The organism is Mediterraneibacter sp. HA8405 (assembly GCF_056148955.1).
The window spans coordinates 2,304,197-2,361,867 of the sequence record NZ_CM148758.1 but is presented as its reverse complement, the minus strand read 5'-3'; the positions used below and the strand labels follow the sequence as shown (position 1 = coordinate 2,361,867).

At 45.9% G+C, this 57,671-nt stretch carries 52 protein-coding genes (2 of these 52 running past the window's edge); 47 read left to right on the top strand and 5 right to left on the bottom strand.

What is annotated here, in order from left to right; translation table 11 throughout:
* From AC0QUU_RS11125 to AC0QUU_RS11100, 6 genes are all read left to right on the top strand, one after another.
* Nucleotides 1-713, top strand: the 3' portion of a protein-coding gene (locus AC0QUU_RS11125) for a sigma-E processing peptidase SpoIIGA (protein ID WP_474542822.1). It extends 73 nt beyond the left edge of the window; only the last 713 of its 786 coding nucleotides appear in the window; its start codon lies off the left edge, out of view; its stop codon occupies nt 711-713.
* A 48-nt stretch (nt 714-761) separates the two neighbouring features.
* On the top strand, nt 762-1,505 hold the full coding sequence (sigE, locus tag AC0QUU_RS11120) for an RNA polymerase sporulation sigma factor SigE (RefSeq protein WP_474542821.1): 744 nt from the start codon (nt 762-764) through the stop codon (nt 1,503-1,505).
* 126 nt (nt 1,506-1,631) lie between these two features.
* A complete protein-coding gene (locus AC0QUU_RS11115) occupies nt 1,632-3,236 on the top strand; it encodes an MBL fold metallo-hydrolase RNA specificity domain-containing protein (protein WP_474545570.1) in 1,605 nt (534 codons plus the stop codon).
* A 134-nt stretch (nt 3,237-3,370) separates the two neighbouring features.
* Nucleotides 3,371-4,153 (top strand): RNA polymerase sporulation sigma factor SigG, encoded by a 783-nt coding sequence (gene sigG, locus AC0QUU_RS11110; protein WP_474542820.1) that lies wholly within the window; start codon nt 3,371-3,373, stop codon nt 4,151-4,153.
* Nucleotides 4,154-4,287: 134 nt separating this feature from the next.
* Complete coding sequence (locus AC0QUU_RS11105; RefSeq protein ID WP_474542819.1) at nt 4,288-4,962, top strand: HAD family hydrolase; 675 nt, start codon at nt 4,288-4,290, stop codon at nt 4,960-4,962.
* Entirely contained in the window at nt 4,955-5,218 is a 264-nt protein-coding gene (locus AC0QUU_RS11100) for a glyoxalase (protein ID WP_474542818.1), read from the top strand. The genes AC0QUU_RS11105 and AC0QUU_RS11100 overlap by 8 nt, the downstream gene beginning before the upstream one ends.
* A gap of 71 nt (nt 5,219-5,289) precedes the next feature.
* On the opposite strand, the gene AC0QUU_RS11095 is transcribed toward AC0QUU_RS11100, so the two are convergent.
* Nucleotides 5,290-5,724, bottom strand: coding sequence for an FMN-binding protein (locus AC0QUU_RS11095; protein ID WP_474542817.1), 435 nt, complete (start codon nt 5,722-5,724; stop codon nt 5,290-5,292).
* Between the two features lie 199 nt (nt 5,725-5,923).
* Here AC0QUU_RS11095 and pth point away from each other — a divergent pair, with 199 nt between their 5' ends.
* The 10 genes from pth (at nt 5,924) to AC0QUU_RS11045 (ending at nt 16,495) form a co-directional block, all read left to right on the top strand.
* The gene (pth, locus tag AC0QUU_RS11090; RefSeq protein WP_474542815.1) at nt 5,924-6,496 is read left to right on the top strand and encodes an aminoacyl-tRNA hydrolase; all 573 of its coding nucleotides are present in this window, start codon (nt 5,924-5,926) and stop codon (nt 6,494-6,496) included.
* A 92-nt stretch (nt 6,497-6,588) separates the two neighbouring features.
* Nucleotides 6,589-9,936 (top strand): transcription-repair coupling factor, encoded by a 3,348-nt coding sequence (gene mfd / locus AC0QUU_RS11085; RefSeq protein ID WP_474545569.1) that lies wholly within the window; start codon nt 6,589-6,591, stop codon nt 9,934-9,936.
* A gap of 165 nt (nt 9,937-10,101) precedes the next feature.
* Nucleotides 10,102-10,560: a hypothetical protein gene (locus tag AC0QUU_RS11080; protein ID WP_474542814.1), complete on the top strand. Its 459-nt coding sequence runs from the start codon at nt 10,102-10,104 to the stop codon at nt 10,558-10,560.
* An 18-nt stretch (nt 10,561-10,578) separates the two neighbouring features.
* On the top strand, nt 10,579-11,256 hold the full coding sequence (locus AC0QUU_RS11075) for a hypothetical protein (protein ID WP_474542813.1): 678 nt from the start codon (nt 10,579-10,581) through the stop codon (nt 11,254-11,256).
* Nucleotides 11,257-11,279: 23 nt separating this feature from the next.
* Nucleotides 11,280-12,245 (top strand): PP2C family protein-serine/threonine phosphatase, encoded by a 966-nt coding sequence (locus tag AC0QUU_RS11070; RefSeq protein ID WP_474542811.1) that lies wholly within the window; start codon nt 11,280-11,282, stop codon nt 12,243-12,245.
* The gene (locus AC0QUU_RS11065; RefSeq protein ID WP_474542809.1) at nt 12,242-13,414 is read left to right on the top strand and encodes a protein kinase domain-containing protein; all 1,173 of its coding nucleotides are present in this window, start codon (nt 12,242-12,244) and stop codon (nt 13,412-13,414) included. Before AC0QUU_RS11070 ends, AC0QUU_RS11065 begins: the two co-directional genes overlap by 4 nt.
* A 32-nt stretch (nt 13,415-13,446) precedes the next feature.
* On the top strand, nt 13,447-14,133 hold the full coding sequence (locus AC0QUU_RS11060; protein WP_474542807.1) for a vWA domain-containing protein: 687 nt from the start codon (nt 13,447-13,449) through the stop codon (nt 14,131-14,133).
* A 33-nt stretch (nt 14,134-14,166) separates the two neighbouring features.
* Nucleotides 14,167-14,520, top strand: coding sequence for a hypothetical protein (locus AC0QUU_RS11055; RefSeq protein WP_474542805.1), 354 nt, complete (start codon nt 14,167-14,169; stop codon nt 14,518-14,520).
* Between the two features lie 17 nt (nt 14,521-14,537).
* Complete coding sequence (locus tag AC0QUU_RS11050; RefSeq protein WP_474542804.1) at nt 14,538-15,158, top strand: hypothetical protein; 621 nt, start codon at nt 14,538-14,540, stop codon at nt 15,156-15,158.
* Nucleotides 15,159-15,355: 197 nt separating this feature from the next.
* Entirely contained in the window at nt 15,356-16,495 is a 1,140-nt protein-coding gene (locus tag AC0QUU_RS11045; RefSeq protein ID WP_474542803.1) for a peptidylprolyl isomerase, read from the top strand.
* A gap of 70 nt (nt 16,496-16,565) precedes the next feature.
* Here the strand turns inward: AC0QUU_RS11045 and AC0QUU_RS11040 are convergent, their stop codons facing one another.
* Nucleotides 16,566-17,204 carry a helix-turn-helix transcriptional regulator gene (locus AC0QUU_RS11040; protein WP_474542802.1) on the bottom strand — a complete coding sequence of 213 codons (639 nt, stop codon included), beginning with the start codon at nt 17,202-17,204 and terminating at the stop codon, nt 16,566-16,568.
* 213 nt (nt 17,205-17,417) lie between these two features.
* On the opposite strand from AC0QUU_RS11040, the gene AC0QUU_RS11035 reads away from it, so the two are divergent.
* The 3 genes from AC0QUU_RS11035 to hydA all read left to right on the top strand — a co-directional run bounded on the left by AC0QUU_RS11035 (nt 17,418) and on the right by hydA (nt 19,873).
* Complete coding sequence (locus AC0QUU_RS11035) at nt 17,418-17,687, top strand: hypothetical protein (protein ID WP_474542801.1); 270 nt, start codon at nt 17,418-17,420, stop codon at nt 17,685-17,687.
* A gap of 32 nt (nt 17,688-17,719) precedes the next feature.
* The gene (locus tag AC0QUU_RS11030) at nt 17,720-18,214 is read left to right on the top strand and encodes a hypothetical protein (protein ID WP_474542800.1); all 495 of its coding nucleotides are present in this window, start codon (nt 17,720-17,722) and stop codon (nt 18,212-18,214) included.
* A gap of 270 nt (nt 18,215-18,484) precedes the next feature.
* Nucleotides 18,485-19,873, top strand: a complete 1,389-nt coding sequence (gene hydA / locus AC0QUU_RS11025) for a dihydropyrimidinase (RefSeq protein WP_474542799.1) — start codon at nt 18,485-18,487, stop codon at nt 19,871-19,873.
* 110 nt (nt 19,874-19,983) lie between these two features.
* Here the strand turns inward: hydA and AC0QUU_RS11020 are convergent, their stop codons facing one another.
* Nucleotides 19,984-20,469 (bottom strand): cytidylate kinase-like family protein, encoded by a 486-nt coding sequence (locus AC0QUU_RS11020; RefSeq protein ID WP_474542797.1) that lies wholly within the window; start codon nt 20,467-20,469, stop codon nt 19,984-19,986.
* Between the two features lie 137 nt (nt 20,470-20,606).
* On the opposite strand from AC0QUU_RS11020, the gene AC0QUU_RS11015 reads away from it, so the two are divergent.
* The 17 genes from AC0QUU_RS11015 to AC0QUU_RS10935 all read left to right on the top strand — a co-directional run bounded on the left by AC0QUU_RS11015 (nt 20,607) and on the right by AC0QUU_RS10935 (nt 42,238).
* Entirely contained in the window at nt 20,607-20,957 is a 351-nt protein-coding gene (locus tag AC0QUU_RS11015) for an arsenate reductase family protein (protein WP_474542796.1), read from the top strand.
* A 159-nt stretch (nt 20,958-21,116) separates the two neighbouring features.
* On the top strand, nt 21,117-22,067 hold the full coding sequence (locus tag AC0QUU_RS11010) for an AAA family ATPase (protein WP_474542795.1): 951 nt from the start codon (nt 21,117-21,119) through the stop codon (nt 22,065-22,067).
* Between the two features lie 4 nt (nt 22,068-22,071).
* Complete coding sequence (locus tag AC0QUU_RS11005; RefSeq protein WP_474542794.1) at nt 22,072-23,127, top strand: DUF58 domain-containing protein; 1,056 nt, start codon at nt 22,072-22,074, stop codon at nt 23,125-23,127.
* A 145-nt stretch (nt 23,128-23,272) separates the two neighbouring features.
* Nucleotides 23,273-25,186, top strand: a complete 1,914-nt coding sequence (locus tag AC0QUU_RS11000; RefSeq protein ID WP_474542793.1) for a transglutaminase-like domain-containing protein — start codon at nt 23,273-23,275, stop codon at nt 25,184-25,186.
* An 81-nt stretch (nt 25,187-25,267) separates the two neighbouring features.
* Nucleotides 25,268-25,708, top strand: a complete 441-nt coding sequence (locus AC0QUU_RS10995) for a GNAT family N-acetyltransferase (RefSeq protein ID WP_474542792.1) — start codon at nt 25,268-25,270, stop codon at nt 25,706-25,708.
* A 177-nt stretch (nt 25,709-25,885) separates the two neighbouring features.
* Nucleotides 25,886-29,179: a DUF5717 family protein gene (locus AC0QUU_RS10990; RefSeq protein WP_474542791.1), complete on the top strand. Its 3,294-nt coding sequence runs from the start codon at nt 25,886-25,888 to the stop codon at nt 29,177-29,179.
* A gap of 15 nt (nt 29,180-29,194) precedes the next feature.
* Nucleotides 29,195-30,478 (top strand): DUF5716 family protein, encoded by a 1,284-nt coding sequence (locus tag AC0QUU_RS10985; protein WP_474542789.1) that lies wholly within the window; start codon nt 29,195-29,197, stop codon nt 30,476-30,478.
* Nucleotides 30,453-31,220 (top strand): hypothetical protein, encoded by a 768-nt coding sequence (locus AC0QUU_RS10980; RefSeq protein ID WP_474542788.1) that lies wholly within the window; start codon nt 30,453-30,455, stop codon nt 31,218-31,220. The genes AC0QUU_RS10985 and AC0QUU_RS10980 overlap by 26 nt, the downstream gene beginning before the upstream one ends.
* Before the next feature lie 106 nt (nt 31,221-31,326).
* On the top strand, nt 31,327-32,127 hold the full coding sequence (locus tag AC0QUU_RS10975; protein ID WP_474542787.1) for a transporter substrate-binding domain-containing protein: 801 nt from the start codon (nt 31,327-31,329) through the stop codon (nt 32,125-32,127).
* Nucleotides 32,128-32,148: 21 nt separating this feature from the next.
* Nucleotides 32,149-32,832: an amino acid ABC transporter permease gene (locus AC0QUU_RS10970; protein ID WP_474542786.1), complete on the top strand. Its 684-nt coding sequence runs from the start codon at nt 32,149-32,151 to the stop codon at nt 32,830-32,832.
* A gap of 12 nt (nt 32,833-32,844) precedes the next feature.
* Entirely contained in the window at nt 32,845-33,630 is a 786-nt protein-coding gene (locus AC0QUU_RS10965) for an amino acid ABC transporter ATP-binding protein (protein ID WP_474542785.1), read from the top strand.
* 197 nt (nt 33,631-33,827) lie between these two features.
* Nucleotides 33,828-35,255 carry an amidophosphoribosyltransferase gene (purF, locus tag AC0QUU_RS10960; protein WP_474542784.1) on the top strand — a complete coding sequence of 476 codons (1,428 nt, stop codon included), beginning with the start codon at nt 33,828-33,830 and terminating at the stop codon, nt 35,253-35,255.
* A 62-nt stretch (nt 35,256-35,317) separates the two neighbouring features.
* On the top strand, nt 35,318-36,751 hold the full coding sequence (gene purB, locus AC0QUU_RS10955; RefSeq protein WP_474542783.1) for an adenylosuccinate lyase: 1,434 nt from the start codon (nt 35,318-35,320) through the stop codon (nt 36,749-36,751).
* Nucleotides 36,752-36,935: 184 nt separating this feature from the next.
* Entirely contained in the window at nt 36,936-38,021 is a 1,086-nt protein-coding gene (locus AC0QUU_RS10950) for a leucine-rich repeat domain-containing protein (RefSeq protein ID WP_474542782.1), read from the top strand.
* A 124-nt stretch (nt 38,022-38,145) separates the two neighbouring features.
* Nucleotides 38,146-38,901 (top strand): SIR2 family NAD-dependent protein deacylase, encoded by a 756-nt coding sequence (locus tag AC0QUU_RS10945; RefSeq protein ID WP_474542780.1) that lies wholly within the window; start codon nt 38,146-38,148, stop codon nt 38,899-38,901.
* A gap of 24 nt (nt 38,902-38,925) precedes the next feature.
* Nucleotides 38,926-40,395: a glutamate--tRNA ligase gene (gltX, locus tag AC0QUU_RS10940; RefSeq protein ID WP_474542778.1), complete on the top strand. Its 1,470-nt coding sequence runs from the start codon at nt 38,926-38,928 to the stop codon at nt 40,393-40,395.
* A 16-nt stretch (nt 40,396-40,411) separates the two neighbouring features.
* Nucleotides 40,412-42,238: an ATP-dependent helicase gene (locus AC0QUU_RS10935; RefSeq protein ID WP_474542776.1), complete on the top strand. Its 1,827-nt coding sequence runs from the start codon at nt 40,412-40,414 to the stop codon at nt 42,236-42,238.
* Here AC0QUU_RS10935 and AC0QUU_RS10930 read toward each other — a convergent pair.
* Nucleotides 42,221-42,526, bottom strand: coding sequence for a DUF1292 domain-containing protein (locus AC0QUU_RS10930; RefSeq protein WP_474542774.1), 306 nt, complete (start codon nt 42,524-42,526; stop codon nt 42,221-42,223). The genes AC0QUU_RS10935 and AC0QUU_RS10930 overlap by 18 nt on opposite strands.
* 179 nt (nt 42,527-42,705) lie before the next feature.
* On the opposite strand from AC0QUU_RS10930, the gene AC0QUU_RS10925 reads away from it, so the two are divergent.
* Genes AC0QUU_RS10925 through AC0QUU_RS10905 form a run of 5 tightly spaced genes read left to right on the top strand, consistent with a single transcriptional unit; the run spans nt 42,706 to nt 47,212 of the window.
* Nucleotides 42,706-43,695 carry a substrate-binding domain-containing protein gene (locus AC0QUU_RS10925; protein ID WP_474542772.1) on the top strand — a complete coding sequence of 330 codons (990 nt, stop codon included), beginning with the start codon at nt 42,706-42,708 and terminating at the stop codon, nt 43,693-43,695.
* A 13-nt stretch (nt 43,696-43,708) separates the two neighbouring features.
* The gene (locus AC0QUU_RS10920; RefSeq protein ID WP_474542769.1) at nt 43,709-45,586 is read left to right on the top strand and encodes an alpha-amylase family glycosyl hydrolase; all 1,878 of its coding nucleotides are present in this window, start codon (nt 43,709-43,711) and stop codon (nt 45,584-45,586) included.
* A complete protein-coding gene (locus tag AC0QUU_RS10915; protein WP_474545568.1) occupies nt 45,546-46,076 on the top strand; it encodes a DUF5662 family protein in 531 nt (176 codons plus the stop codon). The genes AC0QUU_RS10920 and AC0QUU_RS10915 overlap by 41 nt, the downstream gene beginning before the upstream one ends.
* Nucleotides 46,073-46,552: an S-ribosylhomocysteine lyase gene (locus AC0QUU_RS10910; protein WP_474542767.1), complete on the top strand. Its 480-nt coding sequence runs from the start codon at nt 46,073-46,075 to the stop codon at nt 46,550-46,552. Before AC0QUU_RS10915 ends, AC0QUU_RS10910 begins: the two co-directional genes overlap by 4 nt.
* Before the next feature lie 15 nt (nt 46,553-46,567).
* Nucleotides 46,568-47,212 carry a histidine phosphatase family protein gene (locus AC0QUU_RS10905; protein ID WP_474542766.1) on the top strand — a complete coding sequence of 215 codons (645 nt, stop codon included), beginning with the start codon at nt 46,568-46,570 and terminating at the stop codon, nt 47,210-47,212.
* A 42-nt stretch (nt 47,213-47,254) separates the two neighbouring features.
* Here AC0QUU_RS10905 and AC0QUU_RS10900 read toward each other — a convergent pair whose 3' ends face one another.
* Complete coding sequence (locus tag AC0QUU_RS10900; protein WP_474542764.1) at nt 47,255-48,889, bottom strand: ABC-F family ATP-binding cassette domain-containing protein; 1,635 nt, start codon at nt 48,887-48,889, stop codon at nt 47,255-47,257.
* Between the two features lie 324 nt (nt 48,890-49,213).
* Between AC0QUU_RS10900 and AC0QUU_RS10895 the strand changes: the two genes are divergently transcribed.
* The 6 genes from AC0QUU_RS10895 to AC0QUU_RS10870 all read left to right on the top strand — a co-directional run.
* The gene (locus AC0QUU_RS10895) at nt 49,214-50,077 is read left to right on the top strand and encodes a patatin-like phospholipase family protein (RefSeq protein WP_474542763.1); all 864 of its coding nucleotides are present in this window, start codon (nt 49,214-49,216) and stop codon (nt 50,075-50,077) included.
* A 16-nt stretch (nt 50,078-50,093) separates the two neighbouring features.
* A complete protein-coding gene (gene ppk1, locus AC0QUU_RS10890) occupies nt 50,094-52,220 on the top strand; it encodes a polyphosphate kinase 1 (protein WP_474542761.1) in 2,127 nt (708 codons plus the stop codon).
* A 15-nt stretch (nt 52,221-52,235) separates the two neighbouring features.
* Complete coding sequence (locus AC0QUU_RS10885) at nt 52,236-53,285, top strand: aldose epimerase family protein (protein ID WP_474542759.1); 1,050 nt, start codon at nt 52,236-52,238, stop codon at nt 53,283-53,285.
* Between the two features lie 29 nt (nt 53,286-53,314).
* Nucleotides 53,315-55,378: a DNA topoisomerase gene (locus tag AC0QUU_RS10880; RefSeq protein WP_474542758.1), complete on the top strand. Its 2,064-nt coding sequence runs from the start codon at nt 53,315-53,317 to the stop codon at nt 55,376-55,378.
* Between the two features lie 62 nt (nt 55,379-55,440).
* Nucleotides 55,441-56,112, top strand: coding sequence for an LbetaH domain-containing protein (locus AC0QUU_RS10875; protein ID WP_474542756.1), 672 nt, complete (start codon nt 55,441-55,443; stop codon nt 56,110-56,112).
* 166 nt (nt 56,113-56,278) lie between these two features.
* Nucleotides 56,279-57,671 carry the 5' portion of a sodium:solute symporter family transporter gene (locus tag AC0QUU_RS10870; protein WP_474542755.1) on the top strand. The gene runs 140 nt beyond the window's last position, so 1,393 of the gene's 1,533 nt are visible here — the first part of the coding sequence; its start codon is at nt 56,279-56,281; its stop codon lies beyond the right edge, outside the window.

Below are 57,671 nucleotides of genomic sequence, written 5' to 3'. Positions count from 1 at the left end.
TGGGGCACGTGCTGAAATGCAGACAGTCATACGGACGCATTATTGCGGGCGGGATAGTGGGGAGTCTGCTTACCTGTCTGGTAATCATTATTCCGCTTCCGGCAGCGGCAAAGCTGATTCTTTTCCATGTCATTGTAAACAGTCTGATGATAACCACAGGGCTGAAAATAACGGGTGTGGGACAGTTTATAAAAGCTGTTGTTCTGTTGTATCTGTCTGCCATTGTTATTGGAGGGGCTGTACAATTATTCCGGCCCTGGCTGAGGTATGCAGGTCTGCTTTATGCGGCATTTGCCGCAGGATATGTTCTGTTTTTGACTCTCTGGCGGTCTGCGGCATCATCCGGAAGACAGGAGGAAGACGTTTATCCGGTTACATTGTACGCCGGAGGAAAAGAAAAAGAGTTATATGCTTTGTGGGATACAGGGAATGTTCTTTCAGATCCGGTTACGGGAGACCCTGTAAACATTCTGGCTCCCGGACTGGCAGAAGAGCTGATTCCCACAGAGGAAGAAGCAGAAAAATTTCGCTATATTCCTTTCCGCAGCGTAGGGGGAGAAAGCGTCATGCAGGTTTTCAGAGGAGAAAAAATGTGTATTCATCTGGGGGAGGAATGCTGGATAAAAAAGCCTCTTCTGGGAATCAGCCGAACGGAGATTTCCGGAGAAAGAACCTATCAGATGATATTGAATCCGGGAGTGCTGGCCCGGTGAGTTCTGACGAGAAGACAGACGGGAAAAGAAAAGCAGGAGGAAAATAAGATGGTTGTAAAAGTAGCTGTTCCGCAGCGATTTAAACTGCGGATTATACCGGATATCCGTAATCTGATATTCGGAGGGGGCGGAGAAATTCATTATATTGGCGGGACAGAAGTGCTGCCGCCGCCTCTGGAAGGCAGTAAAGAGACAGAGATGATAGAGCGGCTGGGAACAGAATATGACGAAGAGGCCAGAAAAACCCTGATTGAGCATAATCTGAGACTGGTTGTTTATATAGCAAAAAAGTTTGACAACACGGGAGTAGGCGTAGAGGATCTGATTTCCATAGGAACAATCGGGCTGATCAAAGCAATTAATACCTTTAACCCTTCCAGGAAAATAAAACTTGCTACATACGCATCACGCTGTATTGAAAATGAAATTCTCATGTACCTGAGAAGAAACAGCAAAACAAAGATGGAGGTATCTATTGATGAACCGCTGAATGTGGACTGGGATGGAAATGAGCTGCTTCTCTCAGATATTCTGGGAACAGAGGAAGACACTATCTACCGGGATCTGGAAAATGAGGCGGAACGCAGACTGCTGGTCCGCGCATTGAATAAGCTTTCCAGCAGAGAAAAACTGATTGTGAGAATGCGGTTCGGACTTGACAATCCGGAAGGAAGGGAGAAAACTCAGAAAGAAGTGGCTGATCTTCTCGGAATCTCTCAGTCCTATATATCAAGACTTGAAAAAAAGATTATGCAGAGACTGAAGAGGGAGATGATAAGATACGAGCAGTGAATAAGGTTTTATATGGAAGATACGATATTACAGCAGAGAGATTTAATCTTTTATTCCGGAAAACAGGTGGATATTTTTCCGGGAAATGATACAATAAAAGAAAAGCGAAAAGGGTTGGTGAGACATATGAAGCTTACTTTTATCGGAGCAGCCCATGAAGTTACGGGAAGCTGTCATTTCCTGCAGGCGGCGGGGAAAAATATCCTGATTGACTGCGGAATGGAGCAGGGGCCGGATCTGTATGAAAATCCGGGACTGCCTGTTCCGGAGCAGGAGATTGATTATGTGTTTCTTACGCATGCGCATATTGATCATTCCGGTATGCTCCCGCGTCTGGTGAAGAAAGGATTTAAAGGGCAGATTTTTGCTACATTTGCCACGGCTGACCTGTGTAATATCATGCTTCGGGACAGCGCGCATATTCAGGAATTTGAGGCGGAATGGCGCAACAGAAAAGGAAAACGTGCAGGAAAACCGGAGTATGAGCCTGTTTATACCATGCAGGACGCACTGGACGCTATAGAACTGCTTGTGCCGTGCCAGTACAGAGAGAGAATCCGGATCTGTGACGGAATTCAGATCCGTTTTACAGATGTAGGGCATCTGCTGGGATCTGCCAGTATCGAAGTGTGGGCCGGTGAGGGAGATGTGACAAAGAAACTGGTATTCTCAGGAGATGTGGGGAATCTGAATCAGCCGATCCTGAAAGACCCGGCTTATACCCGGGCTGCGGATTATGTGATTGTGGAATCTACTTATGGAAACCGGATTCATTCAACGGATAAACTGGATTATGTGGGAGAGTTTACAAAGATCCTGAAAGAGACATTTGACCGGGGCGGCAATCTTGTTATTCCTTCTTTTGCCGTGGGCAGGACTCAGGAACTGCTGTATTTTATCCGGGAGATCAAGGAGAAAAATATGCTGAAGGAATACCCGGATTTTGACGTGTATCTGGACAGTCCTCTTGCCATTGAGGCTACAAAGGCCTTTACTTTGAATATGAAGGACTGTTTTGATGAGGAGGCGCTGGCGCTGGTAAATGCCGGAATAAATCCTCTTGTTTTTCCGGGGCTTCATACTTCCACTACAAGTGATGATTCGAAAATGATAAACTTCATTGAAAAACCGAAAGTCATTATTTCTGCTTCCGGTATGTGTGACGCCGGACGGATCCGGCATCATCTGAAACACAATCTCTGGAGACCGGAATGTACAATCCTGTTTGTGGGATACCAGGCTAAGGGGACTCTTGGGCGGAGGCTGCTTGAGGGAGAAAAAAATATCAGGCTCTTTGGAGAAGAGATTGAAGTGCATGCCAGAATCGAGAGCCTTCATGGCGTCAGCGGTCATGCGGATATGAACGGCCTGCTGAAATGGGTCGGAGCCTTTGAATCGCCGCTGGAAAGAGTGTTTGTAGTACATGGCGAGGATGCGGTGACGGATGAATTTGCGCAGACAGTCGCAGACAGATTCGGTTGTCGTACGTGGGCGCCGTATCCGGGATGTGAAGTGGATCTTCTGACCAATGAGATTGTAAACGAGGGAATGAAGATTCCGGCAAAGCCAAGGAAAGCAGCGCAGAGGAAAGCAGACAGTGCTTTCGACCGTCTTGTTGCCGCCGGAAAACGGCTGCTTGATATTATATATAGAAATGAAGGCCTTTCCAACAGAGATAAGGCCAGATTTGAAAGCCAGATTAATAATCTGGCTGATAAATGGGAAGAGTAACGGGATAAAAGCAGTAACGCTTAAGGAGCGATTTGTCAAGGTCTAAAAGTTTATAAAATTTTCGGACTTCCGGAATATCTTTGAGCCGGAGTGAGAATCATTCTAATTAGAAAATGCTTAGGAGGATTCTTGCAATGATGGTGAATAAGGTTGAGCTGTGCGGAGTAAATACATCCAAGCTTCCGCTTCTTAAGGAAGAAGAAAAAGCGGAGCTGTTTCAGCGCATTCAGGAGGGCGATGAGGAAGCAAGAGAGAAGTATATCAAAGGAAATCTGAGACTTGTGCTCAGCGTGATCAAAAGGTTTGAGGGCAGCAGTGAGAATGCCGATGACCTGTTCCAGATCGGATGCGTAGGGCTTATGAAAGCGGTGGATCATTTCGATCCGGACAGACTGGTGAAATTTTCCACTTATGCGGTCCCTATGATCATTGGGGAGATCCGACGCTACCTGAGAGATAACAGTTCGATAAGGGTAAGCCGTTCTCTGCGGGATACTGCATATAAGGCGATTTATGCAAAAGAAGGATATGTCAGGCGCTATATGAAAGAGCCGACGGTTCAGGAAATCGCGGATGAGATCGGTATTGCAAAGGAAGATGTGGTTTTTGCCCTGGATGCCATTCAGGTTCCCATGAGCCTCCATGAACCGGTATACAGTGACGGAGGTGATACGCTGTATGTAATGGATCAGGTCAGCGACAAGAAAAACAGGGAAGAAAACTGGGTAGAAGAACTTTCTCTGGACGCGGCGATGGAGAGGCTTAATGAAAGAGAAAGATATATTATTACGCTTCGCTTTTTTGAAGGGAAAACCCAGATGGAGGTGGCAGAACAGATTTCAATTTCTCAGGCGCAGGTAAGCAGACTTGAAAAAAACGCGCTGAAGACAATGCGTAAATATCTGCTGGGAGAATAATAAGGGATTGATATTTTTCTGTCTTCATACTATGATTAAGTCAGCGCCGGTCTGTGCCGGCGCTGTATACAGTACAGCGGGTACTGTCCGTCCTGCAGGGCGGTAACACAGACAGAGAAAAAGGAGCAGAAAGTATGTATAAAGCTTGTATATTTGATCTGGACGGAACACTGACTGATACGCTGGACTCCCTTACCTATTCTGTAAATGAAACGATGAAGGAAACGGGACTTCCGCAGATTACCAGGGAACAGTGCAGAATGTTTGTGGGAAACGGAGCGAAAGTTCTGATTCAGAAGTCTCTGGAAGCCGCAGGAGTTTCGGAAGAAGAATTCTTTCCGCGGACCTTTCAGGCTTTTCGGCGTATATTCGATAAAAACTGCACCTATCGTGTAAAGCCTTATGAGGGCATTGTTTCCCTTCTTTCGGAATTGAAGGCAAGGGATATAAAGCTTGGCGTCCTTTCCAATAAGCCTGACCGTCAGGCAGTACATGTGGTCAGCCGGATTTTCGGGGAGAATATTTTCGATATTGTGTGGGGCCAGAAAGAAGGAGTCCCGAGAAAACCGGATCCCTCCGCGCTTCTGCTGATGGCAGAAAAACTGGGGGCGGATCCTTCAGAGATTATCTATATCGGGGATTCGGAAGTAGATGTTCAGACCGGACAGGCGGCGAAAGTAAAAACCGTTCTTGTGTCCTGGGGATTCCGGGGACCTGAAGATCTCCGGAAAGCCGGAGCGGAGCTGATTGTAAATTCTACAGAGGAGATTCTTAAAATTACAAATGAACAGGAGGAGCAGTATGAGTGAATTCAGAGAGGAAGATCTGCTTGCTTTTTTAGAAAATCAGACAAAGCTTTTCGATGAACCTGTCGCAGAGACACAGGAAGAAGCGGAGGCTTTTCTGGAAGACTGTATGGCAGTGATTGTTGATTCGATTGAGGAAGTCAGAGAGTATTTTGAGGAAACAGGGGCAGATGTAAGCGGGATGACGGAAGAAGAGCTGGAGGAAGCAGCTGAAGTATTTCCTCTCTCTGACGGCAGATATCTGATTGTTGAAGGATAGAACAGATACGGCGAAGCAGCAGAAGCCGGCAGTGCAGATTTTCGATTTACAGACACAGGATAAGCCGCAGTTTACTGGACTGCGGCTTTCGCTACTGCTTCTTTGATGGCATCCAGAATAATCTGAGATGTATAGGGAGCGTCATCGGACAGCGCTATGTCATCCAGAGACTGAGTTTCATAGACCTGTTCCGCGATATCTTCTATAGCAGGCTGGATGAGAGGAAACATCGCAGTTACAGTTTCATCCAGGTTGGAAAACCGTATGGAGTTGATACGGGATTCATCTACAGACACCTCCACCTCCAGATTTGTGTTATTCAGAGTAAGGGTGGATGTGTAGATGCCCGGCGTATACTGTTTGTCTGTACCTGTCTCTTCTTTTTCGGCCCCGGGTCTGAACATGATGACCAGAAGGACAATCAGCAGTATACCAAGTGCGGCGAAGATTGCTGTATAAATGATCTCCTTCATGTGCAGGACAATGATCTTCGTTCTGGAACCCATAGAATTACCTCCCGTTTTCGGCAGTCTTAATTTTAGCCTGCCGGTTTTTTTATAAGTGTATGCCTGAAAATGGAAAATTATTCGCGGCTTTTGCGTGACAAACCCCGCGGTATCGGTTAAAATAAACAGCGCCGGCATAAAGGCAGGAAGAAAAAGCTGTACGGGCCGGACGCTTTTACCTCAGGAAGGAATGAAAAATATGTTTATTATAGCAGGACTTGGGAACCCTTCAAGGCAGTATGAGGGGACAAGGCATAATGTTGGATTTGATGTAATAGACCGTATTTCAGACAAATATAATATATCGGTAGACACGAAAAAACATCTGGCTCTGACCGGCAGAGGGATTATTGAAGGACAGAAGGTGGTTCTGATAAAACCGCAGACTTATATGAATCTGAGCGGAGAGAGTATCCGGAGCGTCGTGGATTTTTATAAAGCAGATCCATCTCATGAACTGATAGTAATCTATGATGATGTGAACCTGGATACAGGACAGCTGAGAATCCGGGAGAAGGGAAGCGCAGGGGGACACAACGGGATAAAAAATATTATCGCACATCTTGGAACCCAGGAGTTCCCCCGGATCCGGGTCGGAGTGGGCGAGAAGCCGCCGGGATATGACCTGGCGGATTATGTTCTGGGACATTTCAGCAAAGCCGAACAGTCACAGATGGAGGATGGATTTGACCGGGCAGCTGACGCGGCCCGGATGATTGTCGCCGGAGATATTGGCGGCGCCATGAGCAGGTATAACCGGAAGATGGAATAACCCGGCCGGGAAAAAGGTGGTTCGGGAATATATTTTTGAAAAGATTTGTCCGGAAAGGACAGGAAGAAGAAAAACAGGAGAGAGGAATCAGTATGCAGGCGTTACTATCTCCGCTGACAGAGCTTGCGGATTATCAGGAAATCGTAAAAAACAGAGGAAAAGAAGAAGGTTTTATACAGATTGCGGGATGTGTGAATTCACAGAAAACCCATCTGATGTATGCGCTCTGCGATGGCTGGGAATACCGGGTCATCGCTTTTTCCGGTGAGGAGAAAGCAAAAAAGGCTTTTGAAGAATATCGGTTTTTAAATGAGAATGTCTGTCTGTATCCGGCCCGGGATTTTCTCTTTTATTATGCGGATATTAAAGGAAAACTGCTGACCAGCCGGCGGATGGAAGTTCTGCGCGCGCTGATTGAAAAAGACGAGGGAGAGGAACTTACGGTAATTACTACCATAGACGCCTTTCTGGACGGACTTCCCGCCCCGGAAGCGGTGCGGCAGCAGAAAATTCGTCTGGTGAACGGACAGACGGTAGATTATGCAGATCTTCAGACCAGACTTGCAGGCATGGGATATGAGCGTGAAAGCCTGGTCGAGGGCCCGGGACAGTTTGCGGTAAGAGGCGGAATTCTGGATATTTATCCGTTGACCGAAGAGATGCCGGTGCGGATTGAACTGTGGGGGGATGAGATTGATTCCATCCGGAGTTTTGATGTGGAGAGTCAGCGCTCTGTGGAAAATCTGGAGGAAATAGAGATTTATCCCGCATCGGAAAACTGGACTGAAGAGATGGAAACTGTCTCCTTTTTGGATTATTTTCCCGTAAAGAAAACTCTGCTTTTCCTGGATGAGCCAATTCGTCTGAAAGAAAAGGCGGATGATGTGGAAGAAGAGTATGTTCACAGCAGACAGAACCGGGAAGAGGCAGGGATGAATCCGGGTGGAGGCGCTCTCACTGTATATCCGGTCAGGGAGATTATAGAAAAAATGAACCGGTATTCAGGGATCGCCTGTACTACGCTGGAGTCAAAGTGCGGGGAATTCCATATCAGCCGGACATACAGTATTCAGACTAAGAGCGTGAATCCGTACAACAACAGCTTTGAGCTGCTGACAAGGGATCTGAAGCGTTTGAAGCGCAGCGGCAGCCGGGTGGTGCTTCTGTCCGGTTCCAGGACGCGGGCCAGGAGGCTGGCGGAAGATCTGCGGGATTATGACCTGAGCAGTTTTTACAGCGAAGATATGGAACGGTGTGTTAATCCCGGTGAAATTATGGTTTCCTACGGCTACGCGGCAGAAGGATATGAATATCCCATGCTGAAGTTTGTCGTGATTTCGGAGACGGATATTTTTGGAAGAAAGAAGAAAAAGAAGCGGCGCAGACGGTATGACGGGCAGAAGATTCAGGATTTTACGGAACTCAGACCCGGCGACTATGTGGTGCATGAAAACCACGGCGTGGGCGTTTATCAGGGAATTGAGAAGGTAGAGGTAGACAAAGTTGTTAAGGACTATCTGAAAATATCCTACGCCGAAGGCGGTGTGCTCTATATTCCCGTAGCGCAGATGGACCTGATTCAGAAATATTCGGGAGCGGACGGCAGGAAGCCAAAGCTGAACAAACTGGGAACGGCCCAGTGGGGAAAAACAAAGAGCCAGGTGAAAAAAGCTGTACAGGCGGTGGCGAAAGATCTGGTAGAACTGTACGCCGTAAGGCAGCAGTCAGAGGGCTTTGTATATGGTCCGGATACGATATGGCAGAAAGAATTTGAAGAAATGTTTCCTTTTGAGGAGACGGAAGATCAGATGCAGGCTATTGCAGATACAAAGAGGGATATGGAAAGCACCAAAATTATGGACCGGCTGATCTGCGGAGATGTAGGATACGGAAAGACAGAAATAGCTATCCGGGCAGCGTTTAAGGCGGTCCAGGAGGGCAAGCAGGTTGTGTACCTTGTTCCTACAACGATTCTGGCTCAGCAGCATTACAATACCTTTGTCCAGAGGATGAAGGATTATCCTGTCCGTATCGATCTTCTGTGCCGGTTTCGCGGAGCGCAGCAGCAGAAAAAGACAGTGGAAGATCTGAAGAAGGGCCTGGTGGACATTGTAATCGGAACTCACCGTGTGCTGTCCAAAGATGTGGGATATAAAGATCTGGGACTTCTGATTATTGACGAGGAGCAGCGGTTTGGCGTGACACATAAGGAAAAAATCAAAAAGCTCAGAGAAAATATAGATGTAATGACTCTGACAGCCACGCCCATTCCCCGGACTCTTCATATGAGCCTGATCGGAATCCGTGATATGAGCGTACTGGAGGAGGCGCCTCAGGATCGCATGCCGATTCAGACATATGTTCTGGAATATAATGATGAGATGGTCCGGGAAGCTATTGAAAGAGAACTCTCCCGGGGTGGGCAGGTGTATTATGTATATAACCGGGTCAGCGATATTGCGGATGTAGCGGGAAAGATCCAGAAAATGCTCCCGGAGGCCAATGTGGCTTTCGCTCACGGTCAGATGAATGAAAGACAGCTGGAAGACATCATGTATGACTTTATCAACGGGGATATTGATGTTCTTGTTTCTACAACCATCATTGAAACGGGGTTGGATATCCCGAATGCCAATACTATGATTATTCAGGATGCGGACCGGTTCGGTCTGGCTCAGCTTTACCAGCTTCGTGGCCGGGTGGGACGATCCAGCCGTATGGCTTATGCTTTTCTTCTTTACCGAAGGGATAAGCTCCTCAAAGAAGTAGCGGAAAAGCGGCTTGCGGCTATCCGGGAGTTTACCGATCTGGGTTCGGGAATAAAAATTGCCATGCGGGACCTGGAGATCCGGGGCGCGGGAAATCTTCTTGGGGAAGCACAGAGCGGCCATATGGAAGCGGTGGGATATGATCTGTACTGCAAAATGCTTGGAGAAGCGGTAAAAGAGCTGAAAGGCGGAGAGGTAGAGGAGATCTATACAACCACAATGGATGTGAATGTAGATGCTTATATTCCAGGATCCTATATTAAAAATGAGTATCAGAAACTGGATATTTACAAGAGAATCGCCGCTATTGAAACAGAGGAAGAGATGGACGATATGATGGAAGAACTGATCGACCGGTTCGGAGACATTCCAAAGAAGGTGCAGCAGCTGCTGCATATTGCTCTTCTGAAAGGTCTGGCTCATTCAGCTTATGTGACTGCTGTGGAGCAGAAAGGACGTCAGATACGTTTTATCATGTATGAGCGGGCGAAAATTGATCCTCAGAAAATCCCGGGGCTCCTTAAAAGATATGGAAACAACCTTGGATTCCGGGCGGAAGAGCCCCCTTGTTTCTTTTATGAGAAAAAAGGAAAGAGCGGGAAAGAAAACGGGACGGATATTCTGGAGACAATCCGGAAAATTCTGGAAGATATAAAAAGTCTCTGTTTTTGAGGAAAGTTTTGGAAAAGCGGTTTTATCTCCCTTTTATGCATTATTATATATTTTTATGCAGCTTTTCAGTGCGGAAAGGTTACATCAGTTGACCTCCGCACTGTTTTTTTGTATAATTTTGTTGTTATAAGGCTCTGAAGAGATATGATGCTGGAGGGAAAATGAATGGGATATAGCGGAACTACATACGGCGGAGCAGATATGACAACGATAATCGTTGTCCTGATTGTAATTATTGCCGCGGCAGTACTGATTTGGCTGGCGGTCAGAAAAAAAGACGACGGAGGCGGCTATGAAGAGCCGGAAGAAGACAGCTGGGTTCTGTCTGAGGCTGAAAAAAAGAAGGAAATTGAAAAAGAAGAAGAGAAAAGGGATGTAAAAAGAAAAGAATCAGAAGAAGAGTCGCGGGAGATCGGCAAGAAAAAGGCGGCAGAACTGTCATATGGCAGGGGAATGACAAAGAAAAAAACTGAGCGGACAAAGGAAAAGAAATGGGAGTCTGTTATTGTTTATTCATATAGTGCCAGACATGATATCTGGCGCTGCATATACTGTGACGGGGAAAATCCGGTGTCGGAGGAATACTGTCAGGTATGTGGAAAGAAAAGACAGAGACAGAAATAGATACAGGAGGAATGAGGAATGATATGCAAGTATTGCGGAAGCCGGCTGAAACCCGGAGAGACTGTATGCAGAAAATGCGGGAAACAGCAGGACAGTATGGTACAGATGGAAAGATTTAATGATGAAATGTACACGGCTCAGATCCCTTATGGAGAAAGCGGGAATGGAACGGACGGACCGGAAAGTCGGATTATCCAGAGCTGCATGTTCCCGGAACAGGAGTGGAATATGCTGTTTCATTCCGTTCGGGAAGAGCAGAAATGCAGCAGATCTTTCCGGAGAAAAATGTTTGTATGCTTCTTTATTGTAATTATAATAAACATTGTGCTGCTCCTGTCCTGTATCCGGCTGAATCTCAGACTGAACAGTACGGAACAGTCTGTACAGGATTACAGATCCGCCTGGGAAGAGCAGACAGAGAAAGACGAGCAGGAAGAAGCGGAAAGACTCCGTCAGGAGGAAGAAGAAAAAAGGCAGCAGGAACTGGAAGACCAGGAAAGCCAGCAGAACTGGGACGGTGGAAATGAGCAGGACGGTGAGCAGGATCAAAGCAGTGATTCTGAGCAGGATGGCAGCCTGAATGAAGGAAACGGTTCTGATGAAAATACAGATGATACTGCTGATCCGTCCCGTGAGGATTCTCTGGATTCATGGCCGGAAGACAGTCAGAACAACGGCAGTTCGGACCAGATATAAGAAGGAAAGCGGAGATTGTTAGGATGCAGAAAAAAAATAATTTCTTAGAAATAATTGATCAGTTTTTTGTGGTCCACGGAGAGAAAATTGAGCAGAAAGGTGAAGACAGCTTTCTGATTTCTGTCAATGAAAGGGCAGGACTTGCAGGGGTATTTGACGGATGCGGAGGAAGCGGAGCAAAAATATATAAGATGTTCGGCGAAAAAACCGGGGCATTTATTGCCTCCAGAGTACTCTCTGAGGTGACCGGCAGCTGGTTTGACAGCAGCTGGGATGAAAAAGAGCAGATATACAGGATTTCCGGCGCCACACTGAAAAACGCGATTGATGCCAGGCTTGCCGGCCTGAAGCAGAAAAGCGGGACAGGAACCATGCTGAAAGGAAGCATGACAAAAGAATTCCCGTCTACTCTGGCCGCGGCAATAGTGCAGCCCGGCGGGAAAGGACTGCTGGCAGACTTTCTGTGGAGCGGCGATTCCAGAGTATATGTACTGGACGAACAGGGACTGAAACAGGTGTCGGTGGATGATCTTCCGGTAACAGACGCAATGGAAAATCTGAGGCAGGATGCCGGGATGAACAATGTGGTATCGGCTTCCCACCCGTATCAGATCAACGTAAGAAAGTTAAAACTGGATCAGCCGTGTATCGTATTTGCGGCGACAGACGGATGTTTTGGCTATCTGAGAACTCCTATGGAGTTTGAAAAGCTGCTGCTGAGCACCCTTCTGTCAAGCGAGAGTATTGTGCAGTGGCAGAACGCGCTGGACGAACAGTTTAGGAATATCGCGGGAGACGACTATACCATGAGCCTGATGAGCGTGGGGTATGGCAGTTTCAGGAAACTGAAAGAATCCTGTGAAAAAAGATACCGGTATATGGAACGTGCGTATCCGCTTCTTCCGGATACGTCCGAACAGGAACTTTTCCGCCAGTGGGCAGTTTACCGCCCGGATTATGAAATATATCAGAAGAGGGATGAGACATGAAAATCAATGAATATGAGCTGGAAGGCAGTCTGACTGCCGATAACAGCGGATTTTCAAAATGGGGATTCGCAAGGAAAAACGGACGCCGCTATTTTATCAAAGAGTTTCTGTCGCCTGTATATCCCGTATATACAGAACTTCTGACGAAAGAACAGGTAGAGCGTAAAAAGGCGGGATGCAGAAAATATGAAGAAAAAATGAAAAAGCTGTATTCCGATATAAATAATTGCTCTGACGGAAATCTTGTACGGATAGAACAGTTTTTTCGATACGGAAGTAAGTACTATATTACAACAGAACAGATAGAAGCTGTAGACGAGGCTGTGGTTTATGAGCAGCCCGTAACTGTAAAAGTGCGGCTCTGCCGGGTGCTTCTGCATACGGTTCTGCAGCTTCACAGAGCGGGAATTGTCCACAGCGATATAAAAGCGGAGAATATACTGTATAAAAGACTTGATTCCGGGGCGATAACGGCCAAACTGATTGATTTTGACACTTGTTTCCGTGAGAGTGAGCCTCCGGCAGATGTGGAGGAAATTCACGGAGACTATTGGTATATAGCACCGGAAGTGTTCCGGATTATTGCGGAAGAAAAAGGAAAACCGGATTCTGCAATGGATGTGTTCGCTCTGGGGCTTGTATTTCATCAGATTCTGACGGGGAAAAGAGTGGGATTTGACGCAAATAAGTATTCCTACCCCTTTGAAGCTCTTCTGAATGGGGAGGACTTGTACTGTGACAGATCAGTTCCGGAGGAACTGCAGGAACTGCTGGTATCCATGCTGGAGAGTGATCCGAAAAAGAGGATAAAACTGGAAGACGCCTGGTGGCGTTATTTTGAAAAGAATCCGGTGAAGAAAACGGTAGTGAAACCGCCGGAGAAGCCGGCTAAACCTGTAAAGAAACCAGAAACACCCGAAAAGAAGCCGGTACCCGGGAGTACGGAAAATCCGGGTATAGAAAATAACAGAGATATTTTACCGGGAAAAGAAAAACCGACAGACGGACCAAGGCGGCACTCAAAACTGATTATTACCATAGGACTCAGACCGGAGGACAGGAAGGATTTGAAGGAAACGGAGAACGCAGGGAGCGTAAGCGGCACAGAAAATGGGAAAAAACCAAAAAGCACCTTTGAGCAATATTTTCAGACGCCCGGTAATTTATAAAAAGTACAGTTAAGACAGAGGAGGAAATGAAAATGACGGATTTTATGACAATGAAGTACAATGTAGATATGGTATTCTGTATCGATGCGACGGGAAGCATGTCTCCTGTCCTTGAAACAGTGAAGCAGAATGCGCTTAATTTTTATGATGATGTGACCAAAGTTATGAATGAGAAACAAAAAAGTATTGACCGGCTGCGGATCCGTGTGATTGCTTTTAGGGACTATCTGGCAGACGGGGACAGAGCAATGTTTGCAACCAATTTCTTTGACCTTCCCGCTCAGGCAAGAGAGTTTGAAACCTGTATAAAGAGTATCAGTGCAAAAGGCGGCGGAGATGAGCCGGAAGACGCTTTGGAAGCGCTTGCATATGCCATAAAATCAGACTGGAGCAAAGAAGGAACAAAAAGAAGGAATGTCATTGTTGTGTGGACGGACGCTTCAACCCATGAAATCGGATTTGGAAAGACAGCGTCCAACTATCCGAAGGGAATGCCCCAGTCCTTTGCGGAGCTTACAAGCTGGTGGGGTGACGAGCAGACTGAGACGTTTATCTCCAATTCCGGAAAGCGTCTGGTACTTTTCGCTCCTCAGAAGCCGTACTGGGAGCAGATTACAAATACATGGAACAATGTGATTCATTATCCGTCTACAGCCGGCAAAGGCCTGGAAGAATATACATACCGTGAGATTGTAGACGCAATATGCAACAGCTTTTAATGAATAAGAAATATCTTGAAGGAGGAGCGGAATATGCAGAGATTTTGCGGAAAATGCGGATGCAGGATAGAGGAAGGCGGAGTCTACTGTGCGGAGTGCGGAACGCCGGTAAGACCGTGGACAGACGAGGATGAGCAGGCATGGCTGAGGGCGACGGGGAGAGTGCCGGCGGTGAATCCGGCAGATGATCCCGTAAGGAGGACGGAAACAATAGTGAAGAAGACCGGGCCGGCGTATCCGACAGAGAAGATTCCGGGAACAGAACCTGAAACGGAAAATCTGGTGCCTAAGTCTGCACCGGAGTCGGAATCGCCAAAGCTGGTAATCAATACTAAAAAAGAAACGCCGGAGTTCAAAGAATATTTTGATACACCGGGTGATCTGTAATAGGGGGAGGAAATAAGATGTTTTGCAGAAATTGCGGGAAACCGATTTTTGAAGGAGATAGTTTTTGTACATTTTGCGGAGCAAGAGCCACAGACGCTGCAGACGGACGGACAGTGAACAGGCCGCCTATTGAAAATCCCGGGCCGGCTCCGAAAAAATCAGGGAGTAAAGCATGGATATTTATTGTGATCGGAGTACTTGCGGCAGCAGCGGTAGGTATAGGGATTTTCTTTTTTGTCAGAATAACCAGTTATGACAGACCGGTCAGGGCACTTATCCAGGGAGTTGAAAAACAGGACGGAGACAAACTTCTTTCAGCGATTCACCCGGATATGCTCGACGCAATGCTGGAGGAAGAAGGAATCAGCAGGGCAGAGGCCGCAGATCAGATACAGTCAATGTTTGGCGGCCTGGGCAGCTTTGGCAGCATAAACATAGATTATGAAATAACGGATGTAGAAAATCTGAGCGCTTCAGATGTGGCAGACCTGGAAGAATCGTATCAGGATATAGGGGGAGACGGCATTAAGGTGGATGCGGCTAAAAATCTTGAACTGAAGGTCAGCTTTATGGGAGAAAGTAATGATACTGAGCTTACTGTTTTTAAGTCGGGACTAAAATGGTACGTGGCTTTTTAGGCCGGAAACAGGCGGAGAGTACAGACGACTCGGGAATTCATGTTTGTTTTGTGTTTTCTACTTGTTAGAAATAAAAAAACACGTTATAATGTATCAGTATATGCGGGCATTAGATTTTATAATACAGACCCGGCGCCGGAGTAAGGATACGAAAACAACAGAATACAGCTTTCGGCGTAAGAAGAGGAGGCTTATACATGATGCGATTAAGAAAAGGAGCAGCACTGGCTGCCGCTGCCGGTGTACTGGCGGCAATGTCAGTTACAGGCTGCAGCGGCTCTCTGGATACAGAAGCGGTAGTCATGACAGTAGGAGATGAAGAGGTTACACTTGGAGTGGCTAATTTCTATGCCAGAATGACACAGGCACAGTATGAGACATATTATCTCAGCATGATGAGCGGTATGACGGCTGAGGATATGTGGAGTCAGGAATATGAGGGGGAGACAACGGAAAAAACTACAAAAGACGGTCTGTTGGAAAGCCTTCAGAACATGTACCTGATTTCTCAGCATGCAGGAGATTATGACATCAGTCTTACCGAGGAAGAAGAAGAGGCAATCAGCGAAGCCGCAGCTCAGTTTGATGCGGATAATACGGAAGAAGCGAAAGAAGTAGTTTCCGGATATAAAAAGGATATTGAAAAATATCTGGAGCTTGCCACAATTCAGAACAAAATGTACAGTGTTATGAGAGAAGGAGTTGATGAGGAGGTATCTGATGAGGAAGCCGCGCAGAAAGCAATGAATTATGTATTTTTCTCATACACAACAACCGATGATTCCGGAAATACCACAGAACTTTCCGAGGATGAAAAGACTGCGTTAAAGACTGCGGCACAGAATCTTTCCGAGAGAGTAAAAGCCGGGGAAGACATGGCGGATGTTGCGGAAGAGTCATCTACAACTGCACAGGAGGCAACGTTTGATTCAGAAAGTACCACATATGATACTGATCTGATTGCAGCAGCTGATGCTCTGGCAGAGGTAGGCGATGTGACAGATGTTATTGAGACAGACAGTGGTCTTTATGTTGCCCAGCTTACCAGCCTCCTTGACCGGGACGCTACGGATACAAAAAAGGAAGAGATTGTTGAAGAGAGAAGACAGGATCAGTATAATTCTCTTCTCGAAGAATGGAGAGATGCTACAGAAATTGATGTTGATGAAAAAGCCTGGGATAAGATTGATTTCATTGATCAGGGCGTGACAATCACAACGACTGAAGAAGATACATCAACGGATGAAAGCACGACAGACAACAGCACAACAGATAACAGTACAACGGACGGCAGCTCTTCAACAGACAGCGGAACTTCCGATGATACGTCTGAATAGAAAAAATACAGAAAATATGACAGACTGACAAATTGATTTTTCAATTTGTCAGTTTTTAATTTTGCCGCTTTTAACTGTCCATATACTTGTATAATGTAAATTTGGATATTCCAAGTACTGAGGCTATCTTGTCTCCTGATTTAGTGACCAGAAAAGCGCCTGCGTTGTTCAGATAATGAACTACCCGGATTTTTTCCTCTTTTGTCATCATTGCAACCGGTTTTCCTATCTCGGCAAGAGCCTGCTCAATCAGTGAATCAAGGAGTTCACTGACACTGTGTGTAATCTGAGGAAGACCTTCTGTTTTTTCCTCCTGTTTCTGCTCTTTTTCGGTCAGAAGCAGTGTGTGCAGCACTTCACCGGCAGCGGAAAGGGCGGATATATCATAATTTACAGAAAAGATATAAGCCAGGCTCCCGTCCGGGTGTTTAATGTAAAGGGTACTGGATTTCAGCAGCCTTCCATCTTCTGTTCTGGTAAGGTACGCCAGATGATCCCGGAGATCGGCCGGATCAGTATTCAATGCATCAAAGACAACTTTTGAGCCGCTTCCACCTTCTTTTCTTTGGGTCACATGGCCGTTTTCAATATAGATAATTGTATTTTCCAGCCCTTTTGTTACATCATGAATGACTATTTCACAGTTTTCACCGAAATGTGCAGACAGTCCTTTGGCAAATTGAATAAGCAGATTCTTTAAATCATCCATTTATCATATCCCCCTGGTGTTTTTCTGATTGCTTCGGAAATACAGTTAAATTATATCACAAAGAAAAAAAAGAGTCAGATTTTCAGCCCAAATTTTTATATGCAATTGTTATGTATGTTATCTTGTGATAATGCATAATTATTATATTTTCCCTATAATAAAAAAGGGTAAAGTTGCGAAAAACCTTTACACCCGGCAAAAGGAGGAGAAACTATGAAAAGAAGAGCGAAAGTACTTGCAGTTATTGCGGCGGTATTATGGGTCTCTGCCGGATGTTCCAAAACAGTGGACAAACCATGTGCATGGTGTGGGAACAGCCCGTCTGTGGAATATGAGTCGTCTTCCGGCGAGAAGGTGTATGTGTGTGAGGAGTGCAGCAGTACATGCATGTTCTGCGGGGATCCTGCAACCAGGCATTATTCTGCGGTTCTGGGAGAAATGTTTGTCTGCGATGACTGCTATGATTCGGTTTCGCAGGAATAGTTGGATGATGAGACAGGAGGAAATGAGAAGAAATGAATAGACCGGTATACGATTCAAAAGGGGGGAACAAAAGCAGAGTTATTCTGCTTCTTGTATTAGCTGTTATATTGATTGTCGCGGCAATTTACTTTTTTGTCCTGAGCGGTGCAGAACATGAAGGGGTTCAGGTAACAATCAGCGGAACAACAGGAAGACTGGGCGGTGGTCCGATGTTTACAGAGGAAGGACAGAATATGCTGAAAATTGTCAGTCTGGTCTGCGTCCTGATCGGTGCTCTGTGCGCGGACCTTGCTGCGGGGGAGGCAAGATGCTGGCTCAAAGTATATCCGGACCATATCGAATGTCAGCCTGTCAGCCTGGGACTGAAAAAAGAGACGCTCTCTATTCCCGTAAGTCAGATAGCATCGGTTTCTTTTAACAGTAAGACCGGGTATGTAACTGTTTTAAGTGGAGGAAGGGCTTATAAAATAGCATGCCCCAGACCGGAAGAAGCTTTCCGTCAGATTGATGCGTTAAGAATACATTAGCCAGATTATTTGTGCCGGCAGATTATTTCTGCCGGTATTTTTATGCCGCCTGAAAGCGGACAAAGTACATATTATCCTCAGCCCTCGGGGCATGCGTACTTATGTAATTCAGCATTGTAATTGTAAATAATTAGTGATAGTATAAAAAACAAGACAGAAAAACTGGTAAAAATGACGAAGTTGATTACAATAAAAGATCGGGAAAATTTCGGCAATTGTATTATCAGATGTGCCGGATAAAATGTTTTTGAGGGAAAAGGAGGCGGCAATTTGAAAAAACTGATAAAAAACGGGATGATTGTTACAGAATCACAGATTTTTCAGGGAGATATTCTGATTGAAGATGAGATAATAAAAAGTATCGGGGCAGAGATCGATGATGATGAGGCAGAAGAGATCGATGCTTCCGGCAAATATGTGCTTCCCGGAGCAGTGGATGTGCATACTCATATGGATCTGCAGGCCGGTAAATACAGAGCGGTAGATGATTTTTATGACGGAACGGTGGCAGCAGTCTGCGGCGGAACAACTACCATTGTAGATCACATGGCATTTGGACCGGAAGGATGCAGCCTATGGCATCAGGTGGAAGAGTACCACAGGCTGGCGGACGGAAAAGCGGTGATTGACTATGGCTTCCATGGGGTTATTCAGCATGTGGATGAGTCTGTTTTGAAAGAAATGAAAGAAATTGCCGAAAAGGAAGGGATCACCAGTTTTAAAGTATATATGACTTATGATTTTATGCTGAAGGATGATCAGCTTTTTCAGGTGCTGACACAGGCAAAAAAAGACGGACTTGTAATTGCGGTTCACTGTGAAAATGACGGTGTGATCAATTATCTTCGAAAAAAATATGCAGAAGAAGGCTGTATGCAGCCGAAATATCATCCGTTAAGCCGTCCGGCCAGGTGTGAGGCGGAAGCGGTGGACAGGATGCTTCATCTGGCAGCAATGGCAGGCGACGCTCCGCTGTACATTGTCCACCTGTCAAGCAAAGATGGACTGCAGGAGATAATGAAGGCAAAGGCCTCCGGGCAGAAAAACTTTGCGGTGGAGACATGTACCCAGTATCTTACGCTGACAGACAGTATGTATCAGGACGATCAGGAAGGACTGAAAGCAATTATGTCCCCGCCTCTTCGAAAAAAAGACGATCAGGAAGCACTGTGGCAGGCACTTTCTGATGATGTACTGGATGTAGTGGCAACGGATCACTGTCCCTTTAATTACAGCATTGAAAAGCAGGCCGGAGCTCATGATTTCACCGCATGTCCGAATGGGGCACCGGGGGTTGAGGAGCGGCTTCGGGTTATGTTTTCGGAAGGAGTAGCAAAAAAACGGATTACTCTTCCACAGCTTGTGAAATATCTTTGTACAAATCCTTGCCGGATGTATGGTCTGTATCCTGAAAAAGGAACTCTTCTTCCGGGAAGCGATGCTGATCTGGTACTCTTTGATCCGGAGAAAGAGCGGGTGCTGACCCATAAAGATATGCACAGTGCAGTGGACTATACCTGTTATGAGGGAATGACCGTAAAAGGGGATATTGATCTGGTTATGCAGAGGGGAAAGGTGATTGTAAAAGAAAATGTATTTCTCGGAAAAAAAGGAGACGGAAGGTATCTGAAACGTTCAAGAAGTATTCTGGCGCGCTAGACTGTCTGTCCTTAGAAAGAAAAGGGTGAGGAAAATCTGTTCGGAAAAACAGATTTTCCTCACCCTTGTTTTCATATCCTCCGGGATAAAAAGAGTCGTATTTTCCGTTATCAGATATATTCCAGTTTTTCAAAATAGTGCATCAGAATATCAGCACAGTTTTCTACTCCCAGTTCGCTTGTGTCCATAATCATGTGGTAATCATTAACATCACCCCATGTTTTTCCTGTATGCTCATAATAGTAAGAAGCTCTTTCTTCGTCTGTGCGTTCCACCTTTTCCTTTGCATCGTCATAGTTGAGGTTATCTTTGTTCATAATTCTGTGTATGCGGTCTTCTTTGTCGGCGCAGACGAAGATATTCAGTACGTTCATCCGGTCTTTCAGAATGTCAGATGCGCACCGGCCCAGAATAATGCAGGGCTTTTCCGCCAGCTTGCGGATTGCCTCAGCCTCACTTTCATACATGTGGTCATGGATCTGCTCTTCAATGTATGCCTTATCATAAACAGGGATGTCAAGCCTTTCAGAAAGCTCTTTTGCAATAATGCTTGCCCCCGTTCCGAAACGACGGCTCATGGTGATTACTAATTTCATAAGAACTCCTCCTTTGTAGACAAAAATGTAGGCTGTTTCCTATTATAGCACTTCTTTTCTGTTTTGTCTTGCTTCTGTTTATCTTTCTGATAAAATGAATTATAAAAGCAGATCATAGCAAAAAGGAGAGGGATGAAATGTTGTTTGTATGTTATCCGAAATGCAGTACATGTATGAAAGCAAAAAAATGGCTTGATGAAAAAGGAATCGAATATTTAATGAGGGATATCAAAACGGAGAACCCAAATGCCGCAGAACTGAAAGAATGGTGGGAGAGAAGCGGTCTTCCCCTTAAGAAGTTTTTTAATACGAGTGGAAATCTTTATAAAAGTATGAAGCTTAAGGACAGGCTGCCTCAGATGACTGAAGAGGAGCAGATCCATCTTCTGGCTGAAGACGGAATGTTGGTTAAAAGGCCGGTTCTTGTGACAGATACTGCTGTTCTGACGGGGTTCAGAGAAAAGGAGTGGGAAGCACTTCTGGGTTGAATATCCATATTGCCGGCCGGGGATCCGGGCGGCCTGAATTCGCCTCAGGAGAGGAAAAACAGAACAGTTCAGGCAGATCGAAAGATAAAAAGCAAACAGTTGAAGAGAAAAACTGAAACTTGGTATGTCTGCTGTAATGCGAAAATAATGGAGGAAGATATGGCAGGACTGGAATATAATGCGCAGCGCGTGATCGAAGAAGTGGAGAAGACAGTGGTGGGAAAGAAAGATGTTCTCACGAAAATTATGATGGCAATTCTGGCAGGAGGGCATATCCTGATCGAAGATATACCGGGAACCGGCAAGACGACAATGGCTCTTGCTTTTTCAAAAGCAATGGGGCTGAAGGCCCGGAGAGTACAGTTTACACCGGATGTCCTGCCGGCTGATCTGACCGGATTTAATATTTACCAGAAAGAGACAGGGAAATTTGTATATCAGCCCGGGGCGGTTATGTGTAATCTTCTGCTGGCAGACGAAATCAACAGAACATCTCCAAAGACCCAGTCAGCTCTGCTGGAAGTAATGGAGGAACAGCAGGTTACAGTAGACGGAGTAACCAGGAGGACCGGGCAGCCTTTTATTGTGATTGCTACAGAAAATCCGGCGGGCTCTGCCGGAACCCAGCTTCTTCCTGAATCTCAGCTGGATCGTTTTATGATCTGTGTCAGCATGGGCTATCCGTCTGTGGAGGAAGAGATGGAGATTATGCGGAGAAGTCAGGAGGAAGACCGGACAGCCGCAATTCGGCCGATTCTTGATGCGTCCGTTCTGTTGGAGATGAAGAATGAGGCCAGGGAGATTTTTGTGCATGAGAGGATCTGCAGGTATATTGCGGAACTGGCAAAGGCGACCCGGGAAAATTCATGGACAGAGCTGGGATTAAGTCCAAGAGGTACCGTGGCGCTGACAGCCATGGCAAAAGCATGTGCATATCTGAAAGGAAGAGTTTATGTAGTTCCGGCCGATGTGGAGGAAGTGTTTTCCTGTGTGGTTTCTCACAGAATAATTCTGAGCATGAAAGCAAAGGTGGGGCATGTGAAAACGGAAGAGGTAGTCCGGCGGATTCTGGAAGATGTAGAAAAACCGGCATTGAGAATAAGGCGGTAGGAAAATGATAGGAAGAACAGCAGGGTATCTGGTAGTACTGCTTGTCACAGGGTATTTGTTTTTTATGTACGATGACACAGTACTTTCCGGAATACTTGTATTAATATTTCTTTATCCGCTGCTTTCTGCCGTTTATCTGGGAGTTGTGGGAAGAAAAGCAGTTCCGGACCTGTACAGAGTACCTCCTGTCGGAGAAGTGGAAAAACAGGTAAAAGCGGGAATTACTGTAAAAAACATCTCGTCCCGAATGAGTCTGCGGTATGAAGCACTTCTGCGCGTCAGAAACAGAAGAGGAAAGAAAGCGGGAAAAAGACGGCTGAGGGGTGTGCTGTCTCCCGCCGGTGAAGAGACGCTGTGGTGTGTGTTCAAAGCAGGTTACTGTGGGATTGTGGAGATCTGTCTGGACAGCATAAAGGTTTACGACTTTCTGGGTATTTTTTACAGAAAAGTAAAGTGGAACAGGAATGCTCAGGTGAAGGTAATGCCCGGATTCGAACTTATGCCTCTGGAGATTACCCGGAAAACGAGAGAATTCCAGGCGGATGCCGAGGAATTTTCCCAGCAGCGGCGGGGAGATGATCCGTCTGAGATATATCAGGTCAGAGAGTACAGGGAAAAAGATTCTCTGAAAGATATCCACTGGAAACTGAGTGCCAGAGAAGAAGAATTGATGGTAAAAGAGCGGAGTTTTCCTCTGGGATGTGTCGTGCTTATCTATATTGACTATCGGAAGAGAGAACAGTCAGAAGCGGGGTTTTCAGAGCTTCTGGAGACAGTGGCTTCTCTTTCTATTACGCTTGTGGAAGAAAAATGTATTCATATGGCAGCCTGGTATGAGGAGAAAAATGAAAGAATTGTCCGATGGAGGATTTCTGATGAGGAGAGCGCCTGCGAAATGATCTGGAACCTGATGGAAATTGAGCCCTGCCAGAATGAAAAAAAGGCGGAAATCTGTTATAAAGATACATTCCGCGGTCAGGAGTTCAGCGCTATTATAACGGTTGACGGAAAAGGAAAGATGAAAAAAGATGGGGAAACTTTTGATTTTCTGAGGCTGTAACACAGAGCCGTATAAAGAAAGAGGAGCAGGGATGAAAAATACTCATTCGGGAATAAAAATATACCGGGCCGCACCGGAAAAAAGGCAGAAAAATCATGGTATATTTCCATTATTCTGTCTGCAGATGACAGTTATGTGTATACTTATGATTTTATGGTGGAATGCTGTTCTGTCGGTTTTTCATATGCCTTTTGACCATCGATGGCTGTACGGAGGCACATGCGCCGTGATTTTTCTGCTTGGATGGAGCGACAGAAAGTTCCGGTGGAAGGCATCGGCAGCCGGACTGGCAGTAGCAGCGCTGATTTTATGGTTTTACAGAGACACGGTTTTCCGGTTATATGAGTGGATGGCGCAGAATGCTTCGTCTGTGCTGTCCGGACAGCCGGAGGGAAAAGCTGCCTTCAGCGGTATAGCGGTACTGGCAAGTGTTCCGCTTCTTGAAATTCTGCTGGCGGTGCAAAGAAAGGGCAGGGGAAAATGCTGGGCGGGGATTGTTCTCGCGGCGCCCTTTTTCGCTGCTGCCGCTGCCGGGTATTTCCAGCCGGCGCTGCCGGCATGGCTGCTGATCGCCGGCATGGCAGTTTATTTTGCTTCAGCAGGTCTGGAAGCGGGAAGAGCGGTAAAAGGAAAAAGGTTTTTTGTGTGGAAACACGGGGCGCTTGCCGTGCTGTTTTCGGCGGCTATAGCTTTGATTTCATTCCAGGCCGGTAAACTTCTGGATGTACAGCGGAGTGCCGAGAACGGATACTATCTTCAGACCCGCAGCGTGATCCGCGCAGAAGTAATCGGCCGCGTGCAGGATATGCTGGAGAGAAGCGGAAGAGAAGGGCAGCCGGAAGAAGAGAGGCATACGGAAGAAGAAAATACTCCTGTGGAGCAGGAAAATCGGGCAGAGGAGAATGTCGGAGATTCCTATGATTTTTCCATTACAACGCGGGACAGCGGGATGGATGATCTGGGCAGTCTTGCTTATTTTCAGCCTGAGTCCGGCCAGGTATATTCTATCGAGGTAGAAGAAAAGCCTGAGGGAACCGTATATGTTCTGCAAAGATGGGGAGTTTCCTATGCCGATAATTCATGGACGGAGGAGGATATGACAAAATCTGTTTTGACGTCTCCGGAGGCATACAGAGATTATCCGGAGGAACTCAGAGATACGCTGGAAATGCTGTGCGGGGGCTGGAATGTAAATTCTTTTCAGGAAGTGAGCCTGGAAATCAGCAGAGAGCTGTCTGAAAGAGCAGTATATAATACCAATCCCGGGGCGACACCGGCAGGGGAGGATTTTGTGGAGTATTTTCTTCTGGAAAATCATAAGGGATTTTGCGTCCACTTTGCCACAGCGGCTACATTGATGTACCGTTACTGCGGATATACTGCCAGGTATGCAGAAGGGTACGCTGTGCCCGCATCCGCGTTTCACAGAAATAATTCCGGCGGATATTCGGCGCAGATAACCGGAAGCATGGGCCATGCTTGGTGTCAGGTGTATGAGGAGCAGACAGGAGAATGGATGGATATGGAGCATACGCCGCCTGCGCCGGAAGGAGCAGACATTCAGCCGCCTGCGTCGGCTTCTGTGAGAGAGGGAACTGTCCGGAATGAACCGGAAGGGGCGAATACATGGCTCCGCAGTCTGCCGGTATGGACTGCGGCGGCAGCAGGTGTTGTCATTCTGGGCTTTTTTGTCTTTTTTGGTCAGGCGGCAGTCCGGTCAGCCGGGAGAAAGCGCCGGCTCTTCGGAAAAGACAGAGGCCGGGGAATTCGTGAGATGTACCGGGAGATTATAAAAACAGCGGAATTCCAGGGAATGGAAGTAAAAGAACCTCTGGCGGAGAATATGGCGGAGAGGCTGGGAAAAATGTATCCGGAACTGGGCAGTGAGGAATGGGCCTGGATGTACCGGTGCGTGATGGAAAATATGTTTTATCTTCAGGAACGCGAGAAGGAAAAATGGCAGAATATGAAAAAACTTTATATCCGCTTCAGAAGGGCTGCGTACAGCCGTATGAAACCCGGAGAAAAATGGCGGTTCAGGTATATCCGGTGCCAGTAATTTCTCTCCATGCCGGGAGACAGGGCCCGATAAAACAGACATTATCTTTTATAAAAGACATCAGAAAGAGAGGGTAATATTATGATACGCAAACTGGAAGAAAAGGACAGACAGTTGTATATAGAGATGGCGCGGGAATTCTATCATTCAGATGCAGTGCTTCATCCGGTGCCGGATTCTCATTTTGAAAAAACAGCTGCCGAGGCTTTGAGCGGCGGAGGATGCGCGGAAATTTTTATTCTGGAATATGATTCTGCAGCGGCCGGATACGCGCTGACGGCAAGAAGTTTTTCTCAGGAAGCCGGAGGGGTTGTTGTCTGGATTGAAGAAATTTACATTCGGGAACCGTACCGTTCCAAAGGCCTTGGAAGAGAGTTTTTTAACTATATAGAAAAGGAAAAGGACGGGGATACAGTGCGGATTCGTCTGGAGGTAGAAGAAAAGAATGAGAGAGCGCAGTCTCTTTACAGACAGCTTGGGTATGAAGTGCTGGATTATGTACAGATGATCAAGGATTTTTGACGGAGCAGGCTTTTTTTCAGCAGATTTTTTCTTCCGAAAAAAAGAATACGTGTATACAATTCTGATTCAAATTCTTTGATTCTACCATTGCAAGAGATACAGTAATAATGATATAATTCATAGTAGCGGTTTTTCGCCTTTTGGGGCAGAAACAAGAATTGTGAGTAGGTGACTGTTTTGAAGAATAAGATCAAGCGTTTTGCCAAAGGAGATTTTCATATCCCACAGCCGGATATTATTTTTCCGGAAACCCGGATTGTGATGCGGGTAGGCGAGGGAGAAAAATACAGAGGAAGTTTTTCACTTCAGAATCAGGGAGAAGGAACAATACGCGGCCTTGTATATCCTTCTTCCTATCGTGTTGTCTGTGATGAACAGGGATTTGACGGTAACCCGGTGAATATTTATTATACATACGATGGAACAGGACTTGTGCCGGGACATGTAGAGCATGGAAAGTTTACGATTGTGTGTAACGGCGGTGAGTATGATATTGCCTTTACCGCGATTATCGAAAAGCCTTATGTAATGACAAGCTATGGGAAAGTCCAGAGTCTGGAAGATTTCAAAAAGCTTTCTTTCCGGGATGCTGCGGAAGCTGTAAAATTGTTCCGCTCCAGAGATTTTTATGAGATTCTGAAATATGAAGACAAGCGTATTCAGGCCCTTTATGACAATATGCGCAGATGGGAGCTGGATCAGCATGCCCTGGAAGAATTCCTTGTGGGCTGTAAACAGAAGGAAAAGATTTTCCTTACACTGGAGGAGGAAAGCCGGGCGTTTATTTCACTTACAGAGGCGCGCAAGGAAACTTTTACAATAAAGAAGAATACGTGGGGATATCTGGAAATTGATGTGCGTACAGAAGGAGATTTCCTTTATGTAGAGCATACCCGCATTACGACGGAAGAGTTCATCGGCAATTCCTACCGGCTTGAGTATTTCATTACGATGGAAAAGCTTCACAGGGGAAGCAATTTCGGACGGATTATACTGGAGACCCCTTATGAAACTCTGACATATGAGATTGTCGTAGAAAAAGATATCAGAAGAGAAGAAGACCGCCGGGCAAATGACAGGGAATTCACGGGTATCATAAAAAATTATCTCAAATATGAAGGCGGAAAAACTGATCTGAATTCATGGGTGGATGAGGCAGTCAAACGAATCAGCCATTTAAGAGATGCAGATCCGAGGAATGAATTATATCTTCTTGTACATGCACATATCTGTCTGATCGGCAGAAGAAATGACGAGGCAAAATGGCTTCTGGAATCTTATAACTATAATCGTTTTGCCATAGGAAAGGACGTGGAGCTGAGCTCTTACTATCTTTACCTGACCACACTTTTAAGTAATGATACAATCGGACAGCGAAGAGTTGCCGAAGAGTTGTCAAAATCATTTATGAAACATCCCGACAGCTGGAAAATTCTCTGCATGCTTGTTGAAGTGGACTCGGAATATAAGATTTACAGCGAAAGGCTTCGGGCTCTTGAAAAACAGTTTTACGAAGATAAATCTCACAGTATCTGGTTTTATCTCCAGGCGTTCCGCTGTTTCAGGGAAAAGAGTTCTTCTCTGAAAAAGCTGGGGATGTTTGAAGTGCGGGTACTGCTGTTTGCGGTCAAACATAAACTTATGACCCGTGAACTTGCATTGTACACGGCAAATCTGGCCAGCCAGATGAAAGTGTTTGACAGACATTTGTATAATGTACTTGTTCAGTCATACAGTATGTACCGGGAGTCTATGATACTTACGGCAATCTGTACGCTCCTTATTAAAGGAAACTGTGTGGACAGCATTTATTTTAAATGGTATCAGAAAGCAGTTGAGTCTGAGCTGAAGATTGCGCAGCTTTATGAATATTATATGGCTGCGGTGATTCCCGACCGGTTCCACAAAGCGCTTCCCCGTTCGGTATATTTGTATTTTATGCACGGCAATTCACTGAATTACCAGAAATGCGCGTTCCTGTATTCCAATCTTATTACATATGAGGATGAGACCAGTGAAATATATGCTCATTACCGGGACGAGATGGAAGCTTTTGCCTGGAATCAGCTTGACCGGAGAAATGTAGATAATCAGCTGAGAATTATTTATAAAAGATTTATTTCCGAGTCGCAGATGACTTCGGAAAGAATAAAAGCATTGTATGATATCTGCCATGCATATCAGATTACAACAAAAGTGCCGAACATGAAATATGTTCATGTGATTGCGGAAGACGGGACAATTACTCAGAAAGCGCCGTATACAGAAAACGGAGCGCGGGTATTCCTGTATTCCAAGACGGACAGGCTTGTCTGGGAGGCAAGAGACGGAAGACATTATACAGATTCTATTCCCTATGAGAGCCGGAGAATGTTCTACGAACTCCGCTATATGGATATGTGCAGAAAATATCTGAACGGACTTCGCAGAAACCGGGCCGAAGAGGAAGAAGAGGAGCTTACTCTTGAGCGGGTTCGGGAAAAAGGACTTGAGAATTTTAAAGAAGAAGAAATTTTCGCGCTGTGCAGCAGGACAATTCGCGAGAATAATTATGAAAATGACGATTTCCTCACATATATATGCTTCGATCTTTTCCTGAAACAGCAGTATGATAAGGTGATTCTTACATATCTGGCCAATTATTACTGCGGCGCTACATCCGACATGAAGCTTTTATGGAGAGAAGCAAAAGATTACGAAGTTCACACGCATAAACTGGCAGAGCGTATTCTTACACAGATGCTGTTTTCGGAAGAACTGTTTCAGGAGGCGCAGATTTTTGAACAGTATTATGCAGAAGGCGCCTATTTCCGGCTTCAGCAGGCCTATCTGGTTTATGTGTCCAGGGAGTATGTGGTGGAGTCAAGAAAAATCGGCCGCAGCGTGATTGACATAATCTGCAGAGAATACGAAAAGGGCGAGGATACGATAGACATCTGTAAAATCGCGGTTTTGAAGTATTACGCGGACAAAGAGTATAATTCACAGACCCGGAAAACGCTTAAAAAGTTCCTGCAGGATCTGTGCGGCAAACAGATTTATTTCCCGTTCTTTCTGTCTTATGAAAAAGACTGGCTTATTGAACTTCAGCTCTGGGATAAAACTTTAATTGAGTATAAAGGGCAGAAAGGCAGCAGAGTCATGCTTTACTATCAGCTTCAGAAAGGTGAAACTGAGCAGGCGGATTACTCTACAGAGGTTTTATCGCCCATGTATGAGAATCTGTATGTAAAGAAATTCGTTCTCTTTGCCAATGAAAAGCTGAAATATTATTTTAAGGAAACGATAGACGGAAATTCTTACCGGAGTGATAAAGAGACATGTGTCAGACAGTCAGAGGCGGGTGAGCAGGGCAGGTTTGGCAGAATCAATGATATCCTGCTTGAAACGGATAAGAAAAAACGGGAAAAAAGGATGAAGGATTACGCACTGGAAGATGCATGTGCGGCAAGGATATTTGTACAGTATTAAGGAGGTTGTCTTCTCATGGGGCAGGGCAGCATTATTGGATATGAAATAAATGAAAAGACGTGCCAGATCAGTTATTATAATGATCAGCAGCTTGAACCGGATACGCTTGAAGTGGACACGGATAATTACCAGATTCCGCTGATCATCGGAAAACTCCGGGATACCTGGGCGTATGGAAAAGAGGCAAAAAGACTCGTTTCTATTAAAGAAGGATTTACGGTTACCCGCCTTTTAAGTAAAAGTCTGGCGGGAGACAAGATTGAATTTGGCGAAGAAACATACGATGCGGTATGGCTTTTGTCCCAGTTTATTCAGATGTCCCTTCAGTCGTTTCCTGTAATAGAGGGGATTGTGTTTACAGTACCGTCCCTGACAGAAGAACTTGCGCAGATGCTCAGAGGAATCGCTGTCCGGATGAATATCGATAAACGGCATGTTTTTATACAGGACTATAAGGAAAGTTTCTGCAATTACCTGTTCTATCAGCCGAAGGAGCTGTGGCAGTATGACGCGGCTCTGTTTTGCTGCGACAGAAATGAGATCAGAGCTTTTATGCTTCGCAGACTCAAGCCGGGACTGGGGGGCGGAAAAACAACGTTTGTGACGGTTGATGAAGTGGCCAGCGCGCATATGAAAGAACTGGCTATGGTCTATCCCGTCCTGAATGAGGATAAGGCAAAAGAGGCCGATGCCATGTTCTGCCAGTTTATTCAGAGCGTTTTTGATAAAAGGATTGTTTCTTCCGTCTTTTTAACAGGTGAAGGTTTTGAAAACAACTGGTATCCAAAAGCGCTGCGGGTGCTCTGCAACGGACGCAGGGCTTTTATCGGAAACAATCTGTACAGCAAAGGAGCCTGTTACACGGCTTACCGGAAGCTGTTCATGCATATTGAAAATCCGGTATATCTTTCCGAGGACAAGCTGACAGATCAGATTACAGTAAATATGCGTGTGGACGGCCAGGAAATGTGGTATCCGATTGTATCCTGGGGCGCCCACTGGTATGAGTCCAACAACCAGTGGGAGGTCATTCTTGAGAATGTGGAGGACATTGAGTTTCATATTGAGTCCCTGATTCAGGGAAATGTGAGGACGGAAAAAATTTCTCTGGAGAAATTTCCGAAGCGGGCGGAATACTCCATGCGGCTTCAGATAGAAACTCTCTTTCTGGATGAAAAGACGTGTAAAATTACAGTGAGAGATGCCGGATTCGGAGATTTTTTCCCGGCTACGGATTTCCGGGAAGAGAAGATAATTCACTTAGGAGGCAATGATGGGAAGTTTAATTCTTTGTCATGACAGGCATGCGGCGCATCCCTATGAGATAACCAGGATTCACTGCAGAATTTTCACAATAGAGGAGCTTTGTTATTACCTTTGTAATAATCTCTATCTGATTGATTATACGATTATGAACGAACAGCTCTGTACATGGCTGGATGATGAGCTGGGATTGAACAGTCTGGCAGAGGGGTTAAGAGACGTGCTGAGACTTCATGGTTCCGTGGAGAAATTTGTGCTTACTATACTGAAAGCGTCAAGAATATATCGTGAGCCGGAGATGATCCGGATTCAGAATGTCCTGGAACATCTGAAAAATCAGAAAGATATCGAGCGCCAGAAGTACAAAGGAGATAATCTGTTGGAAAGCGGGGAAGTAGAAGAAGCCATACTTGTATATCAGGCAATCCTCAATCAGGAGAAAGACGAAAGTGTAGATGAAAAGTTTTACGGCAAGATTTACGCGGGACTCGGGGCGGCGTACGGACGGCTGTTTCTTTATCAGGAATCTGCCCGCATGTATGACAGAGCATACCAGATATGCGGAGACGAGACATTGCTGAAGCCGTATCTTTATGCTTCATATAAATATCTGTCTCTGGAGGAATATCATATTCTGATTACAAAACACGATGATTACATGAGAATTAATGCTGAAATGCGCCGGGAAATCGATGATGTCAGAGAAGGTCTTCAGGTAGAACCGGATGAGGAGCTTCTTGAAAAATGGAAGAGACAGCACCGCAGGAGTCATAGTTGACAGCAAAGATACCGTGTGGTAGAATACAACGGTACTTTACTATGGCACAGTGACTCATTGGTAGAGAAAAAAAGTAACACCGAATCTGCGGTGGCGGGAGGAAAAAATGAAAAGAAGAGTAGTAAGCGTATTGTTATGTACAGTTCTTGCTGTTTCCATGATGGCAGGCTGCGGTTCCGGTTCCGGTTCGGGCGGATCTGACAGCGATATGGAATATGTAAAAGACAAAGGCACCCTGATTGTAGGTATCACGAATTTTGAACCTATGGATTATCAGGATGAGAACGGCGAATGGATTGGCTTTGACGCGGATATGGCAAGAGCATTCGGAGAAAGTCTTGGTGTAGATGTAGAGTTCGTGGAGATTGACTGGGACAATAAGATTATGGAGCTTGACAGCAACACGATCGACTGTGTCTGGAACGGCATGACTCTGACAGAAGATGTAACCAGCGCTATGGAGTGTACAGACGCATATCTGCAGAACGCGCAGGTTGTTGTTGTTCCTCAGGATGTGGCAGATCAGTACCAGGATGAGGAGAGTCTGGGGGATCTGACATTTGCTGTAGAAGCAGGCAGTGCAGGAGAAGATGAGGTTGAGGCGAGAGATCTTGCGTTTAACTCTGTAACGGCGCAGGCGGATGCTCTTATGGAAGTTGAGGCCGGAACTTCCGACGCGGCAGTTATTGATCTTCTGATGGCGGCAGCTATGATTGGTGAAGGCACCAGCTATTCGAACCTTACTTATACAGTCAGCTTAAACAGTGAAGAGTACGGCGTCGGTTTCCGTAAAGGATCTGATCTGGCTGAAGAGCTGAACAAGTTCTTTGCCGAGAGCTATGAGGACGGAAGTATTCAGAAATGCGCAGAGACATATGGCGTGCAGGCTGCACTGATTGAGCAGTAATAATGATAACGGAGTTGTGAGATGAGTTTTTCAGAACAGTTTCCAATTGTTTTTCAGGCATTGAACGAAGGATTTCTGCAGACTCTGAGGCTTTTCTTTGTAACGCTTCTGGGAGCGGTGCCTCTGGGGCTTATTATTTCCTTCGGATCTATGTCGCGGTTCAAACCATTAAGTTATCTTGTGAAAATCATTGTATGGATCATCAGAGGAACTCCTCTGATGATTCAGCTTTTGATTATCTTCTATTTCCCTGGAATTGTATTTAAGAATAATATCTGGGGCGGTGATGAAGGCGGCCGTTTTCTTGCGGCGTCTGTTGCCTTTATTTTTAATTATGCATGCTATTTTTCCGAGATTTACCGCGGGGGCATCCAGGGTGTACCTCATGGTCAGGAGGAGGCAGGACTTGTGCTGGGCATGACGAAGAGCCAGATCTTTTTTAAGATTACGCTTCTTCAGATGATTAAGCGCATTGTGCCGCCCATGTCCAATGAGATTATTACACTTGTAAAAGATACGTCTCTTGCGCGGGTTATCGCGCTTCAGGAGATTATATGGGCAGGACAGTCTTTCCTGAAAGGCTCCCAGGGAATTGCGGGCCAGATCTGGCCGTTGTTCTTCACTGCTGTATATTATCTGGTATTCAGTGGTATTCTGACCGTTCTTCTGGGACGGCTGGAAAAGAAACTGGAGTATTTCAGGTAGGAGGTGGTACATATGGCAATCTTGGAAGTAATGCATTTGAGAAAAAGCTTTGAACGCACAGAAGTGCTCAGCGATATCAGCTTTTCACTGGAAAAAGGACAGGTTCTTTCTATTATAGGTTCTTCAGGCAGCGGTAAAACAACTCTTCTCCGGTGCCTTAATTTTCTGGAGAGACCTGACGGAGGAGTGATACGGGTAAACGGGGAGACTCTTTTTGACGCAGAGGATTCCAGGACGACCCAGGAGAGCGAAATCAGGAGAAAGCGTCTGCATTTCGGGCTTGTTTTCCAGTCCTTTAACCTGTTCCCACAGTATACGGCTCTGGGAAATGTTATGCTGGCAAAAGAGCTTCTGGCAAAAGAAAGTCCGGATTACAAAACAAGGAAAAAAGAGATTCACGGAGAAATCGAGGCTGAGGCAGAAAGTCTTCTTAAGCAGATGGGCCTCGCTGACCGGATGAATAATTACCCTCATCAGCTCTCCGGAGGACAGTGCCAGCGTGTGGCTATCGCCCGTGCACTGGCGCTGAAGCCGGATATTCTCTGTTTCGATGAACCAACATCAGCTCTTGACCCGGAGCTGACCGGTGAGGTATTAAAAGTAATAAAAGGGCTGGCGGATCAGGAGACAACTATGGTGATTGTTACCCATGAGATGGCTTTTGCAAGGGATGTGTCCAGTCAGGTGATTTTTATGGATGGAGGCCGGATTCTTGAGCATGGGACTCCGGAACAGGTTTTTGAACATCCGTCAGAAGAAAGGACAAAGCAGTTTTTGTCCCGGTATACACAGGGGTAAAATAAGGCAGAGTGGATGTTGATTTTCCCTCTGCCTTATATTATAATCAAGTCTGCGGAACCGGCGTTTACAGGGGAATGAAATGCCGGTTCAGCTGATTACATACTTGAATACACGAATGTGCCGATTGGGGGATGCCTGAGAATAGCTGAAAATCAGGTGTTCGGCATACAGAACTGATAAGGAGCGAATTTTACATGAGTGATTTTGAAAAAGTAACTACCGGACTCGGTGAAGAATGCGGAGTGTTCGGCGCTTATGATGTGGACGGCGGTGACGTTGTCCCTTCGATTTATTACGGACTGTTTGCGCTTCAGCACAGAGGGCAGGAAAGCTGCGGGATTGCTGTTACGGATACTTTTGGACAGAGAAAAGTGATTTCGGAAAAAGGACTGGGACATGTTGATGATGTGTTTGACCAGGAAACTCTTTCAAAACTGAAAGGAAACCTGGGAGTGGGTCATGTCCGCTATTCTACTGCCGGAGGAACCCGTGTGGAAAATGCCCAGCCGCTGGTAATCAACTATGTAAAGGGGACTCTTGCCATTGCACATAATGGAAATCTGGTTAATGCCATTGAGCTGCGCAGGGAGCTGGAATGTACAGGGGCGATTTTTCAGACGACTATTGACTCTGAAGTAATTGCCTACCATATTGCCAGGGAGCGGCTGAATGCCCATAAGGCGGAAATTGCCGTAAAGAATGCAATGCAGAAGATCAGGGGAGCCTATGCCCTTGTGGTAAACAGTCCCAGAAAGATGATCGGAGCAAGAGATCCGTTCGGTCTGAAGCCTCTGTGCATCGGAAAAAAAGATAATACCTATTTCCTGGCGTCGGAGAGCTGCGCGATTGCGGCTGTGGATGCAGAATTTATACGTGATGTCCGTCCCGGCGAGATTGTGACCATCACAAAGAACGGAATCGAGTCCGATATGAGTATGGCGGTTCCTGAGGAAAAACAGGCCAGATGCATTTTTGAGTATATCTATTTTGCCCGGACAGACAGTACCATTGATGGTGTGAATGTATATCATTCCCGTATTCTTGCCGGAAAAGCTCTTGCAGAATCCTATCCTGTGGATGCCGACCTTGTCGTAGGGGTGCCGGATTCCGGTCTGGTAGCCGCGAAAGGATATTCAGAGCATTCCGGAATCCCCTATGGTATGGCATTCCATAAAAACAGTTATGTGGGCAGGACGTTTATTAAGCCAAGCCAGAGTGAACGTGTGTCCAGTGTAAAGATTAAGCTGAGCGTAATCCCTGAAGTCGTACGGGGAAAACGTATTATTATGGTAGATGATTCGATTGTCCGGGGAACTACATGTGCAAATATTATAAAAATGCTGAAAGCTGCAGGGGCGAAGGAGGTACATGTCAGAATCAGTTCCCCGCCGTTTCTGTACCCCTGTTATTTTGGGACGGATGTGCCTTCCAATGAGCAGCTGATTGCCCATTCACACACGACAGAGGAAATCAGAAAGATGATTGGCGCGGATTCACTGGGATATATGGAGATTGAAAAACTGAAAGACATGGTCGGAGATTTAAAATACTGTGACGCATGTTTTACCGGCAGGTATCCGATGAAGGTACCTGACAGAGATATCAGTCATGCATTTGAGTAAAACACCCGGTGCTGAAATGTTACCGCAGGCAATGCAAACTAAAGTTTAAGGAGGAAGAAATTATGTCAAATGACCGTTATGTCAGCCCGCTTTCAGAGCGCTATGCCAGCAGAGAGATGCAGTACATTTTCTCTCCGGACAAAAAGTTCCGGACATGGAGAAAATTATGGATAGCTCTTGCGGAGACTGAAAAAGAGCTTGGGTTAAATATTACGGATGAGCAGATTGAGGAACTGAAGGCGCATGCTGATGACATTAATTATGACGTGGCAAAAGAGAGAGAAAAAGTTGTGCGTCACGATGTTATGTCTCATGTATATGCTTATGGAGTACAGTGCCCGAAGGCCAAAGGAATTATTCATCTGGGAGCTACATCCTGCTATGTAGGAGATAATACGGACATTATACTGATGGCAGATGCCCTGAAGCTTGTACGAAAAAAACTGATTAACGTAATCGCGGAACTGGCGGATTTCGCGGAAAAGCAGAAAGCTCAGCCTACACTTGCATTTACGCATTTTCAGCCGGCTCAGCCTACCACGGTTGGAAAAAGAGCAACCCTGTGGATGCATGAGTTCACTATGGATCTGGAAGATCTGGACTATGTTCTGGGCAGTTTGAAACTTCTTGGTTCAAAAGGAACTACAGGGACGCAGGCCAGCTTCCTGGAGCTTTTTGACGGAGATCAGGAGACAATTGATAAAATTGATCCCATGATTGCGGAGAAAATGGGATTTTCAGCATGTTATCCTGTATCCGGACAGACCTATTCCAGGAAGGTGGATACAAGAGTGCTGAATGTGCTTGCAGGAATTGCTGCCAGCGCGCACAAGTTTTCGAATGACATCCGTCTGCTTCAGCATCTGAAGGAAGTGGAGGAACCCTTTGAAAAGACTCAGATTGGTTCTTCTGCCATGGCATATAAGAGAAACCCTATGAGAAGCGAGAGAATTGCGTCTCTTTCCAGATATGTTATGATTGATGCTCTGAATCCGGCCATAACTTCTGCTTCACAGTGGTTTGAAAGAACGCTGGATGATTCTGCAAACAAGCGTCTGAGCGTACCGGAAGGCTTTCTTGCAATTGACGGAATACTGGATCTGTGCCTGAATGTAGTGGACGGACTGGTTGTATATCCGAAAGTTATAGAAAAAAGACTGATGTCTGAGCTTCCGTTTATGGCAACAGAAAATATTATGATGGATGCGGTAAAAGCAGGCGGAGACAGGCAGGAACTGCATGAGAGAATCAGGGAGCTTTCCATGGAAGCCGGCAGAAACGTGAAAGAAAAAGGACTTGACAATAATCTTCTGGAGCTGATCGCTCAGGATCCGGCTTTCAATCTGAGTTATGATGATCTGAAAAAGACAATGGATCCGTCAAAATATGTAGGACGCGCCAAAGAACAGGTAGAAAAGTATCTCCGGGATGTAATTTCTCCTCTTCTGGAAGAAAATAAGGATGTACTCGGAATTAAAGCAGAAATTCAGGTATAAAAATCCGCTACGGACAGATGCTATTATTAAAAATGCAAAGGAATGTTGCAAAGAATTGCGGCATTCCTTTTTCTCTGATACCTTATCTTCGAAATATGAATGGTATTTTTTTTCATGTGGTGTATATACGGGACAGCTTTACATATCCTGTTTCCGTAAAAAAGAAAGGACAGGGATTGAGATTATGGAATGGTGCGCAAAATTTTATGCAGGTGAAAATCCGGAGAAATACATTCATCGATTTACAGAATTTCTTGCGGTCGGTATCCTGCTGTGTCTGCTGCTGGGCACAGTTGTGAGTTCCCACAATGTTGTGCCGCCGGCCGGGACGCCGGGGCGGGAAACAGAAAGTGAGAATTTTTATAAGACGGATCTTTCGGATACCAGAATAACGGAAGCATTTGAAATCGGATACAGAATCCTGGGATCAGGCAGATATACTGCGGATGTAAAGAATATATGCGGTGTACTTTCCGGGCTGGCTGCAGAAGCTGCCGCAGATATGGAACATGCATTATCTGCGGCAGGTACGAATCGCTTTACGGGTAATTCAGAAGAAACGAAGAAGATATCAGGCGAAAGCACAGTACGGGAAAATATACTGTCAGAAAACGGCACCGCCGATCTGCCGGCTTTGATAATTCCGGACAAATTTCCGGATACTTCCGGCAGCATGAAAGAGGAAACCAGTGATATTGCAGTCGATATTCCGGAGGAAATACAAGAAGAAATTCCTGCGAAGCCCGGGGATATTCCTGCGGATTCCCTTCCTCCTTCCCCGTCCGGACCTTACGAAGGCACAATAGTAGAAGGATTTCTTGTAGATGAGACCGGGACAATCTGCGGTATTGCGGAACCGGAATCCGTTATGGAAGGCAGCCGTCTGACTCTGCCGTCGGAGGGCTGTACGGCAATTGCTTCCGGAGCGTTTCTGTCTGCGCCCGAGGGGATTCGTGAGATACATATCCCTGCCAATATTACACATATTGAAGAAGGCGCGTTTGCGGGACTCTGTCAGCTGGAGTGGTTCAGTGTAGAATCTTCCGGAAACTATGTGTCCGCAGATGGAGTCCTTTTCTCTGACGGAGGCACATGTCTTTTCGCATTTCCGTCTGCCAGAATCGGAATATACAGAGTACCTTCTGAGGTAGTCCGCTTTGCATCGGATGCATTTAAGGGCGCTGCGCTTTCCAAACTGGATGCCAGAGGATGCGTGTTGGAAGATGTGGGAAACGTCCCGGAAGAAATTGAGATACTGAAAAGATTATAAAAAGAGAATGCCGGTTTTCTTTGTTGAAGAATAACCCGACTTGTTTTATAATATTTAATTATAAAACAAGGATGAACGCCGGCCGTCTGATCTATATGTGCGGCAATGGGAAGGAGGGTTCTTTATGAGAGAGAATGGCATACTTCAGATTCTGGAAAACAGCAGGTATACAGTGGTTCTTACAGGGTCGGGGATGTTGCTGGAGAGCGGGTATCCCCTGTTAAGAGACGGAGAGGAATCGTATGAAATTGAAAATAAATACGGGTATTCTTATGAGGAAATATTCAGCAGCGGATTTTATTCGGCCCGGAAGGAACTGTTCTTCCGGATGTATAAAGAAGTCATGCTTAGTAAAGCCCAGATAACTCCGCCCGGAAAAGGTTATATATATCTGAAAAAACTTCAGGACTATGGTAAAGTTCAGTCCATAGTTACCCGTCGGATCGCCGGGCTGGAAAAAAGAGCCGGGTGTACCGGTGTGGTCGAAATGAAGGGTTCCATTATGGATAATATTTGCCCGAACTGTGGAAAACAATATTCTATAGAATATATTATGGCAGCCAAAGGAGTGCCGCTGTGTGAACAGTGCCTTGTGGCGATCCGCCCCCAGGTCTGCCTGTTCGGCGAGATGGTCAACAATGCTCTTATGACAAGAGCGGCAGAGGAAGTTTCCAGAGCAGAGGCGCTTATTGTTCTGGGGGCAAGCCTGCATTCCCCGCTGTGCAGTCAGCTGCTTCAGTATTATACGGGGACAAACCTGATTCTCGTAATGGATTCGGAACATTATTCTGATCAGCATGCAGATGAGATTGTTTATGGCAGATGTGACGAATTCCTTGAAAAACTGGTTTCAGAATATGAATCCAGAACAAACAGGTAATAAAACTGAAATTGGAGAGAAGACATGAATAAGAAAGTTAGAACAAGATTCGCACCCAGTCCTACGGGCCGGATGCATGTAGGAAATCTGCGTACAGCACTTTATGCGTATCTGATCGCGAAACATGAGGGAGGAGACTTTGTACTGCGGATTGAAGATACAGATCAGGAGAGATATGTGGAAGAGGCTCTTGATATTATATACAGAACTCTGGAAAAGACAGGACTGGTTCATGATGAAGGTCCCGATAAAGACGGAGGATACGGACCATATGTACAGAGTGAAAGACAGGCCCGCGGCATTTATCTGGATTATGCAAAGCAGCTTGTGGAACAGGGAGATGCATATTACTGCTTCTGTGATAAAGAAAGACTGGATTCTCTGAAGACGACAGTTTCAGATGACGGGACAGATATCGTAGTGTATGATAAACACTGCCTGGGTCTGAGCCGGGAAGAAGTCGAGGCCAATCTGGCCGCGGGCAAACCATGGGTAATACGGCTGAACGTGCCAAATGAGGGAGAGACTACTTTCCATGATGAAATTTATGGAGACATTACAGTTCCGAACGCGGAGCTGGACGATATGATTCTGATTAAGTCTGACGGCTTTCCTACTTATAATTTTGCAAATGTAGTAGATGATCATCTGATGGAGATTACCCATGTCGTAAGGGGAAATGAATACCTTTCCTCAGCTCCGAAGTACAACCGTCTTTATGAAGCATTCGGCTGGGAAGTTCCGGTATATGTACACTGTCCGCTGATTACGGACGAAAATCACAAGAAACTGAGCAAGAGAAGCGGTCACTCCTCTTATGAAGATCTGATAGACCAGGGATTTGTATCCCGGGCTGTTGTTAATTATGTGGCTCTCCTCGGCTGGTGCCCGGAGGATAACCGGGAGATCTTCTCTCTGGAGGAGCTGGTGAAAGAGTTCGATTACCGGCATATGAGTAAATCTCCAGCTGTATTTGACACGGTGAAGCTGAAATGGATGAACGGGGAATATTTAAAGGCAATGGACTTCGAAGAATTCTATGAGCTGGCTGAGCCCTATATCCGCAAAGTAATTACAAAGGACTTTGATTTGAAAAAGATCGCGGCTCTTGTAAAGACAAGAATTGAGATTTTCCCGGACATTGCGGAGCAGATCGACTTCTTTGAGGAATTGCCGGAATATGATACGGCGCTGTATACGCATAAAAAGATGAAAACAGACGCGCAGAAAGGACTGGCGCTTCTTCAGGAAGTGCTTCCCGTTCTGGAGGCCCAGGAGGACTACAGCAACGACGCCCTTTTCGAGACGCTGAAAGCGTTTGCGGGAGAGAAAGGGTACAAGATCGGGTATGTGATGTGGCCCATCCGGACCGCGGTGTCAGGAAAACAGAATACACCGGGCGGAGCAACAGAGATTATGGAAGTGCTTCAGAAAGAGGAGTCTCTGAAACGGATCCGCTGCGGAATCCGGAAGCTGACCGAACAGCAGCAGTAACACAGGAAAGGAACGTATGAGTTTAAATAAGACGCAGGCGAAAGCCGTCTCTCACAAAGACGGCCCCTGCCTGGTCCTTGCAGGACCGGGATCAGGAAAAACGCTTACCATTGTGAACAGAATCAAATATCTGATTGAAAAATGCAATGTAAGACCAGAAGAAATTCTGGTCGTTACTTTTACCCGTTTTGCGGCACAGGAGATGAAGAACAGGCTCTGTTCTCTTATGGGAAAGAAAAATCTTCCGGTTACGGCGGGGACATTTCACGGGATCTTTTACGGAATTCTGAGATGTACCTATCGGATGAACGGACAGAATATTCTCTCCGAAGAAGAAAAATATCAGCTGCTGAGAGAAGTGATCAGCAGACAGGAAGCGGAAGTTTTTGATGAAGAGGATTTTATATCGGATATTGCCGCGGAGATCGGAAAAATCAAAAATAACCGTCTGGATGTGGAGGAGTATGTTTCGGAAAAATGCAGTGCGGAAACATTCCGGGAAATCTACAGCCAATATGAGGAGGAGAGAAAGCGGAGAAGGAAGATTGATTTTGACGATATGCTTGTTCTCTGTTACAATCTTTTGTCTTCACGGCCTGAGGTTCTGGAAGGATGGCAGAGAAAGTTCCGTTATATTCTGATTGATGAGTTTCAGGATATTAACCGGATTCAGTATGATGTGATCCGGCTCCTTGCTCTGCCTCAGAACAATATTTTTGTGGTGGGAGATGATGATCAGGCAATCTATGGGTTCCGCGGAGCTGACAGTGAGCTGATGTTTCAGTTCCGGAAAGATTATCCCCAGGCAGACCAGATCCTGCTGGGTATGAATTACCGTTCTACAGAGTATATTGTCCGAAATTCCCTGAAAGTGATCCGGCACAATGAGAGAAGGTTTGAAAAACAGCTGAAGGCATACAGAAAGGGCGGCGCCTGCCTTCATGTTCAGGAACTTGCTGACCCGGCAGAAGAGGCAGAATACATTCTGGATGAAATAGAAAAATGTATTTCTGACGGGATCCGTCCCGAGGATATAGCTGTTCTTTTCCGCATCCACACAGATGCGGGGCCGGTGGCAGAAGCGCTGGTTGAACGGCGGATCCCTTTCCAGATGAAGGAACATCTGCCCAATATTTACAATCATTTTATCGGGAAAGATATTCAGGCTTATTTTCGTCTCGCCATGGGAGAGAGAAGAAGACAGGATTTTCTTCAGGTTATGAACCGGCCGAAGCGGTATATCGGAAGAGACAGTCTGGCAGGGAGAGCAGTATCCTTTGAAGATATCCGGAATCATTATTGTGATAAAGAATGGATGATGGATCGGATTGATCAGTTTGAGTGGGATGTAAAGATGCTGGCAAAAATGGCGCCATATGCGGCAATTCAGTATATAAGGAAGCGAATCGGATATGATGATTTTCTTAGAGATTATGCATTCTCACATAATATTCCCAGAACCGATCTTACGGACGTGATTCAGGAAATCGCAGAAGCCGCCAGGCCTTACAGAACCCTGGAAGAATGGTTTCGGCATGTGGAAGAATATACACATATTCTGCAGGAGAAACAAAAGAAAGATAATCCGGAGGGTGTAAGGCTTATGACGATTCATGCCGCTAAGGGCCTGGAGTTTCATACAGTATTTATTCTGGATGCAAACGAGGGAAGAATTCCATATAAAAAAGCAAGAACAGACGCACAGACAGAGGAAGAAAGAAGGCTTTTTTATGTGGCCATGACCCGGGCCAGAGAAAAACTGACGGTCTGCTACGTGAAAACAAAAAGCGGAAAGGAAACGGCTCCTTCCCGCTTTGTAGACGAATTACTGGATGTCGTCTAAATCAATATCTCCGAAATCCTGCTCCTCCATCCATTCATTAAAGGCCTCAGAAACGCGGTCAAACTCCGCGTCATCTACAATGTTTTCAAGGTCAGGTTCTTCATCTTCGCCGTTGTTAATAAAGCGGTACAGGTATACCTGTCCGTCATCACTATTTCCGTCTTCATTAAGCGGAAGAAGAGCGATGTATTCCTGGCCTTCTGCCTCAAATATGGAGAGAACGGCGCATTCCAGCTCCTCATCATTGTCAAGTGTCAGTGTTACGGTGAGTGTTTCATTTTCATTCATATGCTTTCTCCTTCTGCATCTGCCGCCTGTCAGGCCGGGCAGATGTTATTCTGTATACAGGGTATCAAAAAGACAGGAAAAAAGCAAGACGCACTCTCTATTGACATTCCCCTGAAACAAGGTAGAATGAAAGAGTGGATAATTATATCCATGAATTGAGCAGAAGAGGTAAATGACAAATGAAAAAGAGAATTACTGCGGTTTTTCTGATGGTTGTTCTGGCTGCTGCTCTGTTGTCAGGCTGCAAACAGAATGTGGGCTCACCGGAGGACAATGCAGTGGTGGACGGCCAGGATAATACAGAGGATGACGCAGAGGCGACAGAACATGTGCTTGGATTCAGCTGCAGCGATCTGTCCAATCCATTTTATACGGTTTTAAGAGAAGCGGTTCAGTCTTCTCTGGAAGAAGAGGGGATCCGTCTTATCGTACGGGATGCAGAAGCGGATGTGGATACTCAGATTCAGCAGATAGATGAACTGATTGAACAGAAAGTGGAATGTGTCTTTTTATGTCCGGCAGACTGGGAAAAAATAACACCGGCTCTTGAGGCCCTTAATGAGGCGGGAATTCCAGTGGTTAATCTCGACACAGAGGTCAAGGAAACCGGTCTTGTAAAGGCTTTTGTAGGTTCAGATAACCGGAATGCAGGATATGTCTGCGGAGAAGATCTTGTTTCACGCATGCCGGAAGGGGGAAGAATTGTTATAGTGGAAAGCTCCGGCATTAATTCCATCAACGAGCGTATCACAGGTTTTGAGGAAGCTATCTTAAACGGGGGATTTGAGGTTGTGCGGCGGATTGATGCAGGCAGTGAGCAAATCGGAGCTGTGTTGCGTACGCTCCTTGACGGAGAGGAAATTGATGCCATTATGTGCGGCAATGACGTGATGGCTATTCAGGTGCTTGAATTGCTGAAACAGACAAAGAAACAGGATATTCTTGTATACAGTGTGGACGGCTCTCCGGATACGAAGAGCGCGCTTCTGGATCCGGACAGTCCTATGACAGGAATCGGAGCCCAGTCCCCGATTACAATGGGGAAGACTGCCGCGAAGACAGCTGTAGCCATACTGAACAGGGACAGATACGAAAAAGAGATTTATGCGGAGACGTTTTTTATTAACAGAGAAAATGTCGATATGTATGGAACGGATGGCTGGCAGTAGAAAGGAATAAAATATGAAAAAAATCAAAGGAAGTCCTCAGCCTTTCGGGACGGCTGTAGAAAACAATAAGGTGAATTTTGCTGTGCAGGTGCCTGCAGGAAAAAGCTGTGAGCTTTTACTGTATAAAGCAGGTGAAGAATCACCGGAATACAGTTTTGACATGCCAGAGGAGGAAGGAATCGGTGAGGTCAGGTTCCTTGCCGTTGAGGATCTGCGTGCATCAAAGTATGAATATAATTTCAGAATAGAGGACAGGATCTGCGTGGACCCTTATGTGAAAGAGCTGGCCGGGCGGGAAGTTTTCGGCCGCAGCAGGGATGTGCAGAACCATCAGGTGCGGGGGAAACTGATATCACGTGAGTATGACTGGGAAGGTGATAAAAGACTTCATATTCCTTGGCATCAGGTTATAGCTTATACTTTTCATGTAAGAGGATTTACAAAACACAGCTCCTCGAAGGTGCCTTATAAAGGAACTTACAGAGGTGTAATCGAAAAACTCCCATATCTGAAAGAACTGGGGATTAACCAGATTCAGTGTATGCCGGTCTATGAATTTGACGAATGTACGGGGAGAAAGATCAATTACTGGGGATATGGACCGGCATATTATTTTGCGCCAAAGGAATCCTATGCCGCAGGAAAAAGTGCGGTAAATGAACTGAAGGATATGATAAAAGCCTGCCACAGAGAAGGAATGGAAGTGGTTCTCGAAATGCCTTTCACACAGGGGATTCCAAATCAGACCGTTCTGGAATGTCTGAGATTTTATATGCTGGAATATCATGTGGACGGCTTTATTGTAAATCCTTATACAGTTTCCTGGGAACTGTTAAAAGAAGATCCTCTTCTGAAGGACATCAAACTGATGCGCAGAGAAGAAGGATTCCAGAATGTAATGCGTCGTTTCCTGAAAGGGGACGAAAATATGATAAATGATGTGATATGGGCGTTGCGGCATAATTCTGCATATGATGACGCATGCAATTATATCACGACACATACCGGATTTACGCTCTGGGATCTTGTATCTTATGACAGCAAGCATAATGACGAAAACGGAGAAAATAATACAGACGGCCCGGATTATAATTACAGCTGGAACTGCGGAGCTGAAGGCCCAAGCAGAAAGAAAGCTGTAATGGAGCTGCGCAGAAACCAGGTCAGAAATGCTTTTCTGCTTTTGCTGACAGCTCAGGGTACACCCTGTATCCTGGCGGGAGATGAGTTTTATAACAGCCAGAAGGGAAATAACAATGTATACTGTCAGGACAATGAAGTGGGCTGGGTAAACTGGAACAGGCTCAAAAGTGATGATTCTTTGTTCCGATATGTGAAAAAGCTGATCGCATTCCGCAAGGCGCACCCCTGTCTGCACAGAAAAGAAGAATTAAACGGTCTGGACAGAACTGCCTGCGGCATGCCTGATGTATCCTATCACGGAGAAAGCGCCTGGCAGGTAAAGGCCGAAGTGTCCAGCCGTCAGCTCGGTGTGCTGTACTGCGGCCTGATCTCCGGAGATGAGGACTGTTTCGCGGCGTACAATATGCACTGGATTTCTCATACGTATGCACTTCCGTCTCCGGGAAAAGGAAAGAAATGGTATCTGGCCGCCGATACATGCAGAGGTGTTCTGGAAACCCCGGAATTTGTCAAGGATCAGAAAAATATAGAACTGAAAGAAAGAAGTATTGCACTGTTTGTTACAAGAAAGACAGAGGAAACTTTGAAAGACCGAAAACCGGCAGAGAAGAAGAAAACAGCAGCGGCGCCGGCAGAAAAGGACAAAGCTGTATCTGCAGAGAAGAAATCTCCGGCAGCGCCGACGCTAAAAGGCAGGGATGAAAATGATGAAGGCAGCGGGACACTTCTGCACGATCACAAAGCATAAATTCCTTGTAATGAAATATTGCTTCCGGGTGGGGCTGTACCGGCAGGGGCTGCTGCATGATCTTTCCAAATACAGCTGGACAGAATTCCGGATAGGCTGCAGATATTATCAGGGCAACCGGAGCCCGAACAATGCAGAGCGGGAAGATAAAGGATGTTCCACCGCCTGGCTGCATCATAAGGGAAGAAATAAGCATCATTATGAGTACTGGATTGACTACAGCCTGGACGGCAGCGGAATTCTGGCAGGAATGAGGATGCCGGTCCGGTATGTTGTTGAGATGTTTATGGATCGGATTGCCGCCAGCAGGGTATACAAAGGCGCCAGTTATACAGACAGATCACCCCTGGAGTATTATCTTCACGGGAAAGCGGGAGAACTGATGCATAAAGCAACAAAGGAACTCCTGGAAAAACTGCTTATCATGCTGGCAGAGGAAGGGGAGGAACAGACTTTCCGGTATATTAGAAAGGAAGTATTGAAGAAATGAATAAAATAGCAAGTTTTACAGTAGATCACATCCGGCTTGTGCCGGGGATTTATGTATCCAGAAAGGATAAAGTAAAAGATGCGGTAATTACAACCTTTGATATCCGTATGACCAGTCCAAATGATGAACCGGTTATGAATACGGCAGAGGTGCATACGATTGAACATCTGGGAGCTACATTTCTGAGAAATCATGAAGAATATAAGGAGCGGGTTATTTATTTCGGACCAATGGGATGCCGGACCGGATTTTATCTGCTGCTTGCGGGAGACTATACTTCAGCTGATATTGTGCCGCTGATGCGGGAAATGTTTTCTTTTATCGCTTCTTTTGAGGGGGATGTGCCGGGAGCATGCGCAAAGGATTGTGGCAATTATCTGGATATGAATCTTCCGATGGCCGGATATCTGGCGAAGAAATATCTGACGGATGTACTTGAAAATATACAGGATTTCCAGCTGAATTATCCGGAATAGAAGGAGAAAATACTTATGATATTGTACGTTGTACGGCATGGAGAGACGGACTGGAACCGGGCACATAAGGTTCAGGGACATACAGATATTCCACTTAATAACTATGGCCGGCATCTGGCCCGTGAGACTGCGGAGGGAATGAAAAACCTGAAAATCGATCTGGCATATACAAGCCCTCTTTCAAGAGCAAAAGAAACAGCTGAAATTATACTTGCCGGAAGAAATATTCCTCTTATCGAGGACAGCCGGATTGAAGAGTTTTCTTTCGGAAATTATGAAGGCATGTACTGCGGAGGAGACAATAAGGATCCGAAGAGTGCGGATTTCAACCGTTTTTTCACAGATACAGAGAATTATATCCCGCCTTCAGACGGAGAGTCGATTCCTCATCTTTATGAGAGAACCGGCGATTTTCTGGCATGGCTGTGTAAAGAAGAAGAGCTTCAGGACAAAAGTATTCTTGTTTCTACTCACGGTGCTGCAATGACCGCGCTTCTCAACAGAATCAAAGGCAACCTTTCTGTCGCCGGATTCTGGCGGGATGAAGTGCCTCCGAACTGTGCTGTTACAATTGTAGAGGTTGCAGAAGGAACGCCGGTTATTAAAAAAGAAGGCGTTATCTACTATAAAGAAAAAGTAAAGCCATGGAAAGCATGTTAAACAAAAAACAGGATGAACCGCTGCGGTTCATCCCGTTTTGCTTTAGTCATTTTCTTCCGTCTGTACAGAATAAGTCTGGCGTTTTCTGGCCATCTCGTCATTTTCCAGATATTCATCATATGTGGTGATTTTGTCGATCAGCTGTCCTCCTGGAACAATTTCCATAATGCGGTTGGCAGTTGTCTGAACGATCTGATGGTCTCTGGAACTGAACAGAATTACGCCCGGGAATTTGATCATTCCGTTATTCAGTGCAGTAATTGCTTCCATATCCAGATGGTTGGTGGGCTCGTCCAGAATCAGTACATTAGCGCCGGATATCATCATCTTGGACAGCAGGCAGCGGACTTTTTCACCTCCGGAGAGAACTTTCAGTTTTTTTACGCCGTCTTCTCCGGAGAAGAGCATTCTTCCAAGGAAACCGCGCACATAAGTAACGTCCTTTTCTTCAGAGTACTGAGTAAGCCATTCTGTAATATTGTAGTCGCTATCAAATTCTCCGCCGAAATCTTTCGGGAAGTAGGCCTGAGAGGTAGTAACACCCCATTTGTAAGTGCCTTCATCCGGCTCCATCTCACCGATCAGAATTTTGAAAAGTGTTGTCTTTGCAAGTTCATTTCCGCCGACAAAGGCAACTTTATCATCATGCCCCAGAGTAAAGCTGATATTATCCAGGATTTTTTCTCCGTCAATTGTTTTGGAAATTCCCTCTACAGTCAGCACTTCATTTCCAATTTCCCGGTTCGGACGAAAGTCAATATAGGGATACTTTCTGCTGGAAGGCTTGATTTCCTCCAGCTGAATCTTTTCCAGGGCGCGTTTCCTTGATGTAGCCTGCTTGGATTTGGATGCGTTGGCGCTGAAACGGGAGATAAATTCCTGCAGCTCTTTAATCTTTTCTTCCTTTTTCTTATTTGCCTCCTTCATCTGACGGATCAGAAGCTGGCTGGACTCATACCAGAAATCATAATTTCCGGCATAAAGCTGAATTTTTCCATAGTCAATGTCCGCAATCTGTGTGCAGACTTTGTTGAGAAAATAACGGTCATGAGATACAACAATAACCGTATTTTCAAAGTTGATGAGAAACTCCTCCAGCCATGCGATGGCGTCCAGATCCAGGTGGTTGGTGGGCTCGTCCAGGAGCAGAATATCCGGATTGCCGAAAAGAGCCTGGGCCAGAAGTACTTTGACTTTTTCCGGTCCGGTCAGGTCTTTTACATACTTTCCGTGAAGCTCTGTTTCAATGCCCAGGCCGTTTAAAAGAGAAGCGGCGTCTGATTCGGCCTCCCAGCCGTTCATGGTGGCGAATTCTGCTTCCAGTTCACTTGCCCGTATACCGTCTTCGTCGGTAAAGTCTTCTTTGGCATATATCACTTCTTTTTCTTTCATAATCTCATAGAGACGGGCGTTTCCCATAATTACCGTGTCAAGGACAAGATATTCATCATACTTATACTGATCCTGCTGCAGGAAGGAGAGACGTTCGCCCGGTGTAATGGCCACTTCTCCTTTCGTAGGCTCAAGCTGGCCGGACAAAATCTTGAGAAAGGTTGACTTCCCGGCGCCGTTGGCCCCGATCAGCCCATAGCAGTTTCCTTCAGTAAACTTGATATTGACATCTTCAAAAAGCGCTTTTTTTCCTACGCGCAGTGTTACATTATTTGCACTAATCATCTGTAATCTCCTTATTTCTGAAACTCTGATGACAGGCCTGATTTTCTCTGGGACGGAAAAATGAGAAATTATTCCGTTCCGGAAAAAACAGGCCGGATTTCCATCGCTTATATTACCATGGGACAGAGGCAAAAGGCAAGGCCTGTCTTTATCAAATAGAAACGGAAAGCAGCAAAGAGATTCTGCAGATAAGCAGGCAGATCTCTGGGTGAACTTTTGCAAAAATAAAACTTACGGTTCCCGTCCGGGGAAAAACAGTATATAATAGCATTGTTGAAGTTCTTTAAACGATGACAGCGTCTGAAAGTGAGGAGAAACTGAGAAATGAATATAAAAAAAGCAACAATGGTTCTGGAGGGCGGCGCGACCAGAGGCGTTTTCACCTCAGGTGTTCTGGATCTTCTGATGGAAAAGGACATATATACCTCCCATGTAATCGGTGTATCTGCGGGAGCCTGCAATGCATTAAGCTACGTGTCCAGACAGCCGGGCAGGACCAGGGACTGCATGATCCCAAAGGAAAAGGATCTGGGATATTATTATGGTATCCGGGATTTCGTAAAAGAAAAAAGTGTAATGAACATGGATATGATATTTGACAGATATCCGAAAGAAATTTATCCATTTGATTTTGACGCCTATTTTAAGTCGGAGATGGAGTGCCAGCTGGTGACAACCAACTGCCTGACCGGAAAAGCAGAGTATATGACAGAGCGGGAGGATCGGGAAAGGCTTATGAAGATCTGCCGGGCTTCCTGCAGTATGCCTCTTCTGACGCCCATCGTAAATGTAGACGGCGTGCCTTATCTGGACGGAGGACTTGCAGATTCGATACCGATCCGGCGGGCGGAAAATATGGAAAATGAAAAAATTGTGGTTGTACTTACCAAAAATGCAGGATACCGGAAGAAAACGCTCTCCAGGGGAATGCAGAAGATTTACCGGAGGGCATACCGGTCCTATCCCGCGCTGGTACGCACAATTCTCCGGAGAAGCTTTGAGTACAATAAGACAATGAATTATCTGGATCAGCTTGAGAAAAAAGGAAAAGTATTTGTAATCCGTCCTCAGGTAAAGCCGGTGTCACGTCTGGAGAGAAATACAGAGACTCTTCATGCGTTCTATGAGCATGGCTACAAACTGATGGAAAGAAAACTGGATGCCCTGATGGAGTATCTGGAGAAATAGGAAGGGGGAAACGGCAGTGAGCAGACCGGAAAATCTGGATTATACACAGAACAGAGAATTATCCTGGCTCCGTTTTAATCAGCGGGTGCTGGAGGAAGCGCAGGACGAGACTGTTCCGCTGATGGAGAGGATGAAATTTGTAGCTATTTTCACCAGCAACCTGGATGAATTTTTTATGATTCGGGTGGGAAGTCTGTACGATATGGCTGCGGCGGACAATACAAAGCAGGATATTCGTTCGGGAATGACAGCAGAAGAACAGCTTGCCGCTATTTACCGTGCCGTAGCTCCGATGTACAAAGAGAGAGACAAGACTTATGCGGAGATCAAAAAGCAGCTGCATCCCTATGGTGTATGCGGTCTTGGATTTAAAGAGCTGGAGCAGCAGGAGAAGAAATATGTAAAAAAATATTTTAAAGAGCAGATTCTTCCGGTGCTCTCTCCCCAGATTGTGGATGCGAACCACCCGTTCCCCCATCTTTTAAATAAAGAAATCTATGTGGTGGCAAATCTGAAACAGGGAAATAAAACGATGCTGGGAGTTGTTCCGGTTCCCCAGTATATTTCCGATGTCCTGTTTCTGCCCGGACACGATATCCGTTATATCCGTATGGAAAAGGTGATTATGGAGTATCTTGAACTTGTGTTTGATAAATATCAGGTGTCGGATAAAAATTATATCTGTGTAACAAGAAATGCGGATATTGCGCCCAATGATGAACTGATGGCGGACAATGAGGATTTCCGGTATGTTATGCAGGAAACCCTTCACAAAAGAAGAAGGATGGCTGTAGTCCGCCTGGAGGCAGCGAATCCGCTGGGAAAAGAAATGGAAAAATTTCTGTGCGAAAAGTTCCATATCACTCCGGAGTGTATTTTCCGCACGAAGATGCCGATGAAACTGGGATTCATATTTACAATTGCAGACAAGGTGCCTGAATCCATGAAAAGGGCCCTTACAGATTCTCCCTTTATTCCTCAGCCTTCGTCCATGCTCTCGGAGGGGAGTGTGATGGAACAGGTGAAAAAGAAAGATGTCCTTCTGTCTTATCCCTATGAGAGTATGGAGCCTTTCCTACAGCTGATCAAGGAGGCGTCCACGGATCCGGATGTCATGACAATCCGGATTACCATTTACCGCCTGGCAAAAAAGGCAAGGCTTGTGGAGTATCTGTGCGCGGCTGCGGAGAACGGCAAAGAAGTTACGGCGCTGATCGAATTGAGAGCCAGATTTGACGAGCAGAATAACATTGACTGGTCAGAACGGATGGAAGAGGCAGGCTGCCGTGTGCTTTACGGATTTGAGAACTATAAAGTCCACTCGAAAATCTGTCTTATTACATACCGGAATAAAAATGAAATCCGCTATATTACCCAGATCGGAACCGGAAACTATAATGAAAAAACAGCAAAAATGTACACCGATTATTCTCTGATAACATCCAGCCAGGAGATCGGAGAAGACGCGGCCGTATTTTTCAAAAATATGTCTATCGGCAATCTGGACGGAGTATACAATCATCTGATTGTCTCCCCTACAAGCCTGAAGCAGAAAGTACTTCAGCTTATGGATGAGGAGATCGCCAAAGGGAAAGACGGCCGGATTCTTATGAAAATGAATTCGGTAACGGATATGGACTTTATCCGGAAAACGGCTCAGGCATCCCAGGCCGGAGTAAAGGTTCAGCTGATTGTCCGGGGAATCTGCTGCATTCTCCCGGGAATTCCTGGGAAGACCGATAATCTTCACGTGACCAGTATTGTAGGAAGATTTCTGGAACATCCCAGAGTATTCGTATTCGGCAGCGGATCCGATGCCAAAGTGTATATCGGTTCAGCGGATATGATGACCCGAAATACAGAAAACAGGGTGGAAGTGGCCTGTCCGATCTATGATGAAACGATCCGGAGACATCTGATCCATGATCTGAAAGTTATGCTTTCCGATAACGTAAAGGCGCGGGAAATGACAAGTGACGGAACTTATCGGAAGAAAAATACAGGAGAAAAGGCAGTAAATGCCCAGGAGACATTTATGAAAGAAGCCATAAATGCCAGAAGACCATCCCCCTATGTCCGGAAAAAGGAGCGGAATTCACTGTTGAACAGATTATTCGGACTGTTCGGCAGAAAAGAAAAATAATCAGGAGGCAACAATATGAAACAGCTTACAGTTCGGGATTTTGGAACTTTGAAAAATGGTGAGAAGGCTCACCTGTACATTATGGAAAACGAAAATGGAATCTCAGCGGCGGTGACGGACTACGGCGCGGCTCTGGTGAACCTCCGTATACCGGATAAAAACGGAGTTATGCTGGACGTCGTGCTGGGATTTGATGATGTGTCCGGATATGAGAACGGAACAGAGTGTTTCGGCGCTTCCGTGGGAAGAAGCGCCAACCGGATCGGCGGAGCCAGCATCGAGATCAACGGTACAACCTATAAACTTGCAGAAAACGACCACGGAAATAATCTCCACAGCGGACCGGATTACTATTTTAAACGGATGTGGACCGTATCCGGCAGTGGGGATGACCATGTGACCTTTGTCCTTCACAGTCCGGACGGAGATCAGGGATACCCGGGAGCGCTTGATATGCATGTGACATACACTCTGGACGAGGAAAACGGGATTACTGTGCACTATGAGGCAGTGCCTGATAAAGATACAGTTATCAATATGACAAATCACAGCTACTTTAATCTGAACGGTCAGGGCAGCGGTACAGCTCTTGGACATACGCTGACGATGGATTCTGATTTCTTTACCCCGGCCGATGGTGAGGCAATTCCCACCGGAGAGATACTGCCGGTGGAGGGAACGCCCATGGATTTCCGGACCGGCCGTGTACTGGGGGACGAAATCGACTCAGATTATGAAGCCCTCAGACTGGGCGGAGGATATGACCATAACTGGCTGTTGAAAACAGAAGGAAAATTTATTAAAGTGGCAGAACTGGCGGCGGACAAAAGCGGCATTGTCATGGATATGTATACAGACCGTCCGGGTGTCCAGATCTATACTGCGAATTTCCTGGAAGGCAGCACAGGCAAAGGCGGAGCATGCTACAGAAGCCGGGATGCGGTATGTCTGGAAACCCATTTTTATCCGGATGCAATCCACCATGAGCATTTCCCGGGACCGGTGTGCAGAGCAGGAGAAAAGTATGACACACGGACCATGTACCGTTTCCGGACAGACAGATAAGAGAAAGGCAGAACAGGAATTTACATCATATGGGAAAAGCATTGTATATTGCAGAAAAGCCCAGCGTGGCGATGGAGTTCGCAAAGGCGCTGAAAATAAACGCCGGACGAAGAGACGGATATATGGAGTCTGACGAGGCAGTTATCACATGGTGCGTAGGACACCTTGTGACCATGAGCTATCCGGAAGAGTATGATCCGGCACTGAAACGGTGGAGTATGGATACTCTGCCGTTTATCCCTGCTGAGTTTAAGTATGAAGTGATCCCTGCCGTGGAAAAACAGTTCCGGACCGTAAGCTTTCTTCTTAACCGGGATGACGTAGAAACAATTTATGTATGTACTGACTCCGGAAGAGAAGGAGAATATATTTACCGGCTGGTAGAACAGGAGGCACATGTAAAAGGAAAAAAACGTCTGCGGGTGTGGATTGATTCTCAGACTGAGGAAGAGATATTAAGAGGCATCCGGGAGGCGAAAGATCTGTCCGCCTATGATAATCTGAGTGAATCTGCATACCTGCGGGCAAAGGAAGACTATCTGATGGGAATTAATTTTTCCCGTCTTCTTACTCTGAAATACGGCAACAGTATATCCTCTTATCTGAATACACGATACTCGTCGATTTCCGTAGGAAGGGTTATGACCTGCGTGCTGGGGATGGTTGTACGCAGAGAAAGGGAAATCCGGGAATTCAGAAAAACACCTTTTTATCGGGTGGTCAGCACGGTGGATGCCGGTGGCCCGTCTTTTGAGGGGGAATGGAGAGCCGTAAAGGGCTCCCGGTATTTTGAATCCTTTGATCTGTACAAAGAAAACGGATTTAAAGAAAGAAAAAAGGCAGAAGAACTGCTGGAATTTCTGAACCGGGAACAGCCTCTTGCCTGTCAGGTGGAATCCGTTGAAAAAAAGAAGGAAAAGAAGAATCCGCCCCTCTTATATAATCTGGCGGAACTTCAGAATGACTGCTCCCGTAGGTTTAAGATCAGTCCGGATGAAACTCTCAGAATTGTACAGGAACTCTATGAAAAGAAACTGGTAACCTACCCGAGAACAGATGCCAGAGTGCTTTCTTCGGCAGTGGCAAAAGAAATCAGCCGGCAGCTGAACGGACTGACAGGGTATGCTCCGGCGGCTCCTTTTCTCCGGGATATTCTTCAGTTCGGTTCTTATAAAAATCTGGAAAAAACCAGATATGTCAATGACAAACAGATTACCGATCATTATGCGATTATTCCCACCGGACAGGGGCTTTCGGCCCTGAATTCGGTGTCGGCGGTATCCCGGAATGTATATGATCTGATTGTCAGGCGGTTCCTGAGTATTTTTTATCCTCCGGCAGTATATCAGAAAGTGTCGATTGTGACACAGATGCAGAGGGAACGTTTTTTTTCCAGCTTTCGGGTTCTGGCGGAAGAAGGATATCTGAAGGCAGCAGGTATCCGGAAGCAGAGCAGCGCAGATCAGGAAAAGGAAGAAACGGAAAATGAAAACCAGGACAAAGCCCTCTTTGAACGGGTGCAGTGTGTGAAAAAAGGAGATATTCTGGCAGTAAAAAAACTGGAAATCAAAGAAGGAGAAACCACGCCCCCGAAGCGGTACAACTCCGGCTCTATTATTCTGGCTATGGAAAATGCCGGACAGCTTATTGAGGATGAAGAACTCCGGGCCCAGATAAAAGGAAGCGGAATCGGCACAAGCGCCACCCGGGCGGAGATTCTGAAAAAACTGATTCATATCAAATATCTTGCTCTCAGTAAGAAGACACAGATTATTACTCCCACTCTTCAAGGGGAAATGGTTTATGATGTGGTGGATCACTCTATCAAGTCTCTTCTTAACCCGGAACTGACAGCCAGCTGGGAGAAAGGACTTACCTATGTGGCAGAAGGATCAATCAGCCCGGATGAATACATGGAGAAGCTGGACAGGTTTGTAGCCGGCCATACGGCGGGGGTCAAAAGACTGAATAATCAGTACCAGCTCAGAGAATGTTATGACAAGGCGGCAGCGTATCACAAAAAGTCCGTTGGAAGACAGGAAAGCAGTGCCGGCGGAAGACAAAAGAGAAAGAATAATAAAAAAGAAGAATGAGAATATAACAGAAAAGAGAGTTAACAGAAATGCCGGAGGCCGGCGGAAAGGAAGAAAGAAAAATGAAAGGTGTAACAGTAAAGGAACTCTACACATTGGAGGAGACAATTGCAAAGGATATCTTTGAAGGAGTGGAGTATCCCTGGGAGGTACTGCCGAAGATCAGCAGCTTCATTATAGAACTAGGGAATACGCTGAGCAGTGATGAGTATGAAAAGACCGGCGAGAATGTGTGGATTGCGAAATCGGCAAAAGTAGCGCCTACGGCTTTTATCAACGGGCCGGCCATCATCGGAAAAGACGCGGAAGTGCGTCATTGTGCTTTTATCCGCGGCAATGCGATTGTAGGTGAGGGAGCCGTTGTGGGAAATTCTACAGAGCTGAAAAATGTGATTCTGTTCAATAAAGTTCAGGTTCCTCATTACAATTATGTCGGAGATTCTGTTCTGGGATATAAATCCCACATGGGTGCGGGTTCCATCACTTCCAACGTGAAATCAGACAAAAAACTGGTTGTGGTAAAAAGTCCGGAAGGGAATATTGAGACCGGAATGAAAAAATTCGGAGCCATGCTCGGTGATGAAGTAGAAGTAGGCTGCGGCAGTGTTCTTAATCCGGGAACAGTTGTGGGAAGCCATACAAACATTTATCCCCTTTCTTCTGTGAGAGGCGTTGTGCCGGCCAACAGTATCTATAAAAAGCAGGGAGAAGTCGTGGAGAAGATGAGCAGATAGAGGATGCATATACTTTTGTGTTGACACGGGCCTGCGGCCCGTGTTATTCTATAGCCGGACGCTTTATCGCTTTAAAGCGCAACGCTTTAAAGCGAATGAGCAAAACGGATGGAAAATTTCGGTGCTGTGATGCCGGATAAAAGAAAAGGAAGTTGAGGGAAAAGAGATGGGAATTAAAATTGTGCTGCTTGTAGTCTTCTTTGCTGTTATGGTGGGAGTAGGAATCTATTCCAGAAAGCATGCTTCCAGCGTGGACGGCTTTGTTCTGGGAAGCAGATCCGTGGGACCGTGGCTTACGGCGTTTGCTTATGGAACTTCATATTTTTCGGCAGTTGTATTTGTGGGATACGCCGGACAGTTCGGATGGAAATACGGAATTGCCTGTACCTGGATCGGGATAGGCAATGCGCTTATCGGAAGTCTTCTTGCCTGGGTAGTGCTGGGCCGGAGAACCAAGGTTATGACACAGCACCTGAAATCCAAGACAATGCCGGATTTTTTCGGAGAACGGTATGACAGTAAGACGCTGAAGATCGTGGCGTCCGTAATTGTATTTGTTTTTCTGATTCCATATACAGCATCGGTGTACAATGGCCTGTCCAGATTGTTCGGCATGGCATTCAATATTCCGTATTCCTGGTGTGTAATTGCGATGGCAGTGTTTACCGCTTTGTATGTAATACTGGGCGGCTACATGGCTACAGCGATCAATGACTTTATCCAGGGGATTATCATGCTGGTGGGAATTGTGGCGGTAATTGCGGCTGTCTTAAGCGGGCAGGGCGGATTTATGGAGGCAATTTCAAAGATGGCTGAGATTCCCGGCGATGCTGCTGTGACTGCCGGCCAGCCGGGGGCATTTACCTCGTTTTTCGGACCGGATCCGCTGAACCTTCTCGGCGTTGTTATACTGACATCTCTGGGAACCTGGGGACTGCCTCAGATGATCGGAAAATTTTATGCAATCAAAGACGAAAAGTCCGTAAATACAGGAACCGTGATTTCCACAGTATTCGCAATTGTAGTTTCCGGCGGATGCTATTTCCTCGGAGGTTTCGGAAGACTGTTTGACAGCCCGCAGATCTATGATGAGGCAGGAAACGTTGTATATGACAGTATTATTCCATACATGCTGTCAGCTCTTCCGGATATTCTGATTGGAATTGTGGTCGTACTTGTGCTTTCCGCGTCTATGTCCACTCTGTCTTCTCTGGTGCTGACTTCCAGTTCCACTATGACGCTGGATCTGCTTAAGGATAATATAATTAAAAATATGAGCGAAAAGAAACAGATTATTGTGATGCAGCTTCTCATTGTATTTTTTATTGTTGTATCGGTTGTAATTGCTCTGGATCCGCCCACATTTATCGCCCAGCTGATGGGCATCTCCTGGGGCGCTCTGGCAGGTGCTTTTCTGGCGCCTTTCCTCTACGGGCTGTATTGGAAAGGAGTTACCAAAGCCGGTGTATGGGCCGGATTTATTGCAGGTGTGGGACTGACGGTATCCAATATGTTTCTCGGATTTATTGAGTCTCCCATCAATGCCGGAGCGGCAGCAA

What these genes read in the sequence shown, in the direction of transcription:
- sigE (WP_474542821.1), top strand. Translation starts at nt 762, where the DNA reads ATGGTTGTAAAAGTAGCTGTTCCGCAGCGATTTAAACTGCGGATTATA.
- AC0QUU_RS11115 (WP_474545570.1), top strand. Translation starts at nt 1,632, where the DNA reads ATGAAGCTTACTTTTATCGGAGCAGCCCATGAAGTTACGGGAAGCTGT.
- sigG (WP_474542820.1), top strand. Translation starts at nt 3,371, where the DNA reads ATGATGGTGAATAAGGTTGAGCTGTGCGGAGTAAATACATCCAAGCTT.
- AC0QUU_RS11105 (WP_474542819.1), top strand. Translation starts at nt 4,288, where the DNA reads ATGTATAAAGCTTGTATATTTGATCTGGACGGAACACTGACTGATACG.
- AC0QUU_RS11100 (WP_474542818.1), top strand. Translation starts at nt 4,955, where the DNA reads ATGAGTGAATTCAGAGAGGAAGATCTGCTTGCTTTTTTAGAAAATCAG.
- AC0QUU_RS11095 (WP_474542817.1), bottom strand. Translation starts at nt 5,724, where the DNA reads ATGGGTTCCAGAACGAAGATCATTGTCCTGCACATGAAGGAGATCATT.
- pth (WP_474542815.1), top strand. Translation starts at nt 5,924, where the DNA reads ATGTTTATTATAGCAGGACTTGGGAACCCTTCAAGGCAGTATGAGGGG.
- mfd (WP_474545569.1), top strand. Translation starts at nt 6,589, where the DNA reads ATGCAGGCGTTACTATCTCCGCTGACAGAGCTTGCGGATTATCAGGAA.
- AC0QUU_RS11080 (WP_474542814.1), top strand. Translation starts at nt 10,102, where the DNA reads ATGGGATATAGCGGAACTACATACGGCGGAGCAGATATGACAACGATA.
- AC0QUU_RS11075 (WP_474542813.1), top strand. Translation starts at nt 10,579, where the DNA reads ATGATATGCAAGTATTGCGGAAGCCGGCTGAAACCCGGAGAGACTGTA.
- AC0QUU_RS11070 (WP_474542811.1), top strand. Translation starts at nt 11,280, where the DNA reads ATGCAGAAAAAAAATAATTTCTTAGAAATAATTGATCAGTTTTTTGTG.
- AC0QUU_RS11065 (WP_474542809.1), top strand. Translation starts at nt 12,242, where the DNA reads ATGAAAATCAATGAATATGAGCTGGAAGGCAGTCTGACTGCCGATAAC.
- AC0QUU_RS11060 (WP_474542807.1), top strand. Translation starts at nt 13,447, where the DNA reads ATGACGGATTTTATGACAATGAAGTACAATGTAGATATGGTATTCTGT.
- AC0QUU_RS11055 (WP_474542805.1), top strand. Translation starts at nt 14,167, where the DNA reads ATGCAGAGATTTTGCGGAAAATGCGGATGCAGGATAGAGGAAGGCGGA.
- AC0QUU_RS11050 (WP_474542804.1), top strand. Translation starts at nt 14,538, where the DNA reads ATGTTTTGCAGAAATTGCGGGAAACCGATTTTTGAAGGAGATAGTTTT.
- AC0QUU_RS11045 (WP_474542803.1), top strand. Translation starts at nt 15,356, where the DNA reads ATGATGCGATTAAGAAAAGGAGCAGCACTGGCTGCCGCTGCCGGTGTA.
- AC0QUU_RS11040 (WP_474542802.1), bottom strand. Translation starts at nt 17,204, where the DNA reads ATGGATGATTTAAAGAATCTGCTTATTCAATTTGCCAAAGGACTGTCT.
- AC0QUU_RS11035 (WP_474542801.1), top strand. Translation starts at nt 17,418, where the DNA reads ATGAAAAGAAGAGCGAAAGTACTTGCAGTTATTGCGGCGGTATTATGG.
- AC0QUU_RS11030 (WP_474542800.1), top strand. Translation starts at nt 17,720, where the DNA reads ATGAATAGACCGGTATACGATTCAAAAGGGGGGAACAAAAGCAGAGTT.
- AC0QUU_RS11020 (WP_474542797.1), bottom strand. Translation starts at nt 20,469, where the DNA reads ATGAAATTAGTAATCACCATGAGCCGTCGTTTCGGAACGGGGGCAAGC.
- AC0QUU_RS11015 (WP_474542796.1), top strand. Translation starts at nt 20,607, where the DNA reads ATGTTGTTTGTATGTTATCCGAAATGCAGTACATGTATGAAAGCAAAA.
- AC0QUU_RS11010 (WP_474542795.1), top strand. Translation starts at nt 21,117, where the DNA reads ATGGCAGGACTGGAATATAATGCGCAGCGCGTGATCGAAGAAGTGGAG.
- AC0QUU_RS11005 (WP_474542794.1), top strand. Translation starts at nt 22,072, where the DNA reads ATGATAGGAAGAACAGCAGGGTATCTGGTAGTACTGCTTGTCACAGGG.
- AC0QUU_RS11000 (WP_474542793.1), top strand. Translation starts at nt 23,273, where the DNA reads ATGATTTTATGGTGGAATGCTGTTCTGTCGGTTTTTCATATGCCTTTT.
- AC0QUU_RS10995 (WP_474542792.1), top strand. Translation starts at nt 25,268, where the DNA reads ATGATACGCAAACTGGAAGAAAAGGACAGACAGTTGTATATAGAGATG.
- AC0QUU_RS10985 (WP_474542789.1), top strand. Translation starts at nt 29,195, where the DNA reads ATGGGGCAGGGCAGCATTATTGGATATGAAATAAATGAAAAGACGTGC.
- AC0QUU_RS10980 (WP_474542788.1), top strand. Translation starts at nt 30,453, where the DNA reads ATGGGAAGTTTAATTCTTTGTCATGACAGGCATGCGGCGCATCCCTAT.
- AC0QUU_RS10975 (WP_474542787.1), top strand. Translation starts at nt 31,327, where the DNA reads ATGAAAAGAAGAGTAGTAAGCGTATTGTTATGTACAGTTCTTGCTGTT.
- AC0QUU_RS10970 (WP_474542786.1), top strand. Translation starts at nt 32,149, where the DNA reads ATGAGTTTTTCAGAACAGTTTCCAATTGTTTTTCAGGCATTGAACGAA.
- AC0QUU_RS10965 (WP_474542785.1), top strand. Translation starts at nt 32,845, where the DNA reads ATGGCAATCTTGGAAGTAATGCATTTGAGAAAAAGCTTTGAACGCACA.
- purF (WP_474542784.1), top strand. Translation starts at nt 33,828, where the DNA reads ATGAGTGATTTTGAAAAAGTAACTACCGGACTCGGTGAAGAATGCGGA.
- purB (WP_474542783.1), top strand. Translation starts at nt 35,318, where the DNA reads ATGTCAAATGACCGTTATGTCAGCCCGCTTTCAGAGCGCTATGCCAGC.
- AC0QUU_RS10950 (WP_474542782.1), top strand. Translation starts at nt 36,936, where the DNA reads ATGGAATGGTGCGCAAAATTTTATGCAGGTGAAAATCCGGAGAAATAC.
- AC0QUU_RS10945 (WP_474542780.1), top strand. Translation starts at nt 38,146, where the DNA reads ATGAGAGAGAATGGCATACTTCAGATTCTGGAAAACAGCAGGTATACA.
- gltX (WP_474542778.1), top strand. Translation starts at nt 38,926, where the DNA reads ATGAATAAGAAAGTTAGAACAAGATTCGCACCCAGTCCTACGGGCCGG.
- AC0QUU_RS10935 (WP_474542776.1), top strand. Translation starts at nt 40,412, where the DNA reads ATGAGTTTAAATAAGACGCAGGCGAAAGCCGTCTCTCACAAAGACGGC.
- AC0QUU_RS10930 (WP_474542774.1), bottom strand. Translation starts at nt 42,526, where the DNA reads ATGAATGAAAATGAAACACTCACCGTAACACTGACACTTGACAATGAT.
- AC0QUU_RS10925 (WP_474542772.1), top strand. Translation starts at nt 42,706, where the DNA reads ATGAAAAAGAGAATTACTGCGGTTTTTCTGATGGTTGTTCTGGCTGCT.
- AC0QUU_RS10920 (WP_474542769.1), top strand. Translation starts at nt 43,709, where the DNA reads ATGAAAAAAATCAAAGGAAGTCCTCAGCCTTTCGGGACGGCTGTAGAA.
- AC0QUU_RS10915 (WP_474545568.1), top strand. Translation starts at nt 45,546, where the DNA reads ATGAAGGCAGCGGGACACTTCTGCACGATCACAAAGCATAAATTCCTT.
- AC0QUU_RS10910 (WP_474542767.1), top strand. Translation starts at nt 46,073, where the DNA reads ATGAATAAAATAGCAAGTTTTACAGTAGATCACATCCGGCTTGTGCCG.
- AC0QUU_RS10905 (WP_474542766.1), top strand. Translation starts at nt 46,568, where the DNA reads ATGATATTGTACGTTGTACGGCATGGAGAGACGGACTGGAACCGGGCA.
- AC0QUU_RS10900 (WP_474542764.1), bottom strand. Translation starts at nt 48,889, where the DNA reads ATGATTAGTGCAAATAATGTAACACTGCGCGTAGGAAAAAAAGCGCTT.
- AC0QUU_RS10895 (WP_474542763.1), top strand. Translation starts at nt 49,214, where the DNA reads ATGAATATAAAAAAAGCAACAATGGTTCTGGAGGGCGGCGCGACCAGA.
- AC0QUU_RS10885 (WP_474542759.1), top strand. Translation starts at nt 52,236, where the DNA reads ATGAAACAGCTTACAGTTCGGGATTTTGGAACTTTGAAAAATGGTGAG.
- AC0QUU_RS10880 (WP_474542758.1), top strand. Translation starts at nt 53,315, where the DNA reads ATGGGAAAAGCATTGTATATTGCAGAAAAGCCCAGCGTGGCGATGGAG.
- AC0QUU_RS10875 (WP_474542756.1), top strand. Translation starts at nt 55,441, where the DNA reads ATGAAAGGTGTAACAGTAAAGGAACTCTACACATTGGAGGAGACAATT.